At 44.6% G+C, this 50,726-nt stretch carries 42 protein-coding genes and 3 pseudogenes; all 45 read left to right on the plus strand.

Annotated elements, in window-relative coordinates:
• Positions 1–269 precede the first annotated feature (269 nt).
• The 45 genes and pseudogenes from AAAT93_RS00315 to AAAT93_RS00535 all read left to right on the plus strand — a co-directional run bounded on the left by AAAT93_RS00315 (position 270) and on the right by AAAT93_RS00535 (position 50,213).
• Complete coding sequence (locus tag AAAT93_RS00315) at positions 270–947, plus strand: response regulator transcription factor (protein ID WP_118373523.1); 678 nt, start codon at positions 270–272, stop codon at positions 945–947.
• 89 nt (positions 948–1,036) lie between these two features.
• On the plus strand, positions 1,037–2,824 hold the full coding sequence (locus AAAT93_RS00320) for a sensor histidine kinase (RefSeq protein ID WP_227573050.1): 1,788 nt from the start codon (positions 1,037–1,039) through the stop codon (positions 2,822–2,824).
• Positions 2,825–3,499: 675 nt separating this feature from the next.
• Positions 3,500–5,263, plus strand: a complete 1,764-nt coding sequence (thrS, locus tag AAAT93_RS00325) for a threonine--tRNA ligase (RefSeq protein WP_227573051.1) — start codon at positions 3,500–3,502, stop codon at positions 5,261–5,263.
• A gap of 3 nt (positions 5,264–5,266) precedes the next feature.
• Positions 5,267–6,700 carry a phospholipase D family protein gene (locus AAAT93_RS00330; RefSeq protein WP_118373520.1) on the plus strand — a complete coding sequence of 478 codons (1,434 nt, stop codon included), beginning with the start codon at positions 5,267–5,269 and terminating at the stop codon, positions 6,698–6,700.
• A gap of 30 nt (positions 6,701–6,730) precedes the next feature.
• Positions 6,731–6,853, plus strand: a complete 123-nt coding sequence (locus AAAT93_RS00335) for a hypothetical protein (RefSeq protein WP_021985878.1) — start codon at positions 6,731–6,733, stop codon at positions 6,851–6,853.
• Positions 6,854–7,906: 1,053 nt separating this feature from the next.
• Complete coding sequence (locus AAAT93_RS13620; protein WP_420315036.1) at positions 7,907–8,239, plus strand: sensor histidine kinase; 333 nt, start codon at positions 7,907–7,909, stop codon at positions 8,237–8,239.
• A gap of 51 nt (positions 8,240–8,290) precedes the next feature.
• The gene (locus AAAT93_RS00345) at positions 8,291–8,665 is read left to right on the plus strand and encodes a TnpV protein (RefSeq protein WP_001129922.1); all 375 of its coding nucleotides are present in this window, start codon (positions 8,291–8,293) and stop codon (positions 8,663–8,665) included.
• A gap of 366 nt (positions 8,666–9,031) precedes the next feature.
• Complete coding sequence (gene tet(O) / locus AAAT93_RS00350; protein WP_109215033.1) at positions 9,032–10,951, plus strand: tetracycline resistance ribosomal protection protein Tet(O); 1,920 nt, start codon at positions 9,032–9,034, stop codon at positions 10,949–10,951.
• Between the two features lie 54 nt (positions 10,952–11,005).
• Complete coding sequence (locus AAAT93_RS00355; protein WP_004614788.1) at positions 11,006–11,176, plus strand: cysteine-rich KTR domain-containing protein; 171 nt, start codon at positions 11,006–11,008, stop codon at positions 11,174–11,176.
• 490 nt (positions 11,177–11,666) lie between these two features.
• Entirely contained in the window at positions 11,667–12,176 is a 510-nt protein-coding gene (locus tag AAAT93_RS00360; RefSeq protein ID WP_105116765.1) for a sigma-70 family RNA polymerase sigma factor, read from the plus strand.
• Positions 12,177–12,270: 94 nt separating this feature from the next.
• Complete coding sequence (locus tag AAAT93_RS00365; RefSeq protein ID WP_000323895.1) at positions 12,271–12,696, plus strand: sigma-70 family RNA polymerase sigma factor; 426 nt, start codon at positions 12,271–12,273, stop codon at positions 12,694–12,696.
• Positions 12,697–12,779: 83 nt separating this feature from the next.
• Positions 12,780–13,254, plus strand: a pseudogene (locus AAAT93_RS00370) (RNA polymerase sigma factor).
• Positions 13,255–13,408: 154 nt separating this feature from the next.
• A pseudogene (locus AAAT93_RS00375) lies at positions 13,409–14,441 on the plus strand (AAA family ATPase).
• A 517-nt stretch (positions 14,442–14,958) separates the two neighbouring features.
• Positions 14,959–15,924 carry a MobV family relaxase gene (gene mobV / locus AAAT93_RS00380; RefSeq protein ID WP_001820668.1) on the plus strand — a complete coding sequence of 322 codons (966 nt, stop codon included), beginning with the start codon at positions 14,959–14,961 and terminating at the stop codon, positions 15,922–15,924.
• A gap of 8 nt (positions 15,925–15,932) precedes the next feature.
• A complete protein-coding gene (locus AAAT93_RS00385) occupies positions 15,933–16,787 on the plus strand; it encodes a ParB/RepB/Spo0J family partition protein (RefSeq protein ID WP_227573053.1) in 855 nt (284 codons plus the stop codon).
• Positions 16,788–16,832: 45 nt separating this feature from the next.
• Positions 16,833–17,063, plus strand: a complete 231-nt coding sequence (locus AAAT93_RS00390) for a YdbC family protein (RefSeq protein ID WP_001206986.1) — start codon at positions 16,833–16,835, stop codon at positions 17,061–17,063.
• A gap of 71 nt (positions 17,064–17,134) precedes the next feature.
• A complete protein-coding gene (locus AAAT93_RS00395; RefSeq protein ID WP_001820669.1) occupies positions 17,135–17,326 on the plus strand; it encodes a hypothetical protein in 192 nt (63 codons plus the stop codon).
• A gap of 54 nt (positions 17,327–17,380) precedes the next feature.
• A complete protein-coding gene (locus tag AAAT93_RS00400; RefSeq protein WP_001820670.1) occupies positions 17,381–19,237 on the plus strand; it encodes a recombinase family protein in 1,857 nt (618 codons plus the stop codon).
• Positions 19,204–19,542, plus strand: a complete 339-nt coding sequence (locus AAAT93_RS00405) for a sensor histidine kinase (protein ID WP_227573054.1) — start codon at positions 19,204–19,206, stop codon at positions 19,540–19,542. Before AAAT93_RS00400 ends, AAAT93_RS00405 begins: the two co-directional genes overlap by 34 nt.
• Positions 19,539–20,270 carry a response regulator transcription factor gene (locus AAAT93_RS00410; RefSeq protein WP_117781442.1) on the plus strand — a complete coding sequence of 244 codons (732 nt, stop codon included), beginning with the start codon at positions 19,539–19,541 and terminating at the stop codon, positions 20,268–20,270. The genes AAAT93_RS00405 and AAAT93_RS00410 overlap by 4 nt, the downstream gene beginning before the upstream one ends.
• A gap of 169 nt (positions 20,271–20,439) precedes the next feature.
• A complete protein-coding gene (locus tag AAAT93_RS00415; RefSeq protein ID WP_021985875.1) occupies positions 20,440–21,195 on the plus strand; it encodes a helix-turn-helix domain-containing protein in 756 nt (251 codons plus the stop codon).
• A 152-nt stretch (positions 21,196–21,347) separates the two neighbouring features.
• Positions 21,348–25,352: a carbohydrate binding domain-containing protein gene (locus AAAT93_RS00420; RefSeq protein ID WP_227573055.1), complete on the plus strand. Its 4,005-nt coding sequence runs from the start codon at positions 21,348–21,350 to the stop codon at positions 25,350–25,352.
• Between the two features lie 273 nt (positions 25,353–25,625).
• Complete coding sequence (locus AAAT93_RS00425; RefSeq protein WP_227573056.1) at positions 25,626–26,096, plus strand: hypothetical protein; 471 nt, start codon at positions 25,626–25,628, stop codon at positions 26,094–26,096.
• Positions 26,097–26,123: 27 nt separating this feature from the next.
• Positions 26,124–26,474 carry a LytTR family DNA-binding domain-containing protein gene (locus AAAT93_RS00430; protein ID WP_147353759.1) on the plus strand — a complete coding sequence of 117 codons (351 nt, stop codon included), beginning with the start codon at positions 26,124–26,126 and terminating at the stop codon, positions 26,472–26,474.
• Between the two features lie 81 nt (positions 26,475–26,555).
• Positions 26,556–27,380: a pyridoxamine kinase gene (locus AAAT93_RS00435; RefSeq protein ID WP_227573057.1), complete on the plus strand. Its 825-nt coding sequence runs from the start codon at positions 26,556–26,558 to the stop codon at positions 27,378–27,380.
• On the plus strand, positions 27,380–27,643 hold the full coding sequence (locus AAAT93_RS00440) for a TIGR04076 family protein (protein ID WP_118544778.1): 264 nt from the start codon (positions 27,380–27,382) through the stop codon (positions 27,641–27,643). Before AAAT93_RS00435 ends, AAAT93_RS00440 begins: the two co-directional genes overlap by 1 nt.
• Positions 27,644–27,776: 133 nt before the next feature.
• Positions 27,777–30,053 (plus strand): formate C-acetyltransferase, encoded by a 2,277-nt coding sequence (pflB, locus tag AAAT93_RS00445; protein ID WP_227573058.1) that lies wholly within the window; start codon positions 27,777–27,779, stop codon positions 30,051–30,053.
• A gap of 105 nt (positions 30,054–30,158) precedes the next feature.
• Positions 30,159–31,007, plus strand: coding sequence for a radical SAM protein (locus AAAT93_RS00450; RefSeq protein WP_195541446.1), 849 nt, complete (start codon positions 30,159–30,161; stop codon positions 31,005–31,007).
• Positions 31,008–31,258: 251 nt separating this feature from the next.
• Positions 31,259–32,305, plus strand: a complete 1,047-nt coding sequence (locus AAAT93_RS00455; protein WP_227573059.1) for a methionine ABC transporter ATP-binding protein — start codon at positions 31,259–31,261, stop codon at positions 32,303–32,305.
• A complete protein-coding gene (locus AAAT93_RS00460; RefSeq protein WP_118734337.1) occupies positions 32,305–32,964 on the plus strand; it encodes a methionine ABC transporter permease in 660 nt (219 codons plus the stop codon). Before AAAT93_RS00455 ends, AAAT93_RS00460 begins: the two co-directional genes overlap by 1 nt.
• 118 nt (positions 32,965–33,082) lie before the next feature.
• Positions 33,083–33,910, plus strand: a complete 828-nt coding sequence (locus AAAT93_RS00465) for a MetQ/NlpA family ABC transporter substrate-binding protein (protein ID WP_182432366.1) — start codon at positions 33,083–33,085, stop codon at positions 33,908–33,910.
• Between the two features lie 298 nt (positions 33,911–34,208).
• Positions 34,209–35,492: an aminotransferase class I/II-fold pyridoxal phosphate-dependent enzyme gene (locus AAAT93_RS00470; protein ID WP_118734559.1), complete on the plus strand. Its 1,284-nt coding sequence runs from the start codon at positions 34,209–34,211 to the stop codon at positions 35,490–35,492.
• A gap of 212 nt (positions 35,493–35,704) precedes the next feature.
• On the plus strand, positions 35,705–36,919 hold the full coding sequence (locus AAAT93_RS00475; RefSeq protein ID WP_227573060.1) for a DUF438 domain-containing protein: 1,215 nt from the start codon (positions 35,705–35,707) through the stop codon (positions 36,917–36,919).
• A 92-nt stretch (positions 36,920–37,011) separates the two neighbouring features.
• A complete protein-coding gene (locus AAAT93_RS00480) occupies positions 37,012–40,407 on the plus strand; it encodes a cobaltochelatase subunit CobN (protein WP_118544782.1) in 3,396 nt (1,131 codons plus the stop codon).
• Between the two features lies 1 nt (position 40,408).
• Positions 40,409–41,368 carry an ATP-binding protein gene (locus AAAT93_RS00485; protein WP_227573061.1) on the plus strand — a complete coding sequence of 320 codons (960 nt, stop codon included), beginning with the start codon at positions 40,409–40,411 and terminating at the stop codon, positions 41,366–41,368.
• A gap of 5 nt (positions 41,369–41,373) precedes the next feature.
• Entirely contained in the window at positions 41,374–42,225 is an 852-nt protein-coding gene (locus AAAT93_RS00490) for a VWA domain-containing protein (protein ID WP_227573062.1), read from the plus strand.
• A 37-nt stretch (positions 42,226–42,262) separates the two neighbouring features.
• Positions 42,263–43,060, plus strand: coding sequence for a class I SAM-dependent methyltransferase (locus tag AAAT93_RS00495; protein ID WP_118373539.1), 798 nt, complete (start codon positions 42,263–42,265; stop codon positions 43,058–43,060).
• Between the two features lie 13 nt (positions 43,061–43,073).
• Entirely contained in the window at positions 43,074–44,033 is a 960-nt protein-coding gene (locus AAAT93_RS00500; protein ID WP_227573063.1) for an AIR synthase-related protein, read from the plus strand.
• A 22-nt stretch (positions 44,034–44,055) separates the two neighbouring features.
• Entirely contained in the window at positions 44,056–44,739 is a 684-nt protein-coding gene (locus tag AAAT93_RS00505) for a 3'-5' exonuclease (protein ID WP_227573064.1), read from the plus strand.
• 84 nt (positions 44,740–44,823) lie between these two features.
• Complete coding sequence (locus tag AAAT93_RS00510; protein ID WP_255669637.1) at positions 44,824–45,162, plus strand: zinc ribbon domain-containing protein; 339 nt, start codon at positions 44,824–44,826, stop codon at positions 45,160–45,162.
• 207 nt (positions 45,163–45,369) lie between these two features.
• The gene (locus AAAT93_RS00515) at positions 45,370–46,611 is read left to right on the plus strand and encodes a BMP family ABC transporter substrate-binding protein (protein WP_118670541.1); all 1,242 of its coding nucleotides are present in this window, start codon (positions 45,370–45,372) and stop codon (positions 46,609–46,611) included.
• 11 nt (positions 46,612–46,622) lie between these two features.
• A complete protein-coding gene (locus tag AAAT93_RS00520) occupies positions 46,623–48,338 on the plus strand; it encodes a methyl-accepting chemotaxis protein (RefSeq protein ID WP_227573065.1) in 1,716 nt (571 codons plus the stop codon).
• Positions 48,339–48,545: 207 nt separating this feature from the next.
• Entirely contained in the window at positions 48,546–48,701 is a 156-nt protein-coding gene (locus tag AAAT93_RS00525; RefSeq protein WP_227573066.1) for a hypothetical protein, read from the plus strand.
• Between the two features lie 16 nt (positions 48,702–48,717).
• Positions 48,718–49,179, plus strand: a pseudogene (locus tag AAAT93_RS00530) (MFS transporter); the annotation flags it as partial.
• A gap of 320 nt (positions 49,180–49,499) precedes the next feature.
• Positions 49,500–50,213: a hypothetical protein gene (locus tag AAAT93_RS00535; RefSeq protein ID WP_227573067.1), complete on the plus strand. Its 714-nt coding sequence runs from the start codon at positions 49,500–49,502 to the stop codon at positions 50,211–50,213.
• Positions 50,214–50,726: the final 513 nt, after the last annotated feature.

Below are 50,726 nucleotides of genomic sequence, written 5' to 3' on the forward strand. Positions count from 1 at the left end.
AACACGATGTTCAAACAAGCCGCCACTGAGCCATGGATGGCGAGCGGAGGGCGCATAGGAATCGCAGATTCCTATTTAGGATGCGCCCGACAACCTGCCAACGAGCAAAGCGAGTGGGCGATTCCCGTGCGGCGGTGGCGTATATTACAAAATGTAGATCAGAACATATAGAACTTCTTAGCTTCAATACATTGTATATCGTATGAATCAATCTGGATCTATATATAGAATGCTAACCAGTTTCACCACGAAGTAAAGGGGAGAACAGTATGTACCAGATTCTGTTAGTGGAGGACGACAAATCCATCCGGGAAGTCATCGCAGATTACATGGATGAGAAAGGAAAAGACACGCTGCGCCTGACACTCGCCGAGGACGGAAGAGCCTGCGAGGGCGCACTCGAACGCCGGACATTTGACCTGATCCTGCTCGACGTGATGCTTCCGGATATCGACGGATTCACACTTTGCCGGATGATACGGAAAAAAGATATGGTTCCAATCGTATTCCTGACTGCGAAAGGAAGCGAGGAAGATATACTTTGGGGCTATGGACTTGGCTGCGATGATTATATCGTGAAACCATTTTCGCTGGCAACACTGTATGCGAAGATACTTGCCATCCTGCGGCGGACAAAACAGGAGAACCAGAAAGAGACGATTACCTGCGGCGCGATCCGGATGGACAAGCAGAGCTGTCAGGTATTTGTGAAGGAGCGGGAAGTACAGCTGCAGAACAAGCAGTATGAGATCCTGCGATTCCTGATGGAGCATAAAAATATCGTGTGGTCGCGGGACGCTCTTCTAAACCACATCTGGGGATATGATTACATGGGTATCGACCGTGTGGTGGATAACCAGATCAAGAAGCTGCGGAGTGCGCTTGGCGAGGAAGGAAAGCGGATTCAGACGGTGGTAGGCAGGGGCTATAAAATATCGGATGCGTAGCCATGTGAAAACAGAAAAATTATAGTTGGTATTTTATCTGATGTGTGTTCAGGCAAAACAGGCGCAGATAAGAAGGTGGAGGGATGCATATGAAGTTTACAATCTTACCGGATTTTGAAGCAAATAGAAAAAGGCGTGCAATCCGCAGGCAAAAGCGTGGGCAGCGAAGAGATGCGCGGCAAAGCCGGAAGAATCACTGGTATCTGAAACGGAAGAAGTTCTGGCAGGTGTGGCTGGAGCGGTTTGTCCTTGTGTTTCTGATTCTTGGAATGGGTGGTGCATGGTATTTTAGGACCGTGGTGCAGGATACGGAGGATAACGCGGAATTTGAAATGAATCAAAGTCAGGAAATCATACAGACTTACATTGAGAGGCGGTATGAAGAACTGACTGCGATGGGAATGAGACCCGGAAAAGAGTTCGATGATCAGATGGGCGCGTATATGTACCGTATGATTCCGAGCAGATTGATGGGCGCGTATGGCGTATCTGCAGCGGCAGCGGCGATCTATAATGAAAATGGAGAACTCCTAACCGACAGCAATCCACGGTTTTATCTGTACTGTGACCGGTATGAGCCGGTAGGAGACGAGAAAAACCATACGATAAATCTATACCAGTCGTATTATACATGTGCACAGGAACTGTCGGATGAATTCCTTCAGGATTATAACGACTATTTTATCTATGGCGACATCGAAAATGGAGAACGAATGGAATTCGGAGATCTATATGTAGATGAAGAGAAACGACAGTTTTATTTCAGTACCATTTCTTGTTTAGAGCAAGGGAAAGTGGTAAAAACCTATGATTTTACACCGGAACATGTAGAAGGCATGAAAATGGTACAGGAGACCTATGACAGATGGACGAGAGAGGGAACACGCTGGTACCCGGTTCTTGGAATGCGGTCGGCGGAGATTTCGGAACTTCTGCAGTTTGCATATGATGTGTATGATGATTACAAGGATGACAAACAGTTAAAAGGTGCCGGTGTGACAGCAGAGCGGGGATACTTCGCAAAGACACGTGCGCGATATAATGTGATAGAAGTGAGTGATCTGAATAATGGGAATCCGGAATACACGGTTGTGCTGGCATATAACTATGATTTCCTTCAGGCAAATCGTGGCTTTGTACAGAAGTTCGTAATCTGCCTGTCCCTTGCAATCCTGCTTATCAGCTTCCTATGGTCGCGGTTTACCTACGTGCGGCTTAAGGCAAGGTACGAGCTTGAAGATTATCAGCGGAATCTCACGAATGCAATGGCGCATGATCTGAAAAGTCCGCTGATGATATTATCCGGTATGGCTGAGAATCTGAAAGAAAATGTACATACGGAGAAACGGGAATATTATGCGGAGGAGATGCTTAAGAATATCGCGGACATGAATCGTATGATCGAGCAGTCGCTTGGATTCTCGAAGCTCAGCCAGACAGGCAGGGTTGGCAGAAAGACAGAGGTCGATATGCGCGCACAGACGGATGCATTGATCGGAAAATATAAGGAGCTTGCGGAGGCACAGGGACAGCATATTTCCGTGACAGGCGAGGGGCAGATGCGTGGAAATGAGGCGATGCTCCGGCAGATGATCGATAATCTGCTGCAAAATGCCATCCTGCACGGAGAAGAAGACGGACAGATTGAAATCAACATTGGAAATGGCATATACCAGATCCGGAATACTTACACGGGAACGCTTACGACAGAGGACGCGAAGAAGCTTCTAAAACCATATGCCAAGGAGGAAGACCGGAAACGGACAGGCGGACATGGACTGGGGCTTTCCATTGTGCATGAGATCGTGAAGCTGCACGGCGGTAAGCTTCATTTGAAGGTGGAAGAAGAAATGTTTTGCGTAGAAATTAAAATATGATACCCCCTATTAAAAGGTTTCCATAATTTATTTCAAAAATCGGGTTGTCAAACAAAAATCCTGTGGTATAATACCCATGTATATAGGAAAAAGCGTTGACGGAAAGAGTAGTGCATGGGCACCATCCAGAGAGAACGACAGATGCTGGAAGCCGTTTATGGAAGAAATGTATGAAAACCATTCCCGAGCTGTGCGTAGAAGATGACCGGATGACCGGTTGTTGAAGCGTCACCGTAAGGCATGCGTTAAAGCCAAATGAAGTGAAACACTAAGGTGGAACCGTGTGAAAGCACCCTTAGGTACAAGGTTAAGGCATTGTATCTCAAGGTGTTTTTTTGTTGGTAATTTAATCATTAATCATTTGACAAACAAAATTACAAATGTGCAAGCATATATTTCGGTAATCATTCATGAAATATACAATATGTTTGAAATCTAGAAGTTCTTGATGTTCTGTAGAATATCAGTAATGTTTGAACACGATGTTCAAACAAGCCGCCACTGAGCCATGGATGGCGAATTGGCGGCGGTTACGTACGATATGAATAAGTGCATCAGAACATCTTAGAACTTCTTGGTTTCAATACATCGTATATGGAATGAATTATTATCGAAATATATGGATGTAGAATGTGAATGTTTGGCAAATGATAGAAATAAAAAAGGAGAACGAAAATGGTAAATTTCAAAGAAGACGAACAGTTAAAAACATTGAACCACTCCTGTGCCCATCTGATGGCGCAGGCAATCAAGCACCTGTACCCACAGGCAAAGTTCTGGGTAGGACCAGTCGTTGCAGAAGGCTTCTACTATGATGTAGACCTTGGCGATGATGTAATCCGTGATGAGGATATCGCAGCCATCGAGAAGGAAATGAAGAAGGTTGCAAAGTCAGGCAAGAAGATCATCCGTAAGGAGATTTCCAAGGAAGAGGCTCTGGAGATGTTCAAGGATGATGAGTACAAGTTGGATCTGATCTCCAATTTGGAAGATGGAACAATTTCCTGCTATGAGCAGGGCGACTTTACAGACCTCTGCCGTGGTCCTCACGTAGACAATGTAAAGCTCTGCCGTAACTTCAAGCTGCTCCGTCACTCAGGCGCTTACTGGAAGGGCGACAACAACAATAAGGTATTGCAGAGAATTTACGGTGTCTGCTTCCCAACAGCAGAAGAGCTGGAGGCACATCTGAAGCTTCTCGAAGAGGCAAAGGAGAGAGACCACAGAAAGATCGGTAAGGATATGCAGCTGTTCATGGTAGACGATCTCGTTGGACGTGGACTTCCGATGTTCCTTCCGAAGGGGTATACGATCTGGCAGGAGCTGGAGAACTACATCAAGGATAAGGAGCGTAAGCTTGGCTACCTGCACGTTATGACACCATGTGTTGGTACGGTGAATCTGTACAAGACATCCGGTCACTGGGATCACTACAAGGAAAACATGTTCCCGGCCATGGACGTAGAGGGTGAGTCTTTCGTTCTTCGTCCAATGAACTGTCCACATCATATGATGATTTATGCAAACCGTATGCATTCTTATAAAGACCTCCCAATCCGTATTGGTGAGATCGCACATGACTTCCGTTTCGAGGCGAGTGGTACTTTGAAGGGTATCGAGCGAGGCAGACATTTCTGTCAGAACGATGCGCATTTGTTCGTGACACCGGAGCAGATCGAGGATGAGTTCTCAAAGGTTGTAGACCTGATCTTCAGCACATACAAGGATTTCGGTATCACAGATTATCGTTGCGTGCTGTCTCTGCGTGATCCGGAGAACAAGGTAAAATACCACGATGATGATGAGATGTGGAACACAGCCGAGGATGCACTTCGTAAGGTATTGAATGACCTTGGCATCGAGTATACAGAGGAAATCGGCGAGGCAGCATTCTACGGACCGAAGCTTGATGTAAATGTAAAGCCGGCTGTCGGAAATGAATATACACTTTCTACCTGTCAGCTTGACTTCTGTCTGCCTGCGAAGTTTCAGCTTACTTATATTGACAAAGATGGCGAGAAGAAGACACCGGTTGTATTGCACAGAGCAATCCTTGGTTCGCTGGATCGTTTCATGGCATACATTCTGGAGGAGACAAAGGGTAACCTTCCAACATGGTTAGCACCGGTTCAGGTAAAGATTATGCCGGTTAAGACAGACAACGAAGAACTGATGGCATACGCACACAAGGTTGTGGATGCGCTGGATGCGAAGAATGTCCGTGTAGAATTAGACGACAGAGCAGAGAAGCTTGGCTACCGTATGCGTGAAGGTCAGGTGGAGAAGGTTCCATATCTTCTGGTTCTTGGCTTCAACGAGGTTGAAAATAACACCGTATCTTACAGATTGCATGGTCAGGCAGATACAACTGTTGTTGGTCTGGATGAATTTGTTGCGAAGATTGAGGAAGAGATCAAGACAAAGGCGAAAAACAGATAATCAATGAGGAAACATCGAGTGCTTAGAGTGATCGGTTGCGTCGTTGGCGCAATCGTGGTCATTCTGCTATATGAAATGATTGGAATATTTGCTGCATACAAGAAGCAGCCGGAGCTCTCGGAAGAGACGAAGCAGAGCCTGCATCCCGAAGATATCTATACAGATGCAACAGTTGAAGAACGCGCATGTATCATTGAAGAAAATGGGGATGCGTTATTGCAGCGTGTCCGCCTGATTGAACAGGCGAAGGAAGAAATCATCTTATCTACGTTCGCATTTCACGATGATGACAGCGGACAGATCATGATGGGCGCTTTGCTTCGGGCAGCGGAGCGGAATGTGCACATCCGTATCCTGGTGGATGGATTCGAGAGCTGGACGGCGATGGAAGGAAATGCATATTTCTATGCAATGTCGTCGCATCCGAATATCGAGATTAAGGTGTATAACCGCGCGAATCCGTTAAAACCCTGGGAGATGATGGGGCGGATGCATGACAAATATCTGATCGCAGATGGGAAAACATACATCCTTGGCGGACGAAACACGTACAATTATTTCCTTGGTGAATTCCCGGGACATAAGAATTACGACCGAGATGTGCTGGTCGTCTGTGAGAATCCGCAGGCAGATAGTTCCGTGAACCAGTTGCTTGTTTATTTTGAGACGATCTGGAGTCAGAAGGATTGTAAATATTTCCATGACAAAGAGAAACTTGCCGACCGGAAATCCGTCAAGCAGGCGAAGGAAGATGTGCAGACGGCATTTGCCACTTATTACGATGCACAAAAAGATACAATCACAGACACGGACTTTGAGAAGGATACGGTTGTAACTGACAAGATCATGTTGATCTCGAATCCAATCCATACCGGGGCGAAGGAGCCGACAGCATGGTATGAGATGGGCGTCCTGATGAAGCAGGCGAAGAAGCGTGTAAAGATACACACACCGTACATCATCTGCAATGACATGATGTATGACACATGGTCGGATGTTGCCGCAAATGTACCGGAATTTACGGTTATGACAAACTCTGTCGCGAATAACGGCAACCCGTTTGGTTCCGCAGATTACCAGAAAAACCGGGACAGGATCAGTAGTACCGGTGTTACAATCTGGGAGTATGAAGGAGGATATTCGTATCATGGAAAGAGCATTTTGATCGACGATGATATATCCATCATCGGTTCGTTCAATATGGATATGCGCAGTGTCTATCTGGACACAGAACTGATGCTCGTAATTCGAAGCAAGGAGATCAACGCCCAGTTGGAATCAGCCATGATGAAATATGAACAGGGCGCACGACAGGTGCTTGCTGACGGACAGTATGCGAATCCATATCATGTGGAGCCAATCGCACTCACACCGAAACGCCGCCGTAGAGTATTTGTTGTACGGTATCTGCTTGGATGGCTGCGGTTTTTGTTTTAGGGATTTTTATTCTGTAGGAGGTAATGGATTATGATAATGGAAAATGATGAATTTGTAATTCCAGAACAGTATCGGAAAATGTCCGTTACTGAATTAGATGCAGAAGCAAATAAAATGTTGAAGGAGATACAACAAGGGAAACGAATAATTTGAGATAAGAAAAAAGCTGCACAGGGAAAGAATGAAATAGTTTTCTATGTTGAGTAGCAAAAACTCTCTGAGGTTTTGAACAACTTCAGGGAGTTTTTGTGTCTTATAGAGAATATAAAGTGAGGAAGGAAAACAAATATAGATAAAGTTATACTATTTGGTGCAGGTGCGGAACAAGGATATAACCTTGCATTGGGAAGTAAAAACTCACCTATAAAATCGACACATTCCCCTATAAAAATCCCCTAGTATCCGATATAATAATATGTAAAAATAATAATAGTTAATTGTGCGATACAGGAAACATGTTTATGCGTGTGAAGTCACCGGGCGGTGTCCGGTGACTTTCCTGTAAATGAGCATAAATGCGAAGGAGAATAATCTATGATTCGAATGGAGATTGCGCTGATATTGATTCTGGCGTTTGTGGCAGGAATCTATTTCTCGGCGAGGCGGAGACAGACCGCGTTACATAAGACATTTTCGGTACTTTTGATCGTGGTGATCGTGCATCTGATGTTCGATGCGGCGACGATCTATACGGTAAACCATCTTGCTCAGGTACCGCTTGTTCTGAACGATGTTTTACACCGGCTGTTTGTCGGTACGATGGCGTTAGTTCTGTTCTTTTTCTATCAGTATATTGCGATACTGGTGGAAGAAGAGACCGGGAAGAAGCGGACACTGGATCTGCCGGCACGGATATTTCTTGTGATTTCAGAAGTCGGGGCGATGATACTCCCGATTACTTACACCGAGACACCGGATGGAAATTATTCGGCGGGACTTTATGCATATGTAAGCTATGTCAGTGTGGCGGTGTATCTTATACTTTGTTCATGGCTGCTGCTTGCAAACTGGAAGCGGATGGACAATAAGAAGAAATTCGCCATCGGAATGGCACTTATATTTGAGTTCACAATCTGCTTCCTGCAGGGATTGCACCATACATGGCTGATCAGTGGAATGGGAATCACGCTTATGACGCTCGCATTCTATCTGACCTTGGAGAATCCGGATGCGCTGCGTGCGGAGCTTACGGAACAGAAGATGTCGATGCTCTATCTGAAAAGTCAGGTGAATCCGCATTTCTTGTATAATACGCTTGATACGATTCGAATTCAGGCGGAGTTGGACGGGGATAAGAAGGTTGCAAAGCTTCTGATGCGGCTTGTGGATTTCTTCCGGCTGAGCGTCAAGGTCGACCGTTCGATGGTCACGCTTGATGATGAGCTCGAACTTGTGGAAGCATATATGGAGCTGATGTGCTACCGGTATCCGGAGCTCTTCTGCGATTATGATATCGATCCGGACTTAGGGGCAGTGCAGGTACCGAACTTTATCTTACAGCCGCTGGTGGAGAACAGTCTGCTGCATGGAATGATGTAGGACGGATTTTGCGGACATTCAAAATAAAAAAGAATGTGGAGGTAACAGACAATGGCAAAATCATTATTTGAGGAACTGGGCGGCAAATACGAAAGGCAAGGGGATTATTTGATACCGTGCTTAACTGTACCCGCCGAAGAAGAACAGGCAATAGGCATCTGGGGGCAACGGCATTTAGATTATCTAAAACAGTACCGTAAAGTTACATACACCAATCTTCTTACAAGCGGCAGGCTAAACGCCTACCTTGCCGACATCAACAGACAGGCACAGGAACGCTTTGAAAGGCTCATAGAGGGTATGAAACAGGCACAGGGCATAACGGAACAGCTAAAGGCAGAAAACGCCTTAGAATGGACAGGATGCCTCAATAACATAAGGGCTTGTGCGAGGGAGATTGTGGAAAAGGAAATTATTTTTGCATAAACAGATGATTAGTGGCAGGGGGAAATCCTGCCGCTTTTTCTGCTTTAGTTTGTCAGCTTGACAAATAAAGGGTTAAGGAATATAATTAGATTCAGTATTATACAAGGAGTTAATAAATATGCGGCAAGGTATTCTTAAATAAACTGTCAATTTGATAGTGGGAACAAAAAGTAGCAGTCCCGTTTCACTTTTAATATGGGGCTTAGTTTTTTGTACCCAGTTTAAGAATACTTTTATCATGTAATTTTATATGCCCGAAAACATATAAGTGTTTTGGGGCTATTGGAGTTATTTACCCAGTGATAGGAGTATTTATCACTGGGTATTTTTATGCCCTTTTTTGGGTGTTGATAGGAGGAAAATCACATGAAAATAATTAACTTAGGCATTCTGGCTCACGTTGACGCAGGAAAGACAACATTAACGGAAAGTTTATTGTATACCAGTGGTGCAATTGCAGAACTAGGGAGCGTAGATGAAGGCACAACAAGGACAGATACAATGAATTTGGAGCGTCAAAGGGGAATCACTATCCAGACAGCAGTGACATCTTTTCAGTGGGAGGATGTAAAAGTCAACATTATAGATACGCCAGGCCATATGGATTTTTTGGCGGAAGTATACCGTTCTTTATCCGTATTAGACGGAGCAGTATTATTAGTTTCTGCAAAGGATGGCATACAGGCACAGACCCGTATACTGTTTCATGCACTACAGATAATGAAGATTCCGACAATTTTTTTCATCAATAAAATTGACCAAGAGGGGATTGATTTGCCAATGGTATATCGGGAAATGAAAGCAAAGCTTTCTTCGGAAATTATAGTGAAGCAAAAGGTTGGGCAGCATCCCCATATAAATGTAACGGACAATGACGATATGGAACAGTGGGATGCGGTAATTATGGGAAACGATGAACTATTAGAGAAATATATGTCAGGGAAACCGTTTAAAATGTCAGAACTGGAACAGGAAGAAAACAGGAGATTCCAAAACGGAACGTTATTTCCCGTTTATCACGGAAGCGCTAAAAACAATCTGGGGATTCGGCAGCTTATAGAAGTAATTGCCAGTAAATTTTATTCATCAACGCCTGAAGGTCAATCTGAACTATGCGGGCAGGTTTTTAAGATTGAATATTCAGAGAAAAGGCGGCGTTTTGTTTATGTGCGTATATATAGCGGAACATTGCATTTGAGGGATGTTATTAGAATATCTGAAAAAGAGAAAATAAAAATCACAGAGATGTGTGTTCCGACAAACGGTGAAATCGTCCCGGCTGACCATGCCTGTCCGGGAGAAATTGTTATTTTAGCTGATGATACTTTGAAACTGAACGATATCCTGGGAAATGAAAAACTCCTGCCTCACAAAACACGGATTGATAATCCCATGCCATTACTTCGGACAACGGTAGAGCCGCAAAAGCCGGAGCAAAGGGAAGCCCTGTTAAATGCCCTCGCAGAGATTGCTGATACAGACCCTCTTTTGCATTTTGACATTGATACTGTTACCCATGAGATTATGTTATCTTTTTTGGGGAATGTGCAGATGGAAGTCATTTGTGCCATCCTTGAGGAAAAATATCATGTGGAGGCAGAAATAAAAGAGCCTACTGTTATATATATGGAAAGACCGCTTAGAAAAGCAGAATATACCATCCACATAGAAGTCCCGCCAAATCCTTTCTGGGCTTCTGTCGGGTTGTCCATAGAGCCGCTCCCTATTGGAAGCGGAGTGCAGTATGAAAGCAGAGTTTCACTTGGATATTTAAATCAATCGTTCCAAAATGCGGTTATGGAGGGGGTTCTTTATGGCTGCGAGCAGGGGCTGTATGGATGGAAAGTGACAGACTGTAAAATCTGTTTTGAATATGGATTGTATTATAGTCCTGTAAGTACCCCCGCAGACTTTCGGCTGCTTTCCCCTATCGTATTGGAGCAGGCTTTAAAAAAAGCAGGGACAGAACTATTAGAGCCATATCTCCACTTTGAAATTTATGCACCGCAGGAATATCTCTCACGGGCGTATCATGATGCTCCAAGGTATTGTGCAGATATTGTAAGTACTCAGATAAAGAATGACGAGGTCATTCTGAAAGGAGAAATCCCTGCTAGATGTATTCAAGAATACAGGAACGATTTAACTTATTTCACAAATGGGCAGGGAGTCTGCTTGACAGAGTTAAAAGGATACCAGCCAGCTATTGGTAAATTTATTTGCCAACCCCGCCGCCCGAATAGCCGTATAGATAAGGTTCGGCATATGTTCCACAAGTTAGCTTAACAGCTTGCAAAAGTCATATAAAATGAGATTTGAAAGGATTAGAGACTAATTATGATGAAATGCGAATGGATATTGTGTCCTGTTTGTGGGAGCAAAACCCGTAATAAAATTAGGAAGGACACTGTTTTGGAGAATTATCCCCTTTATTGTCCAAAATGCAGACAAGAAAGATTGATTAAAGTTGACAACTTGAAGATAACTGTCATCAAAGAGCCAGACGCTTAAGACGCAGAGCCGATGAAATTGTGGAACAATTCACGAATCATCGGCTCTTTTTGTTTCGTATTTGAAAGAACAAACTCACCAAATAAAAAAAACGATATTCGGGTGGGTTATTTTGTTATACCCTAAATTACCCTCTGAATTTGTTTTTAAATTTGGAGGGATTTTTTTATGTCCTTTTTTCGGGCAGTTATCTATCTGCTCATACGAAGCAAAATTTATCAATACATAGCATATCAGAGAACGGCAGGAAACCAGTTAAAAAAATTTCTGCCAGTGCAACGGTACTTCTCACCTTGAAAGTAGAAGTACAATCTCCATACAATAGAATTACTATTTCCTATAACCGTAAAGGTCACAGAGCCTTTGCGGTTTTTCTTTTGTCGATTTTTGTTGGAAAGTGCCGTAGGGCTGTTTCTGATATGCGGTGTCGTTCTCCGCCTCTCCATCTGGATTTTTTACATTTCAAAAATTCAGATGGGAGGTATTTATGGTGAAATATGCACCAAGAAAGGTATATATCAGAGAAAGTGGCGGCTATGTGGAATTATCCTACACGGAGTTCTGCCGTTGCAGGGAATCCGACCAGACCTATATGGACAAGCTGTTTATCCCCATTCAAGGCTGTCTGCTTGAAGTCGTGAGGGAGCAATACACAGACTTCTACCGTGACAAGGAACGGTGGCGTTATCTGCAAAAATTAGATACAAAGAATAGACTGCTATCTCTCGACGGATTTACGGACAGCGAGGGGAATCCTCTGGACTTTATCACTGATGAAGCGGTGGACATTGCAGAAACCGTTGTCAATGCGGTCATGGTGGACAGGCTGAAAGCCGCCCTGCCTTTGCTGTCGGATAGTGAACAGGAGCTGATACAGGCAATCTTTTTTGACGGACTTTCCGAGCGTGAAGTCGGGGCGAGGTTGGGCATAACCCAGAGCGTTGTAAACAAACGCAAAGCCAGAATCCTAATAAAACTAAGAAAGATAATAGAAAATTAAAATTTAAGGCGTTCAGCCCCCTTGTTTTTTCCTTTGGGAAGATGAGGGGGCTTTTCTCTGCCCTCTCAATCAATTCTGATTGGAGGAAGTAAGAATGGCATACAACCACGGACGGGAGGACAGGAAATGGCGTATCTGGAAAGAAGCGGAGGAAAAGCTGCTGCGTGAGTGCGGCGTTGATGAAGCGACCATTGAGCAGATACGCATGGCGGACAGGGCAGACTTCAATTCCAACAGGCGGTTTTACCGATGGACGAATGACGTTGCGGAATATCTTGAGGACATGGCAGGCAGGGAGCGGCAGGCGGAAGTGGGTACGGTTGCGGAGTTACTGGAAGAGATTGAGAGCGAAAATCTCTATCAAGTATTAGTCACGGTGGACGGGCGTACCTTGAAAATCGTCCTGCTGAAAATGCAGGGGTATTCCACAAAGGAGATTGCCCCGCTTGTGCATTTGACGACTGGTGCCATCTATGCGAGGTTAGACCATCTGCGGAAGAAGCTGCGGAAAATTTTATAGCTTCTAAAACAGCCTGCCATCCTGCGGGCTACTGGGTGAGGGATGGAAATCCCCTCACTCATTTTTTGCAGGAGGACAACAGGATGGCATACAGGGTTAAGGCATACACGCTTCGGGAGGAATCCACGGAAAGCGGCACAAGGTATTTTATCAGCTTTAAGGACGGGCAGGGCAAATCCCACGAGTTGGAAGTGTCGGAACAGTTCTTTATGGAGTTTCGGCAGATGGAGCGCAGGAACAGGAATCTTTTCTAATGGGACGAGCGGCACAGGGAGTTTAACGAGGTATGGGACGAAACCCTTTACAGACGGGCGTTGCGTGTGCCTAAGAGCCTTGATGAACGCATGGTTGAGGAAGAACGGAATGAAACGCTCTATAAGGCGGTTGGGAGCCTTCCAGAGATACAAAGGCGGCGTTTCCTGCTCTACTACGAGTATGAGTTCAATTTTTACCAAATCGCCGCTATGGAGCATTGCACCGCTTCGGCAATACAGAAATCTGTTGCGATTGCAAAGGAGAAAGTAAAGGCGGAAATTGAAGAAATATCTCCAACCGTGACCGACACCGCCCGAAAAAGAAATCTGTTTTTTATTTGTGTGGGATTGGCGGCATTACATACTCTCACTTTTTTCCGTGGGAGTAAATCTATTTTTAAGGAGGTCAACGCCTATGTGCAACGAAAACAAAGACACCGCCCGAAAGGAGGAAAGCCATGCAGAAGTTACAGACAGTCAACGCCGAAACGCTCCTTTATGAACCGCTTGAGAAACCATCCTTTGTGGTGGACAGCCTTATCCCGACAGGCTTATCGCTGTTCTGCGGCTCACAGAAGATAGGCAAAAGCTGGCTCATGCTGAAGCTATGCTTATGCGTGTCGCAGGGAATCCCTTTATGGGATATGCCGACAATGGAGGGCGATGTGCTTTACCTCTGCCTTGAGGACACGTTCTGCCGCATACAGGACAGGTTATTTCGTTTGACGGACGAAGCAAGCGGGCGGCTCCACTTTGCCGTGGCAAGCTGCAAGCTGTCAGACGGTCTTATCGTGCAGCTTGAAGATTATCTGAAAGATTACCCAGACAGCAGGCTCATTGTCATTGATACCTTGCAGAAAGTCCGTACAGCTTCAAAAGACAATGCCTATGCAAGCGACTATGGGGACATCTCCCTCATCAAAGACTTTGCCGACAGGCACTCTCTGGCGGTCATTGTCGTACACCACATCCGAAAGCAGAATGACAGCGACGTGTTCAACAAGGTGTCTGGGACGACAGGATTAACGGGGAGTGCGGACGCTACCTTTGTTCTGGAAAAGGAGAAACGTGCGTCTGACACCGCCAAGCTGTATGTGACGGGCAGGGACACGCCTTATCAGGAATACACGCTGCGTTTCCGTGATTGCCGTTGGGAGCTTGTGGAGCGGAAAACGCAGGAGCAGCTTGCGAAAGAAACGATACCAGATGTCCTTTTTCGGTTGGTGGATTTTATGAGGGATAAGGAAGAATGGATAGGCACGGCAACGGAACTGTTAGCCGCTATGGGGGAAACGGAAACCATACCCACGGTGATTACGAAATGGCTGAATGAATACCGCACCACATTTTTAAGCGAGAACCGTATCTGCTACCAGTACAGCCGCAGGAAAGACGGCAGGCGGATTGCCCTTGCAAGGAGGGCGGGTGACAGCGGTGATGGTGGTGACAGCGATATTAGGATACCCCCCTGTTACTGTCATTGACGCTTAAAGCCATGTAAAGCTGGCGGCTCTGCCCTGCGGGTGACAGCAGTGACGGTGGTGACAGTGATTTTAGGATACCCTGCCGCTGTCATCCCTACGGGAGAACACCCCGTAAACGCAAAATGCAGGCGTGAGATTTACTCGCCCTTTTCGGTCGTGTAAAACCACCCCTGCGGTCAGAAAAATCATTCCGATTTTTCCGACTGCGTTTACAGGGTGTAACACACTACACTTTGCCCTGCAAAGTCGTGTGCCAGACGTTCCCTCTGGACTCCCTTAAGGCAGGGCTGTGCCCTGCTATCCTACGCCTTACGGCTTCGGATAAAAGAATGGCGGCATGACGGTGACGGCTCTTGCGAGGGGGGTATCCCAAAAACACCGTCATCATCGACATGACCGTCATGCAGGGGGTGAGGGTGACAGTTGCGGCAGTCGGCAGGGGGTATCCCAAAACTGCTGTCACCACCGTCACCGCTGTCACCCCAAAGGACGGTCACCCGCCGAAAGAAAGGAGGAATCCGCCTATGCCTTATGCAATCCTGCGTTTCCAGAAACGAAAAGCGGGCGGCGTTGCGGCTTGTGAACGCCACAACGAGCGGAAGAAAGAAGCCTACAAAAGCAACCCAGATATAGATATGGAACGCTCTAAAAACAATTACCATCTCATAGCACCACCAAAGTACACCTACAAGAAAGAGATTAACCGCATGGTAGCCGAAGCGGGGTGCAGGACAAGGAAAGACAGCGTGATGATGGTGGAAACGCTCATCACAGCTTCACCAGAATTTATGAACCAGTTACCGCCCGAAGAACAAAAAGCGTATTTCCAGACGGCTCTTGACTTCATTTCGGAGCGTGTTGGAAAGCAGAATATCCTCTCCGCTGTCGTCCATATGGACGAGAGAACGCCCCATATGCACCTCTGCTTTGTGCCGATTACGCCAGACAATAAGCTGTCAGCGAAAGCTATCTTAGGCAACCAGAAATCATTATCCGAGTGGCAGACCGCCTACCATGAGCGGATGTCCTCACGGTGGAATCAGCTTGAACGGGGGCAGTCCTCAATGGAAACCAAGCGGAAACACGTCCCCACATGGCTCTATAAATTAGGCGGCAGGCTTGATAAACAGTATGAAGAAATCGTGTCTGCCCTATCCGACATCAACGCCTTTAACGCAGGGAAGAAAAGGGATAAAGCGTTAGATTTACTCTCTGCATGGCTGCCAGACGTGGAGAAATTCTCTAAGGAAATCGGGAAACAGCAGGCGTATATCGACAGTTTGAAAGAGAGAATTGGGCAGGAATCAGACTATGCGGGGCGTATGCGTGATGAAAAGTACGAGCAGGAACTAAAGGTGCAGAAAGCGAATCAGAAGATATTTGAATTGCAGAGAACCAACGAGCAGATGGGGCGGCTGCTGTCAAAAATACCGCCCGAAGTGTTGGAAGAATTGCAGAAAAATCATAGAAGCAGAGCGAAAGAAAGGTAGATATGTGAATGAAGAAACAGGATTTTAAGGTGTTAAAGACCAAAGACTTGTACCCGTTCCCCGACAATCCGTTTCATGTGGCAGAAGATGAAACACTGTCAGAGTTAGCGGAAAGCATCAAGGAATTTGGCATTGTCACGCCGATAATCACACGCCCGAAAGAGGACGGGGACGGTTATGAAGTGATTGCAGGACAGCGGCGTGTCCGTGCTTCTGAACTTGCAGGGATAAATACCGTGCCTGCGTTTGTCCTGCCCTTAGACCGTGACCGAGCCATCATCACCCTTGTAGACAGCAATTTGCAGCGTGAGAATATCCTGCCATCGGAGCGGGCGTTTGCTTACAAGATGAAATCCGAAGCCATGAAGCGGCAGGGTTTCCGCACAGACTTAACCTCGTCACAAGTTGTGACGAAGTTGCGGACGGACGACAAGGTGGCACAGGGCTTCGGCGTGGGCAGGATGACCGTGCAGCGTTTTATCCGCCTGACGGAACTGATACCGCCGATTTTGCAGATGGTGGACGAGGGGAAAATCGCCCTCACGCCTGCGGTGGAACTGTCCTTCTTGAAGAAAGACGAGCAGGAAAACCTCTTTGCCACGATGGAGAGCGAAGAAGCAACGCCCTCACTCTCACAGGCACAGCGGATGAAACAGTTAAGACAGAGCGGGCGGCTTGACATGGATACGATATTTGCGATTATGACGGAGGAAAAGGGCAACCAGAAAGAAACCTTGAAAATCAACACAAGCAAGCTGAAAAAATACTTTCCGAAGAACACAACGCCGAAGCAGATGGAGGAAACCATCATCAAACTTTTGGAGCGTGAGTTGCAGAGGAAACGCAACCGTGACAGCCGCTAATCTTCTTTTTTCGGGAAGTAAATACAGAGAGTTGAGGTATGGAGAATGAGAGAAATCCAGTATGAAATCGTAAAGGAAATCGCAGTATTGTCTACGGGCGACAGTGGCTACACAAAGGAAATCAATCTCATTTCATGGAATGGGAAAGAGCCGAAGTATGACATCCGCAGCTTTTCCCCGAACCGTGAAAAGTGCGGCAAGGGAATCACGCTGAACGCTGATGAAGCGGCGGCACTCCTTAAAGCATTACAGAAAGAATTAAACAGCGAGGATTAATGGTATCTGATTGGCAGGGCGGGGACATTTCCAAACTCTTCCCTGCCCTGTCTGGAAAGGAAGATTTAAGTATGGGCGAGGATAAGAAAGCAGATAAAAAGAGAAAGCGTATCGTGCCAAAAGCACCAGTGCAGATGATAATCAGCCGTGAATATGTCGGCACACAGACCGTTACAGAAGCGTTTGTCCCGATTATCTCCGAGGATATTCGGAAGAAGATTGCCGAGGGCGACACCTTCGACAATGAGGGGCTGTCCGCTTAGAATGTACGCAATGGGACATGAAAACAGATAGGACAGATACGGAGGTTTTACAGTATGGCAGGAATCAAAGAAGAAAAGAAAATCTATTTAGTCGGCATTTATTGCCGCTTATCTAAAGACGATGGTACGGATAACGAGAGTGCGAGCATTGCGACACAGAAATCCATCCTCACGGATTATGTGAAAAAGCAGGGATGGCACATAGCAAAAACGTATGTGGACGATGGTTATTCTGGTACAAATTTCCAAAGACCAAGTTTCCAGAATATGATAAAAGACATTGAAAGCGGTCTGATAAACTGCGTGATTACGAAAGATTTATCCCGTCTGGGGAGAAACTATCTTGATTGTGGGTTATATCTGGAAGTTTTCTTCCCAGAGCATAACGTGAGGTATATAGCGGTCAATGACGGCGTAGATACCTTGAATAAATCTGCTATGGACATCACGCCTTTCCGCAACATTTTAAACGAAATGTATGCCGCTGACATATCTGTTAAGATAAAATCGGCATATCGGGCGAGGTTTCAACAGGGGAAATTCATGGGAACTACCGCCCCTTATGGCTATATCAAAGACCCTGCCGACCACAACCATCTGCTGATAGATGATAAAGTGGCACATGTTGTAAAAGAGATATTCGACCTTGCATTAAAAGGGAATGGAGTTGCCAAAATTTGCAGACATCTTAATAAACAGCATATCCTACGCCCTGCCGCTTATGCGGCGGAGCGTGGCGAAACAGGCTTTGAACGTCATTTTGAGGGGAACGAGGACAAACGCTATATTTGGAGTGGGAACAGCGTGAGGAGCATTTTAAGAAGCCCGATATATGCGGGAAATCTTGTAGGCTACAAACGGATTGCCGCCAATATGAAAAGCAAGAAACGCCCCTCTAAGCTGCCCGAAGAATGGGAAGTGATACCCAATACCCATGAGGGAATAGTCACGCAGGAGGAATTTGATATTGTCCAACAGCTTATTACAAGTCGTAGGCTTCCACAGAACAAGGGAGGATTTGTAAATATTTTTGCAGGCGTTATCAAGTGTGTGGACTGCGGATGTGCTCTGCGGGCAATGAACGTACACAGGAGGAAACGCCCAGAGATTATCGACTGTGTACAGTATTCATGTAATAATTATGCAAGAAACGGAAGAAGCGAGTGTAGTGCCCACAATATAGAAGCAAGGGATTTATTCAATGCCGTTCTTGCCGACATCAACTGTTTTGCGGATATGGCAGTGAATGATGAAAAGGCGGTCAGGGCCATAGAAAAGCGGCTCACGGAAACAGACCAGAGCAGGGCGAAAGCATTAGAGAAAGAACGTAAGAAGCTGAACAAACGCCTTGCGGAACTGGACAGGCTGTTTTCCTCTCTCTACGAGGATAAGGTCATGGAGCGTATTACCGAGCGGAATTTTGAGATGATGTCGGGGAAATACCAGAAAGAGCAGCTTGAAATTGAAGCAAGGCTGAAAGAGGTGACGGAAACTCTTAATGAAAGCTACGAGAAATCACGGGGAATCCGTGACTTCCTCGCCCTTATCCGAAATTATCAAGGCTTAAAAGAACTGGATGCAACAGTTATAAACGCACTCATAGACAAGATACTTGTTTCGGAGCGTGAGAAGATGGCAGACGGAACAGTGAAGCAGGAAATCAAGATTTACTATAAATTCATCGGCTTTGTCGATGAATTACATATCATACCTACAAAACGGTGGGCAGCAATGCCCGCTAAAAATTGTACGGTGTGCGGCGTTGAATATGTCCCGGGCTCTGGTGCATCAAGGTATTGTCCTGCTTGTGCCAAGAAGATACGGAGGGAGAAATCAAACGAGAGCAAACGCAGGAGCAGAGAACAGAAAAGGATAGCATGTATGAACTGTCCGCAAAAAATGACCGACTGAAGAACCGCGGATACCGGGGCGAAATCGAGATATCCGTAAAACGCGCAGGCGCAGATATGGAGATCTGCATCAAAGACAGTGGCAGCGGATTTGAAGAGGGTATGAAAGCGCAGATTGACAAGATGTTACTGCACTACAACAAGCAGGAGGCGAAGCTGGATGGAAACAGTATCGGGATCCTGAATGTGCAGAAGCGGATCAAATATCTGTGCGGCAGAAAATATGGACTATCCTATGAGGAAAACAGCGCGGGAGGTGTGACAGCGCGGTTGCTATTGCCGATAAATAAGGAGGAAGCATCATGAGGAAATTACGCGTCGTATTAGTCGACGACGAGATTATGATACGTGAGGGATTCAAGAAATTATTTGACTGGGGCGCACATGACTGTGAAGTCGTGGGCGAGGCAGCGGATGGCGTCGAGGCGCTTGGGGTAATCGACAGCATGGTACCGGATATCGTGATCATGGATATCAACATCCCGATTATGAACGGCCTGAAGGTCATCCAGACCAGCCGCCTGAAATACCCGGATATGGCATTCATCGTTGTATCGGGATACGATGATTTTTCTTATTGCAGGGAAGCATTGCGGCTGCAGATCACGGACTACATCCTGAAACCGGTCGACTATGAAGAATTCGGGAACACGATCGATCATTTGAAGATATCGATATTCGAGAAACAGACGAAGAATGTGACACCCGGCAGTGAAGCGTCAACGATTGTTGGAATTGTACGGTATATGCAGGAGCATCTGGCAGAAGAGATCAGCTTGAATGTTCTCGCGGAAACATTTCATCTGAGCGCACAGTATATCAGCCAGCTCTTCAAGAATGAGATCGGTGTGAATTTCCTTGCTTATCTGACGACAATCCGTATGGAGCGTGCGAAGAAGCTGCTCGTCTCGACACAGTTATCCATTGCGGAGATTTCTGAGCGGTGCGGCTATGCCGATTACCGGGTGTTTACCAAGGTATTCAAGAAGACGGAGGGCAGTACACCGTCGCAGTATCGCAGAGATTTTTTGTAGGAGCTTCAGTATAAGATTCAGTATGGAACCGATAAGTTATAAGGCGTGGATGAAAGGTGCACTTTCTTATAACTTACCAGTTCACGATAAAATAAGATTGACAAATGGGTGCAGATAAAAGACAATTGATATAAAGATAGGAAATGCATATCGATAGGGAGTCTGATATATGGATTTAACAAAAAAATGGCATCGGAGTGAATTTGTCAGTCATGAGATGCTGGAGGTACATCGTGGAATCGAATGTGAACTGGATTTCTATTCAGCAATTGCAAATGGCGAAATAGAATTAGTTCAGGAAAATTGTAACGAACAGGCATTTACAAACCCGGAGGGCATGGGCGTGTTGTCTACGGATGCGCTTCGCAATATCCGATATCATTATGTTGTAACCGTAGCGCTTATTACACGTTTTTGTGTGCACGAAGGGCTGGAACAGGAAAAAGCATATAATTTAAGTGATTTCTATATTTTGGAGATGGATAAATGCAAGACAATCGAACAGATATCGAAGCTGCATGATGTGATGTGTCTGGATTTTTGTAAACATATGCATGAAATAAAAAACAGTCAGGTACTTTCCAAGCAGGTGGTTTTATGTCTGGATTATATTTACAGTCATACTCATTACCGGATTACAATTCGTGAAGTGGCTGAATATCTCAGATTATCTGAAAGCTATCTTTCAAGATTGTTTAAAAAAGAAATGGGAATCTCGTTCAGTCAGTATATTTTGAACCTGAAAATTGACAAGGCAAAGAATCTGCTTCGTTTTTCGGAATATTCAATTGGAGAAATAACCTATTATCTTGGTTTTTCAAATGAGAGCCATTTTATTCAGACATTTCAAAAACGGGTTGGAGAGACGCCGAACCGCTATCGTAGGAGGTGTTTCCGCACGGAGTGGGAATTAAAACAGAATTAGTAAAAATGTACAAATAATTCAGAAAGAATAAATGAATAACAGACAAAATCAATAAGATGTCATGAATATAACACTTATGACATTATTTAAACATAATCTTCCTTTGCTTTTGAGTATGATTAACATATCAAAAAATGAAGGGAGATTTTTTTATGAGAAAGCTGAGAAAAGCAATTCCTCTTGCACTGGCAATGAGTGTAGCTCTTACGATGACTCCAATTCGGGTATCAGCGGAAGAACCGACTCAGGTACAGGCAGAACAAAGTGATCTTGTAGAAGAAAACGAAAGTCTGAGTGATGAAGCAGACAAAGACAATGAAGGGTACAAACTGGTATTTGAGGATGATTTTAACGGCGATCAATTGGATCGTAAGGTTTGGAATGTCGAAAAGCATGAGAAAGGCTGGGTAAACGGGGAGCTTCAGGAGTATGTAGATTCTGATGAAAACATCAAGGTACAAGATGGTTATCTGAATATCATTCCTGTTGAAAAAGTTGAGACAACATCTACAACTGATGGACAGAATTTGTTGTCAAACGCTGATTTCAGTTCCGGTATGGACGATTGGACTGAAACAATTGCAAACTGGGGAAGTAATGGTTTTGACGCATCTGCGCAGAGCTCTGTTGCTGATGGGGCTATTACTTATACGATTACCAATCCTGGTAATGACTTATGGCATGTACAACTTAAACAAACTGTTAAGTTGGCAGCAAAAAAGCATTACACATTAAGCTACAAAGTAAAATCGGATGTTGCTCGTACAATTGAAACGGGTGTGCAGGGTGATGAAGAAAATAATTATATCTCATATGGAGCAAAAACACAATCATTGCAAGCGGAAAAAGAAGAATCAGTATCTATCGACGTATACGCAGAAGAGGGATATGATACAGCAACTTTATATTTCTCTTTAGGGCGTAAGACTGGAGATACATCGATTCCAGATGCATCTGTAGTAACAATTTCCGATATTAGTTTGGTGGAAACAACTGCAAACATGCTTCCGGCAAATGCATTTGGTGACAATGCAACTGCTGGAACAAAGGTCAAGAAATCTTATACATCTGGTCGTATCTCTACACAGAACTTAAAGACATTTACCTATGGTAGGTTTGAAGTAAGGGCAAAGGTTCCAAATGGACAGGGATACCTTCCGGCATTCTGGTTAATGGCTAACGATGAGAATGTATATGGTCAGTGGCCAAGATGCGGTGAGATTGATTGTATGGAAGTTATGGGGCAGGATACAAATAAGTTGTACGGAACCATACATTACGGAAATCCACATGCAGAAAGTCAGGGAACCTATACAATCAAAGATGGTGAGAAGTCGTTCTCCGATGATTTCCACACATTTACATGTGATTGGGAACCAGGCAAGATTACATGGTATGTAGATGGAATAAAGTATCATGAGGAAAGCAACTGGCATTCCACAACAGAAGGACAGGGAACACTTACATATCCAGCACCTTTCGATCAACCTTTTTACATTATTTTGAACCTCGCAGTTGGTGGTTCATGGGTAGGAAATCCAAACGAGACAACAAATTTTAAGAACAATCCGTTTGTTGTTGATTATGTAAGAGTCTATCAGAAAGATTCTTATGATGAGAATGTAACACGTCCAGAAGTTAAGTTTGAGCCTACAAACGAGCCAGACGAAAGCGGAAACTATATTAAGAACAGCACATTTGCAGAGGCAGAGGATTTGACAGATGGTACAAATTGGAAATTCATAACTGCTTTGGATGGTGCTGCAACAGCAGAAATCAAAGATAACTCTATGGTTATCAAGACAGAAAATGCAGGTACTGTTGATTACAGTGTACAGTTAGTACAGGCAAATGTTCCTTTTGAAAAGGGTGCAACTTATGAAGTAAGTTTTGATGCAAAAGCATCTGAGAATCGTAAGATGAATGTAGATGTTAAGGCTCCAAACCGTGGATACCAGTCATATATGAAAACCCTGGTTCCAGAGCTTACAACGGAGATGAAGCACTTCAGCACACAGTTCGTAATGAAGGCAGATTCCGATGTGAATGGACGTTTAGAGTTTAATATGGGTAATGCAGGTTCAGGCGATATCGTTCTTCAGAACGTAGTTGTTAAGAAGACTGCGGATCCAGATCCGAATGCAAAGGAAGAAAAGACAATTCTTGCAAATGGAAGCTGTATCTATAATGGATCTTTCCAGGAAGGTATAAACCATCTTGGATATTGGGATATAACACCAGAAGGTGCAGATATTAAGGTAACAGGTCTTTCAGATGGAAGAAGATTGGTCACAGAAGGAAAAAGTGTAACAATCAGTCAGTCAGATCTTGCATTTAAGGAAGGAACAGCATATGCATTGAGCTTTGATGCGTATGCGCAAAATGGAGCAACTGTCGTTGCAACTGTTGGCGGAAACACATATAAAGTAAATGTTGAAGCAGGAAATGAAAAGAAAGATTATGTTGTAAAGATTCCTGCAACAGCAAAGTTTACAGACAAGACAGTTTCATTGAAAATCGAAGGTGCAATCTCTCTCGATAATGTAAAAATGGTAGAAGATGCAAAGATTAAGAACGGATCATTCAATGATAGTCTTTCAGGATATGAAGTATATGTAGACAGCGCAGCAAAAGCAACTGTTGTTGTTGACAGTTTAAAAGAAAATAATGCATTGGATGTGACTGTAGATGATACAGGTGCGGATGACTGGAGAATACAGATTAAACAGAACAATGTATTGCTGGAAAAAGGAAAGAAGTATAAATTATCATATGAGGCTAAGTCAACCATTGATAGAAAAATCAGAGTTGTAATGCAGGGTGGAGCGGCTCTTGGATGGCCGGTATACTCTGAGCACAGCGATGATCAAGATGCAAATGATGGAATTGTAACACTTACAAGTGAATATCAGAAGTTTACTGAAGAATTTATAATGACAGAAGAGACAGACGCACAGGCATTCCTCAGCATCTGTTTGGGAAATGTAGGTGGTCAGATTACTGATCAGCACAGAATTGTAATTGACAATATTTCTTTGGTTGAGGCAGAGAATCCGACACCGGAGAATCCGACACCGGAGAATCCGACACCAGAGAATCCGACACCGGAGAATCCGACACCACAAAACCCAATTGTGAAGCCTGTAACAGTATCTTATTCTACACATATACAGAGTTATGGATGGAATAAAAGTGCAGCGAAGAATGGAGCAGTGGCAGGAACAACAGGAAAGGCAAAGAGATTAGAAGCGATTAAAATTTCTGTAGAGGGAAATGAAGATCTTGGTATTCAGTATACAACACACTGCCAAGGATATGGTTGGTTAAACTGGTCATCAAATGGTGAAATCAGCGGAACAACAGGTGAAGCGAAGAGACTCGAGGCAATCAAGATTCAGTTGACAGGTGCAGACAGGGATAAATACGATGTATATTACCGCGTTCATGCACAGGGCTATGGCTGGATGAATTGGGCAAAAAATGGTGAGGCTGCCGGTACAGCAGGACTCGCGAAGAGACTTGAAGCAATCCAGGTAGTAGTTGTTAAGAAGGGTGAAAGCGTACCAGACAAGTTCGAAGGTGTAACAGCATCAGAAAAGAAAGCTTATATGGCAAGTGCAGCTGCAACAGCTGCAACAGTTGAAGGCTCAGATCGGGCACATGTTCAGTATCGTTCACATCTTCAGACATATGGATGGCAGAACTGGAAAAATGACGGAGATATTTCCGGAACAACAGGTAAAGCAAAGCGATTAGAGTCTTTGAAACTTGAACTTAAAAACAAGGATTATACAGGCGGTATCTGTTACAATGCACATGTGCAGACAATCGGATGGCAGGCCGATCCAAATAAATCTGCAACATGGAAGAAAGATGGTGAGTTTTGCGGGACAACAGGAAATGCAAAGAGATTAGAGGCAATTCAGATTGAGCTTTATGGTGAGATGGCAGAGCATTATGATATTTATTATCGTGTGCATTCACAGACGTACGGCTGGATGAAGTGGGCCAAAAATGGAGAGATGGCTGGCACAACTGGTCAGCATAAAAGAATCGAAGGAATTCAGGTTGTGCTTGTGAAAAAAGGAGAACAGGCACCTTCGGATAATTACAAGGGAGCTGTTACAAATACAACAAAAACATTTCTCTCAAAATAGAAACTATCGATAGTCAAAATGGCGTTATCCATTACTTTGGATAACGTCATTTTTTAGTGCGTCTTGCGGCGCACGTTTCTGGATGGAACCTGGTTATGAAAAGAAATAAAATTGTAACAGTATTGATGCAGAAATGATGCATGCCGGATGTATGATGCAGGTTATAAAAAGAAAATCGGAAAATATCTGAAGAATTGACACATTTAGATAGAAAAAAAGCCTATTTTCTTTTTATATCAATCGTTATAATACAACCGAAAGAAGGAAAGAACTATGAGAAAGAAAGCATGGATTTTATGTACGGCAATGGTAGTGGCTTTGGCGGGATGCAGCAATGTGAGTGATAATAATACGACCGATATCATCCGGGTGAGCAGCGAGACGGTGACTACAACGGAAGCAGCAACGGAAGTTACGACAACCACCGAAAATGAAACTACGACCGAATCTGTTACGGAGAGCAATACCCCAGACAGCACATTACAGTCAGAAGGTTCGAATACAGGGAAGACGGAACCCGCTGCGACAGAAGCTAAGACGACGGAATCCCAGTTACAGGAAGGCGAACCATCCGATGATTCGTGGAAGGAAGAGTTCGAGAAGACGCTGTATGAGGAGTATGGTGTGGTGCCGGATCATTACGAATATATCGGAAATGATGTCTATCAGGTCTATGTGAAAATCGACGGGAAAATCGTGCCATATGTGGCAGTGAATTGGAAGACGGGAGATTTCCACGGATAGAAGAAAGGATAAAGACGGTGAAAGAAAATGGGCGATGCAAACAAAATCACAGGATATGGAGAACATAGAGAATTATATCGGATTTCAACAGATGAAATCCTGTATTTTGAGGCGGTAGGAGAGAAAGTGTTTGCCTATACGGAACAGGAAATTTATGAGATAAAGAATCGCCTTTACCAGATTGAAGAGAAGGTGAATTCGTATGATTTTACCCGGGCATCCAAATCCATGCTTGTAAATACAGATAGGATATCAAGTATTGCTTCGATTTCAGGCAGCCGTGGGAAGATTATGATGGATAACGGAGAGGCGGTTATTGCAAGCCGCATGTACTACAAACCATTGCTTTCATCCATGAAATGGAAGAAAATCAGTTAATTTTTTTGTGTTTTTTTCTGACAGAAAATATGCTATGATGAAATGCGAATTGGCATAAAGGTTAGAAAAAGGAGACACAAAATGAGCAAGAAATTACTTTTGATCAACGACATGGCTGGCTATGGAAAGGTTGCGTTATCCGCGATGATTCCGGTGCTTTCCCATATGAAATACGAGGTATTTAACCTGCCGACGGCAATCGTGTCGAACACACTTGATTACGGTAAGTTCGACATCCTGGATACAACCGATTACATGAAAAATGCAATCGCTGTCTGGGAACAGCTGGGCTTTGAATTTGATGCAATCTCGACCGGATTTATCGTGTCGAAGGAGCAGACCCAGCTTGTGACCGAGTTCTGTAAGGCACGGGCGGAAAAAGGCGTGACGATCTTCACAGATCCGATTATGGGAGATGAGGGAAAGCTCTATAACGGAATCACAGAGGAGACGATTGATTTGATGCGTGAGCTGATTTCGGCTGCGGACTATATCGTACCGAACTATACTGAGGCGGCATATCTGACCGAGCTTCCATATAAGGAAGATGGTGTGACCGAGGAAGCATATCATACGATGATCGACAAGCTTCGTGCATTCGGTGCGAAATCGATTGTGATCACAAGTGCGAAGATCGCGGGCACAGATTGCAGATCGGTTGTCGGATATGACCACAAGAAGGAAGAATATTTTAAGGTTGATTTCGAAGAAATTCCGGTACATTTCCCGGGAACGGGAGATATTTTCTCCGCCGTATTTATCGGAAAGCTTATGAGTGGCAAGGATCTGCAGACGGCAACCGCAGAGGCGATGGATGCCGTGAAGAGCATGATCGGCAAAAATGCAGATAACGTGGATAAATATAAGGGAATTCCGCTGGAAACCTGTATGGAGGTGCTTGACTGATGGCAAGACCGAAGATCCGGATTACACTGATCGACCAGAAGGGCGAAAAGGGCTGTCACAGAGGACATAAGATCGGTGATTCTTATGATTTTGATACGGAGCGTGGAAAGCTCTGCCCGATGGCGATGCATGTCGCATTTCCATATGTGGATATCCTGCGCTATGGCGGCGAGATACCGGGACAGGAGAAGGGCACCGCTGTTTTCGCATGCCCGGATGTCGATACGCTGAATGTCTTTAAAATTGAGCGGATAGACGGCTGAATGTACGAAAAGAAAAACAATAAAAATGATAGGGATTATTGATTTTATTTGAAACATTTTGTATAATACAGTCAGAGTTTATATTACATCTAATATAAAACATAATATAAATAATTTGAAAGGAGAAACTATTATGTTACAGAACCAGGAATGGGAATCATTCACAGGTAGACTCTGGAAGGAAGAGTGCAACGTAAGAGACTTCATCCAGAACAACTACACACCTTATGATGGAGACGAGAGCTTCCTTGCAGGACCAACAGATGCTACGAACAAGCTCTGGGATAAGCTTCAGGCTCTTCAGAAGGCAGAGAGAGACAACGGTGGTGTATTGAAGGAGGACGCAGATGTTGTATCCAGCATTACAGCATATGGTCCTGGTTACATTGATCCAGAGACAAAGGATCTTGAGCAGATCGTAGGTCTTCAGACAGACGAGCCACTTAAGAGAGCATTTATGCCTTATGGTGGTATCAAGATGGCTGAGGAAGCACTCGAGATGTACGGATACAAGCCAAACGAGAACTTCCACAAGATCTTTACAGATTATCACAAGACACACAATCAGGCAGTATTTGATGCTTATACACCAGAGATGATGGCAGCTCGTCATACACATATCGTAACAGGTTTGCCAGATACTTATGGTCGTGGTCGTATCGTTGGTGATTACAGAAGAGTCGCTCTTTACGGTATTGATCAGCTGATCGCTTGGAAGCAGGAAGATAAGGCTAACTGCGGCGATGGTAATATGTACGATGACGTTATCCGTCAGAGAGAAGAGTTGACAGAGCAGATCAGACGTCTTCAGGAGATGAAGGTTATGGCTCAGTCATACGGCTATGATATTTCTAAGCCAGCTTCAAATGCGAAGGAAGCTGTTCAGTGGTTATACTTCGGATACCTTGCAGCTATCAAGACACAGAATGGTGCTGCTATGTCAGTAGGACGTGTATCTACATTCCTTGATATCTATATCGAGAGAGATATTAAGGCTGGTAAGCTTACAGAGGCTCAGGCTCAGGAGCTTATCGATCACTTCACAATGAAGCTTCGTATGGTTAAGTTCGCAAGAATTAAGTCATACAACGAGCTGTTCTCAGGTGACCCTGTATGGGCTACACTTGAAGTCGGTGGTATTGGTATGGACGGACGTTCAATGGTTACAAAGAACGACTACAGATTCCTTCATACTCTTGAGGATATGGGACCTGCTCCAGAGCCAAACCTTACAGTACTTTACTCTTCAGCATTGCCTAACAACTTCAAGACATATGCTGCTAAGATCTCTGTAAGAACAAGCTCAATCCAGTACGAGAACGATGATGTAATGAAGCCAATCTGGGGTGATGATTACTCAATCTGCTGTTGTGTATCTGCTACACAGACAGGTAAGGAAATGCAGTTCTTCGGAGCTCGTGCAAACCTTGCTAAGTGTCTCCTGTACGCTATCAACGGTGGTAAGGATGAGAAGTTCCTTGACAAGAAGACAGGTAAGCCAATGCAGGTAGGTCCTGACTACTCTCCTATTACTTCTGAGTACCTTGACTATGATGAAGTACTTGCTAAGTACAAGCAGATGCTTGACTGGTTAGCAGGACTTTATGTAAATATCTTGAACCTGATTCAGTACATGCATGACAAGTACTACTATGAATCAGCAGAGATGGCATTGATCGATACAGATGTACGTCGTACATTTGCTACAGGTATTGCCGGATTCTCACACGTTATCGATTCCCTTTCAGCTATCAAGTATGCTAAGGTTAAGGTTATCCGTAACGCAGAGACAGGACTTGCAGAAGACTTCGAGATTGAAGGCGAGTTCCCTAAGTATGGTAATGATGATGACAGAGCAGATAATATCGGTGTATGGCTGCTTCATGAGTTCCTTACAGACATCAAGAAGAGACACACATACCGTAATTCAGAGCCTACAACATCTATCCTTACAATCACATCTAACGTAGTATATGGTAAGTTCACAGGTAACCTTCCAGATGGTAGACGTGCTTGGACACCATTTGCTCCAGGTGCTAACCCAAGCTACGGTGCTGAGACATCAGGACTTCTTGCATCTCTGAACTCAGTTGCTAAGATTCCTTATGAGTGGTCTTTGGATGGTATCTCAAATACTCAGACAATGAACCCATCTGCACTTGGTCATGATGAGGCTGAGAGAGCTGAGAAGCTTGTAAGCGCTATGGATGGTTACTTCGATCAGGGCGCTCACCACTTGAACGTAAACGTATTCGGTAAGGATAAGCTTCTGGATGCTATGGAGAACCCAGATAAGCCAGAGTACGCTAACTTCACAATCCGTGTATCTGGATACGCTGTTAAGTTTATCTCTCTTACACGTGAGCAGCAGCTCGATGTTATCAACAGAACATTCCATGACTCACTTTAATTAGAAGTTTGTCAAAAATGTTTTTGATAGATAAGTAATTCACTGGAGTCCCGGAGATACTATCTCCGGGACTTTTTATAAAAATAAAATTGTTAGAGGTGGAACATGCCGGAGAAGAAACAGATTTTAGGTTATATTCATTCAACAGAAAGCTTTGGAGCCGTAGATGGACCAGGTATCCGATTTGTAGTATTTTTGCAGGGCTGTAAGATGCGTTGTAAGTACTGTCATAACCCGGAGACGTGGAATCTGGTAACCGATTACACAAAGCTCTATGCAGACACAACGGATGATAAAGAACGAGAAGAACTCGAAAAGAAAATTGAAGAGAACACAAAACTGCTACTAGATAAAGGCGTCAAGGTTGAAGCGAGAACTCCGGAAGATCTGCTCAAGCAGGCACTTCGTTATAAGCCTTATTGGAAGGGTGATGGAGGAATAACCGTCAGCGGAGGCGAAGCGCTTCTGCAGATGGACTTTTTGATTGAATTCTTCAAGCTTGCAAAAGCACAGGGGATTCACACAACGATTGATACAGCGGGCAATCCATTTACAAGAGAGGAGCCTTTCTTCTCGAAGTTCAATGAACTGATGGCACTCACTGATTTGTTCCTGCTTGATATCAAGCAGATTGAGGACGACAAACACCGGGAGCTGACAGGGTTCTCGAATAAGAATATATTAGACCTGGCGCAGTATCTCTCCGATCAGGGAAAGCATATGTGGATTCGACATGTCCTTGTGCCGGGCATAACAACCGACGAAGCAGATCTGAAGAAGACGGCTGAGTTTATCAAGACTTTGAAGACGGTTGACCGGGTGGAGGTATTGCCATACCATAAGCTTGGAATTCAGGAGTGGGAGCGCCTTGGAATCCCTTATAAGCTGGAAGGAATCGATCCTCCAACCGACGAACAGCAAAAAATTGCAAGAGAGATTCTGGACGCAAAGTAAGCGTTGAACATAAGAGTTGCAAAAACAATATAAGAAAACAAATGAGACTGCGTAATATTCAGGAATATGAGTATTGCGTAGTCTTTTTGGTATAGGAATAGATTATAACAAACAATCATTTTTATGTATGACTGTCTGTATTGACATAACAGAAGAAGCACGTTATAATCTGAAACCATGAAAGGGAAATAAATAAAATATCAGATAGGAAAAGTAGGGTATAAAACCTGCGAGGGAAAGGAAGTACGTCTATGGCAATTATCCAGATACAAGATGTATCCAAAAAATTTCAGACAAAAGACGGCGAGATTGACGCGTTGAAGCATGTGACGCTCGACATCGAAGCCGGAGACATATATGGTATCATCGGTATGTCCGGTGCAGGAAAGAGTACACTCGTACGATGCATCAACCATATCGAAGTTCCGACTGAGGGAACGGTGATCGTGCAGGATAAGGATCTGAGCAAGCTTTCCGAGAAAGAGCTTCGCAAGCAGCGGGAACATATCGGCATGATCTTCCAGCATTTCAATCTGCTGATGCAGAAGTCCGTATTGGAGAATGTATGCTTCCCATTGTTTATTCAGGGGAAGTCGAAGGCTGAGGCAAAGAAGAAAGCTTATGAGCTTCTGGATATCGTAGGTCTGAAGGATCGTGCGAAAGCGTATCCATCCCAGTTATCCGGCGGACAGAAACAGCGTGTGGCAATCGCAAGAGCTTTAGCTTCCGATCCGCAGATTCTTCTGTGTGATGAGGCAACGAGTGCGTTAGACCCACAGACAACTTCTTCGATTCTCGCTTTGTTGAAGGATATCAATAAACGGTTTGGTATCACAATCGTCGTGATCACACACCAGATGGCAGTTGTCCGGGAGATCTGTAACCGGGTAGCAATTATGAAGGATGGACAGGTGGTCGAGAATGGAAGTACCGTGGAGATCTTCAATCATCCAAAGTCAGAGGTGGCACGGGATCTGCTCAGAAAGGATGATGGTGGAGATACCACCGGTGACGATCAGCAGACAGCAAACCAGATTCAGGACGGAACGAAGATACGAATCGTATTTACAGAGAACTCCGCATTTGAACCGGTCATTGCAAATATGATCCTGACATTTAAGGAGCCGATCAACATCCTGAAGGCAGCAACCAAGAATGTTGGCGGCGTGGCAAAGGGAGAGATGATATTAGAGATTCCGAATGGTTCCACGAATGTGAAAGCAATGGAACAGTATCTGATCGACCGGGGACTTGAGCTAGAAGAGTTGTCGGAGACAAAGACAGGAGGTGCGTTCTAATGTGGACAGAACAGGTTCGTTCCATGATTGGAACAGGTATTCTTGAGACGTTATACATGACAGTTGTTTCAACTGTATTTGGATATTTATTTGGACTGCCGATGGGAATTCTCCTCTGTATCACAGATAAAGAGGGATTGAAGCCAAATAAGGTGATATATAAGATTCTGGATGTAATCGCGAACATCGTGCGAAGCATACCGTTTTTGATCTTGTTGATCCTGCTGATTCCATTTACAAGATTGTTGCTTGGAAAAAGTTATGGTTCGACTGCAACGATCGTCCCACTGACAGCGGCGGCGATTCCATTTATCGCAAGAATGGTTGAGTCTTCGTTGAAGGAAGTCGATTACGGAGTCATCGAAGCAGCAAAGGCAATGGGCGCAAGCAACAGCAGAATCATCTTCAAGGTATTGCTTGTTGAGGCAAGAACTTCCCTGATCACAGGCGCAACGATTGCAATCGGAACCATCCTTGGATATTCCGCAATGGCAGGTGCAGTCGGCGGTGGCGGACTTGGAGATATCGCAGTCCGTTACGGATATTACCGGTATCAGACAGACATCATGCTTGTTACGGTGGCGTTACTGATCGTGATCGTACAGGTATTCCAGTCGGTTGGCATGTTCGTTGCAAACCGTCTGGACCGCAGAAAATAATGTGCAATATATGCGGGTATCGGAATGTGCACACCGGAACCTGCTTATATATAAAGTAATGGATCATTGGATAAAAGTTTTCAATGATTATAAAAACAGGAAAGAGAGGACATGAATTATGAAGAAATCAATTAAGAAATTACTCGCACTGACACTGACAGGTGCATTTTTGGTAGGAGCACTCGCAGGCTGCGGAAAGAGCGGCGAGGACGATAAGACAATCACAGTTGCAGCATCTGCAACACCACACGCTGAGATTCTGGAGTATGCAAAGGATAAGCTTAAGGAGCAGGGCTATGATCTGCAGGTGACTGTCTTTGATGACTATGTAAAGCCAAACGAAGTGGTAGAAAGCGGAGACTTCGATGCCAACTACTTCCAGCATGTACCATATCTGGAAAGCTTCAATGAGGAGAAGGGCACACACCTTGCAGTTGCAGGTAAGATCCACTATGAGCCATTCGGTATCTATCCGGGAACAAAGAAGAGCTTGGATGAGATCGCAGACGGCGATTCTATCGCAGTACCAAACGATACAACCAACGAGGCAAGAGCATTGCTTCTTCTGCAGGATAATGGCATCATCACATTGAAGGATGGCGCAGGTATCAACGCAACGGTCAATGACATCGCTGAGAATCCACATAATGTAAAGATTGTTGAGCTTGAGGCTGCACAGGTAGCCAGAGTTGTCGATGAGACAGCATTTGTCGTATTGAATGGTAACTATGCACTTGCTGCCGGTTTCTCTGTAGGAAAGGATGCACTTGCTTACGAGAAGAGCGATTCTGAAGCTGCTAAGACATATGTAAATGTAATCGCGGTGAAGGAAGGCAACGAGAACAGCGCAAAGATCAAAGCATTGGTAGATGTATTGAAGTCTGATGATGTGAAGAAGTACATCAACGATACCTACGATGGAGCAGTTCTTCCTTACGAAGAGTAATCGGATAGAATACAAATCAAAACAACATATAAACCACATACAGACGCTCTGCGATGGGATATATTTCCTGTGGCAGAGCGTTTTGTCATTGGCGGGCGTAAAAAGAGCATATGAACACATGAAAATTGCTAAAAACATAAAAATCCAAAGTAAATATCCTGAATATAGAGAAAAAATATAGAGAATTATCTATTTAACTCTTGTTTTTTTAGAGAAATGTCTATAAAATAGAAAACAAACGGTTTAAATGCATAATTTATACGATGCAAATAAATGTGAAAGGTATAAGGTAGCTGAAATGAAGAAATACAAGGATATGAGTAAAGACGAGTTATTGACATTAAAAGCCGCTCTTATGGAGGAATACAAGGAAGAGCAGGCAAAGGGCCTCAGCCTCAATATGGCAAGAGGAAAGCCTGGATTCTCCCAGCTGGCACTTTCCATGCAGATGTTAGATGAGATTAATAGCAAATCTGATATGCGTACCTTGCTTGGAAATGATACAAGAAACTATGGAGATCTGGATGGTATCGGAGAGTGTCGTCAGCTTATGGCAGACATGATGGAAGTCAAGAAGGAGAATATCATTGTATATGGTAACTCCAGTCTGAACGTTATGTACGATACAGTTTCCCGTTCGATGACACACGGTGTCAATGGTTCGACTCCTTGGTGCAAGCTGGATAAGGTCAAGTTCCTCTGCCCGGTACCTGGATATGACAGACATTTTAAGATCACAGAGTTTTTCGGCATTGAGATGATCAACATCCCGATGAATTCCGATGGACCGGATATGGATCTGGTTGAGAAATACGTAAATAACGATGCCGCAGTGAAGGGTATCTGGTGCGTGCCAAAGTATTCAAACCCAACCGGAATCGTGTATTCCGATGAGGTGGTAAGAAGATTTGCAACATTAAAGCCGGCAGCCGAAGACTTCCGTATCTTCTGGGATAATGCATATTGCATCCATCATCTGTATAAGGATCAGCAGGCAGAAATCCCGAATATCTTAGAGGAGTGTGCGAAGGCTGGGAAACCGGATATGGCATATATGTTTGCTTCGACATCAAAGATCACATTCCCTGGTTCCGGTGTTTCTGCAATCGCAACTTCTACAACAAATGTAGAATTTATCAAGCAGCAGTTAACCGTACAGACAATCGGTCACGATAAGATCAATCAGCTCCGTCATACAAGATTCTTCAAGAATATTGATGGACTGAAGGCACATATGGAGAAACATGCGGATATCTTACGTCCGAAGTTCGAGGCAGTTTTAAATGCATTTGATCAGGAGCTTACAGGGCTGGAGATTGGTTCGTGGGTAAAGCCACTCGGTGGATATTTCATTTCCTTTGATGCACTCGAGGGCTGTGCAAAGAAGATCGTTGCAATGTGTAAGGATGCAGGTGTGGTACTGACAGGCGCCGGTGCAACCTATCCGTATGGCAAAGATCCAAAAGACAGCAATATCCGTATTGCTCCATCGTTCCCATCTGTGGAAGAGATGGAAGCAGCATCGAAGATTTTCGTGCTTTGCGTGAAGCTTGCAAGTATCGATAAGTATCTGGAAGCATAAGCTTGCCAGGGCAATTATAGATAGAGTATTCAAATCCCGGTGTGAAAGCACCGGGATTTTTTGCAAAATGCTGGAATGAAATAATTTGATAACTGACATACTAATTTCAGAATGCGGAATCCGAAATACGAGAATAATCAGACATTTGATATATCAGAAATGCCAGAAGCAATTCTCGTATTTTTGATTCGTGAATAAATGGAGGAATTCGTATGAAGGATCGAATCGAGACATTGAAGGGATATTTGAAGCGGCTTGGAAATGGAGAACCGCTGGAAACAGTAAGAAAAGATTTTGTGGAAGTATTTAAGGATGTTGATCCTGCGGAGATCATGAAGGCAGAACAGGAGATGTTTGCGGAGGGAACACCGCTTTCTGATGTGCAGAAGCTGTGTGATGTGCATGCCGCACTTTTCCATGGAAAGACACGGGAGGAACAGATTGCGAATGCAGAAAGGGCAGTGCATGCGTCGGTGTTACGGGAGGAACGGGAGTCAAAGACGCGGGAGCTGGCACAGACCAAAGGACATCCGCTGTGGCTGTTTGCAAATGAGAATGGTGCTCTTGCTATGCTGTTAGAGCAGGCAGAGGAGAAAATCAAAGATGGCAGTGCGAATAAGAAGACGTTGGAATCGTTGCGTGGCATCTCCATTCACTATGCGAAGAAGGGAGATCTTCTGTATCCGGTTTTGAATGTACGGTATGGGATATCCGGACCGGCAAGTGTGATGTGGACGGTTGATGATGAGATCCGGGATGAAATCTCATTTCTTGCGAAGATGAATGATAAGGAACCTGAATGGCAGGAGCGGTTCGCAACGGTGGTAGCACGGGCACAGGAGATGGTCTACAAAGAGGCAAATATTTTGTTTCCGAACTGTGCGGCGAATTTCACGGAGAAAGAGTGGATCGGCATCTACCATGACCAGAAGGATTATGCGGTTTGTTTCGGCGTGGAGCCGGAGATCTGGCAGAAGGCAGAGGATAACCAATATGTGCAGGAGACGTCGCTCACAGAGACGGAAATCCGTATGCCGGGCGGGCATCTGACGATTGCGCAGTTGATCGCACTTCTGAATACGATTCCGATGGAAATCACATTTGTGGATGTGGACAATATCAATCGATTCTTCAATGAGGGACCGAAGGATTTTAAACGTCCGGGGATGGCAATCGACCGGGAGGTATTTTCCTGTCACCCACCGAAGATTGAATCGACCGTGCGAAGAATTATTGGAGAGTTCCGTGCAGGGGCATTGGACGAGGTTCCAATCTGGATGGACAAAAATGGAAAATGCATGCTTGTCAGATACATGGCGGTACGGGATAAAGAGGGTAAGTATCTCGGCACACTGGAGCTAGTGCAGGATATGGGATTTGCAAAGGAACATTTTCAGCCGGAAAAGCGCCAGGAGGAGATATGGTAAGCGGAGAAATGGCTTGTATATGCGGCACGTAAATGATAAAATCTGATGTATATGCCAGAAATAAATGTACGACTTAAAATAGGAGAAATCAGATGAAAATTACAATCATTGCAGTGTCCGTATCTGCACTTTCACAGATCCAGATATTTCAAAAAGAATATGCAAAAAAATACCCGGAGGATGCAATTGATTTTGCAGTCTTTTATGTGGCAGGAATGGAAAACAAATATCTGATGCATCCGGAGATTCTGGAGAATGCAGTCCGCGAGGCGGATGTTGCAGTAATCGACCTGATGGGTGTTTCAGAGGCGCTGCGGGAGATTGTCAGACGTGGGCTGGAGAATTGCCGGGGACAACGGATTGTGATTGGTAACGAATTGCGAGAATATCTGCGCCTCGGAACATTTTCCATGGAAGCAATGGGTAAAATGATGAAGTCCTCCCAGAAGAAACCGCAGACAGGAGATGTGTCAGAGGAGGAAGCTAAGCAAGCGGATACGAAGGAAAACAAAAAACCGACAGCCAGTGCGTTAGAGAAGATGCGCCGGATACGAAGAATGGCGATGATCCTTGGCAATGTCCTTCCATTTGGCATGACAAAGGATATGAAGCAGGTGTTTTTACTGATGGACTATTGGCAGCAGGCAACCTACACGGATATTGAATCGTTTTTCTATCTGATTTTACGAAGATATTGTGGCAGGAGCTTTCTGCCGAAGGAAAAGCCTTGTACGATGCGGTACGGAATCTATCTGAAAGATCCATTTTCGCTTGTTTGCGAGGACGTACTGGATAAATATTGGAAGAAAAATCCGTATGACAAAGGCAGGGATACGATAGCATTTTTGTTTTACGGACATGCATATCCGAACGATTATCTGCCAATCGTGCGTATCATTTGTGAAAAATTAAGAGAAAAATATAACATACTTCCGATTGCATTCTCACAGAATGAGGATCGTGATCAGGAGAAATTAAAGAGTTATCTCTGCCAGAAGAAGTACCCGGTATCCGCGGTGATCAATACGATGCCATTCCGGCTTGGGGCAGGTCCGATGGGCGGAAACGCAGACGGTGCAGTGCAGATTCTGAAGGAACTGCAGGTGCCGTATATCAAGCCATTCTGCCTGACGAAAATCACAGAGCAAAGATGGCAGGAAGCATCCGCGGTCAATCCGGGCGAGTTCCTGATCAGTATGTTGCTGCCGGAATTAGATGGGGGAATCCTCACGTTTCCGGTTGGCGTGATGGGTGATGCGACGGTATCAGAATTGCAGCCGATCACAGAACGGATTGATACACTTGTGGCACGGCTGGAAGGATATCTGAGGTTACAGAAGCTGGCAAATCAGGATAAGAAGCTGGCGTTCGTGTTCTACAATTACCCGCCGGGCGAAAGCAATGTTGCATCCGCGGCATTTCTTGATACCTTTGCATCAGCGGCAGAAGCTTTGAAGCAGTTAAAACAGGCGGGATATCAGGTGGAAGCCCTGACGGCTGAACAGCTTCGGGAGGCGTTCGTTATGGATGGAAACTGCAATGCGCCACAGTGGAGCGACGAGGCCGAGGCTGCGATTACATACAGGCTGGATGGAGAGGACTATCCAGTGAAGGGGATTCGATGTGGAAATGTATTTCTTGGGTTACAGCCGTTGCGGCAGGACGGAGACAGTAAAGCGGATATCATCGAGAACTACCATGACCGGAATCAGGAACCACCGAAGGCATATCAGGCATTTTACCATTATATAGGGGAAGAATTTGGCGCGGATGCAGTGATTCATTTCGGTACACACGGGACTTTGGAATTCCTGCCGGGTAAGGACAATGGCATGATGGGACAATGCTGGCCGGACCGTTTGATCGGGACAGCTCCGCATTTTTATTATTACTATATCGGGAATCCTTCGGAAGCGATGATAGCCAAGCGGAGAACGCATGCTACGATTATCAGTTATCAGGCACCTGCTTTGAAAAAAAGCGGAATATATGGTGAATTGCAGGAATTAAAAGAGACGATTGCTGAGTATAGGGAGAGTATGCAGAGTGCACCGGAACGCTGCGATGATCTGATGAACCAGATTGACCATCTGGCAGAGACATGTGGATGTACAGGGGATCTTGAGCAGATTGAGGAATATTTGTATGAATATGAAAATAGTCTGATCACGGATGGCTTGCATGTGATGAATGCGGAGGAGGCACAGGGACTTTTACATGCCTTAGATGGGGAATATGTCCCTGTTGGAACTGCGGGAGACGTGGTGAAAAATCCGGATATCCTTCCATCCGGGCGGAATCTTGTGCAGTTTGATCCGCGGTTGGTTCCGACGAAGACGGCGTATGAGCGGGGCGCGAAGGCCGCACAGCTTGCCGTGGAACAATATAAAAAGCAGACAGGCAGCTATCCAGATACGACAGCCGTGATTCTCTGGGGATTGGAGACATCCAGAAGTCAGGGCGAGACAGTCGGGCAGATCTTATATTATCTGGGACTCCGTCTAAGGACGGACCGTGCGAGCTTTGATGACCGTCTGGAGATTATTCCGCGGGAGGAGCTTGGAAGACCGCGTATGGATGTGGTGATCCATATGTGCGGATTCTTCCGGGATATGTATCCGAATCTGGTAGATAACCTGAATGAAATGCTACAACAGATTCTTGCGTTGGATGAGACGGACGAGGAAAATTATTTTGCGGCAAATACAAGAAAATTGGCACAGATATTGATGAAAGAGCAGGGAATGGACGAGACACGGGCATGGGAGATGGCGTCCTGCCGGATCTTCGGCCCGAAGGAGGGAGAATATGCGACGCGTCTTACGGATGTTGTGAAAAAAGGAAGCTGGAAAGCAGCGGAGGAGCTTGGAACAGGCTTTACAGCGGATCTTTCGTATGCGTATTCGTACCGGCACAGAGGCGAGGCAGCAGCCAGCGTACTGAAACATCAATATGAAAATGTAGACTACATCTCGCAGATACGGAACAACGTGGAATATGAACTCACCGATCTCGATCATTATTATGAGTTTTATGGTGGACTTTCCAAGGCGGTGGAAAACCAGAAGGGCGAAAAGCCGGTGATGCTTGTCGCAGATACCGTCGGGGAAGATGTCAAGGTGCAGGATATCCATGAGGCGTTGAACCGGGGAATCCGGACACGTCTGTTGAATCCAGCATGGATCGAGGGTATGATGCGGCATACCTATCATGGCGTGCAGCAGATAGAGAAGCGGTTTGAAAATGTGATGGGATTTGCGGCATCGACGGATGCAGTGGACAGCCAGACATTTTCGGAGATGACGCGTTGTTATGTGGCGGATGAAGAACTGCGCAGGCAGATGACAAAGAGTAACAAATGGGCGTATATGAAGATGATGGAACGCCTTATGGAAGCAAATCATCGAGGGTATTATCAGGCAACCGAGGAAGAGTTAGAATCGATCCGGGAGGCTTATATCGAGGCAGAAGGAGAGGCAGAGGAGTAAGATGCAAAGGAAAAAGATAGACAATGTATATCCGTTCACGGCGATTGTCGGTCAGGAGAAGATGAAGGAAGCAATCGTGTTGAATCTCATCAATCCGGCACTCGGCGGTGTACTAATCCGGGGACAGAAGGGAACTGCCAAGACGACTGTCGTCCGTGCAATCCCGAACCTAATGCGGAAGCTGAAAATCGTGGAGATTCCTGCAAATGCAACCGAGGATCGTGTTGCAGGAACGATCAATATTGAGGCGGCATTGAAGGATGGAGAGAAGAAATTTGAGCCGGGACTTCTGAAGGAAGCAGACGGAAATATCCTGTATGTTGATGAGGTAAATCTGCTTGATGATCATATCGTGGATCTGCTCTTAGATGCAGCGGCAACGGGCAGAAATACAGTGGAGCGGGAAGGAATCTCCTGTACGCATGCGTCAAAGTTCATATTGATCGGATCGATGAATCCAGAGGAGGGAAATCTTCGACCTCAGCTGCTCGACCGTTTCGTAATGGTAGTGGATGTGACAGCAGAGGAGGATGTAGATAAGCGAATCCAGATTGTCAAAAACCGGCTTGCCTATGAACAGGATGCATCGGTATTTTGTAAGAGATTCGAGGAACGTCAGGCACATCTGCGCACGAAGATCGACAAAGCCAGAGCACTTTTGCCAGAGGTGACAATGAGCCGGGAACTTCTGCGCCTGTCCGCGGAAATCTGTATTGCCTATGGTACAGACGGACACCGCGCAGATATCGGAATCGTGAAAACAGCAAAGACAATCGCAGCGTATGAAGGAAGAAAACGGGTCAAAAAGGAAGATATCTCCAGTGCGGCACAGTATGTACTGCCGCACCGTATGCATAAAAATCCGTTGGATAACGGGCAGATGAATCCGGAGATGATGGAACAGATATTGTCCCGAAAAGGAGAAAAACGTGAACCGGAGACATCCGGGGAGGGAGACTAGACTCTGTGAAGCAGAAAAATGTGGATATGCAGGAGGAAATATTTCTCCCGGTTGAGCAAAGTGGAAGGGAACGCTCGATTATAGAAGTACTAGATGAGATGATGGCATCTCTGGAGCTTCCGTTTTCACAGAAACGTGCGGCACAATTAAAGATAAAAAAAGGAAAGCACAGTGGATCTGTGGTGCCATCCGAAGCAGAAAGGAAAATGTGCGGCCTTTCGGATGTTGATATCCCGGCGACGATCCGGACATGTGTGGAACGTGGAAGCCACATGGAGAAAGACGGACTTCAGGGACAGATCATGCCAGAAGATCTGCGTATGAAACGATATCGCAACAAGAAGCACAGTACCGTACTTTTTGTTGTGGATGCCAGCCGGTCGCAGGGTGCGAACAAACGCCTTGCATTTGCAAAAAGCGCAGTGATGGCAATGCTTGAAAAAGCCTATTGTGACCGCGACCGGGTGGGACTAATCTTATTTGGAGATAAGCATGCCACGGTGAAGCTGCCATTTACAAAGAGCGTGGATGTCGCGGCAGAGAACATGCGGGAGCTGAAAGCAAAGGGCAATACACCACTTGCGATGGGGCTGCGTTTGGCAGAACAGGTACAGTTGACGGATCGCCGCAAATATCCAGAGGATATCCATCTCACTGTGCTGATTACGGATGGCAAATCCAATTATGATGCAGAACATGGGAATCCGGTAAAGCTGGTGTATCAGGCAGCGGAGGATTTGAGGAAAAATGAGTTGCCGCTTCTGGTGATTGATACCGAAAACAGTATATTCGGAATGGGAATCGGAGCGAGAATCGCAGAGCTTGCAGATGGTGCATATGTGAAATGTGCAGAGTAACCGGACGGAGCCAGACGATAAGAAAGTTGAAAAAGAAATGAACAAGATCGAAGAATATTACAATAAATTCAATGAGGAAAAAAGACTAAATTCCAGACACGGGCAGATTGAGTATCGTATCACGATGAAGTATATTCATGATTATCTGAATGTGCGGATGCAGGAATTGAAGGTTACGAACCGGGAAGATATTAAGATTCTCGACATTGGTGCCGGAACCGGACGTTACAGCGTGGCACTCTGTGAGGAAGGCTATGATGTGACGGCTGTGGAGCTGGTGAAGCATAACTTAGGCATATTGAAGCAGAAAAACAGTAACGTGCATGCGATGCAGGGAAATGCGCTGCATCTGAAGAAATTGGAAGATAACACCTATGATCTGACGCTCCTTTTCGGACCGATGTATCATCTGATGACGAAGGAGGAGAAGATTCAGGCGCTCTCCGAAGCGAAACGCGTGACGAAACCGGGCGGGATTATATTGGTTGCCTATGTGATGAATGAGTATGCCGTGGTTGTATATGGTATTCAGGAAAATCACATTGAAGAAAGTGTGAAGAATGGAACACTGGATGCGTCATATCATACGGTACCTGCGGCGGATAGTCTGTATGCATTCGAACGGATTGAGGACATTGACGGCTACAACGAAGCGGTTGGATTGAAGCGGGAGAAGATACTGTCACCGGATGGACCAGCCAATTATATCCGTCCGTTTGTGAATCAGTTAAGTGAGGAGAGCTACGAGCTTTTCGTGGCGTATCAGTTGAAGGTGTGTGAACGACCGGATCTGATCGGGGCAGGGGCACATACGGTGGATATACTGAGGAAGTAGAGGAGAAGAAAGAATGGAACAAGGAAGCTTGCCGGAGCGCTATCTGTCGCGTTCGGTGATTAAACATATACGAAGATTGAATCCGAAGCTTTCGGTATCGGCAGCAGTCGGAAACGATTATGCGAATTTGCACGGAAGCGTAAGTGCAGATGGCATCGGCGATACGCCGTGGATTGCATGGGTGAAAGCGATGAATAATTTTGCGTGCTCCGGCGGACAGATCGAGGGTGCTCGTCTTACGATGCTTCTGCCGGGGAATGTAAAGGAATCGTGGATCAAGGGCTATATGGCGGATTTCAATTCTTATGCAGAAGCAAAGGGCATACAGATCTTAGGTGGTCACACACAGGTGTCTGAAGTGTTTGCGCGGGCGCAGTTTGTCGTGACGATGCTTGGAACAGCAGGCGATTACTGTGCAAATAAAAAGAAGATCAAGCCGGGCTACGATATCGTAATGGTCGGACAGGCAGGCTTGATGGGTGCGGATATAATACTGAAGGAAAAGCGGGAAGAACTGCATACGCGGTTCCCGGATTTCTATCTGGATATGGCAAGCGTCAAGGAAGATGCGTATAGCATTGTGGACGTGGCACGGAGGATTGCGGATTCCGGCATGGATATCTGCTATATGCACGATGGCTCATCCGGTGGTGTCTATGGTGCCCTGTGGCAGATGGGCGTCTGGATGGATAAGGGCTTTGAGGTACAGCATGTGGATATACCAATCCGGCAGGAGACAATCGAAATCTGCGAGTTCTTCAATATCAATCCGTATCTGCTTGATGCAACCGGCTGCCTGTTTGTAGTCGTGGAAGATGGAGAGAAGCTGGTGGAATATCTGGCAGAGCAGGAAACGGAAGCCGCCGTGATCGGTGTTGTGACAGAGAAAAAAGAGAAGCTGATCGTGGTAAATGAACTGGAGCACCGGTGCCTGTCTCCGGTGAATGGGGATGAAATACATAAGGTGCTGTAAATGAGAACAGGTGAACTTACAAATGAGCAACCAAAGAGGAAAACAATTAAATAAATATGTACCGGACTATGTGTTATATGATCTGGAGACAACCGGAATCTCTGCAAACTACGATGAGGTAATTGAAATCTCAGCCGTGAAGGTGCGCGGCGGTAAAATCATCGATGAATTCAGCACACTTGTTAATCCGGGACGAACAATTCCGTATGGTGCGAGTGCGGTCAATCACATCTATGACGAGATGGTGGCAGATGCACCGGAGTTTGAAGAAGTGTTACCATTGTTCCTTGCATTTATCGGAAACGATATTCTGGTTGGACATAATATTGCCTCGTTTGATATGAAATTTCTGTATCGGGACTTCGAGAAATATATGGGTGTGGTACTTCCAAATGATTTCGTGGATACATTGCGCCTTGCAAAAATCGTATTCCCGGATTGGAAGCATCGGAGACTGGGTGATCTTGCGAACTATTATGGCATCTCTACGGTGGGTGCGCACCGTGCACTGACAGACTGTAAGATGAACCAGAAGGTATTTGAATTACTTGGAAAAGAATTGTCTGGGGCAGGAACGATGGATGTACGGCAGAATGTCAAGATTTGTCCGAAATGTGGAATGATGATGGTAAAACGAAAAGGAAAATTCGGCGAGTTCTGGGGCTGTAAGGGATTTCCGGATTGTCGTTATACGGAGAATATCTAAGGCGCGGATAAGGGGAAACAGCAGGTTGCTTTTATCGTAAGCGGTTGTCTGCTAAGATAGCATCATGTTGGACAACCGAGAAGATTGATCTGTCAGTGCTGTGGCATGCCGCTCGAAGATGAGATTATCGGGCATGACCGGGATGGGGCAATGAATGAATCGTATTGCAAATGGTGCTATGCAGATGGCATGTATACATACAGTAATATGGATGATCTGATCGATGTTGCAGTCAAGCATATGGTGACGGATGAATTCCCGGAGAAACAGGCGCGGGAATATATGAAGGATTTGCTCCCGAAGTTAGACTATTGGAAGCGGTACGATGAACTGAGCGATGGCGGACAGTTCGATGAATTCAAACATCAGTTGATAAAAGAGATTAACGATCTTCACATCGAAGGATTATATAAGAAACGGTAATGATGAATAGAAGTGTTAGTGAAGAGCCGAGTGATCGGCTCTTTTTTGCATTTCATCTATAAAAGATAGAATTATGATACAATCCAATGTAAAATATAAAAATACATAAAATGTAGGAATATGTATGGATATGATGCGGGGTAAAAGGCAGATTTCCATGCATCCGATATCAGAGAAGCGAATGTAGAAACAGGGAGGGATTTACAGATGAAGAAGAAATTACTGACTGTAATGATGGCTGTGATGATGACATTTTCGTTATCCGGCTGTGGCAATGACGTCATCGTGGATGTCGTGACAAACGATGTAGAAAACGGAAGCAATCAGGCAGATACTTCTAACTCGGGAACGGCGCAGGGAGAACAGACAGCGTCGGCAGAGGTGGCAGAGACCAATCCGGCAGGACTTAAGACGATCCCGTTAGAGGATGTCAAGATCGGTGTGTTGTATATCGGCAGTGCATCCGATACATCGGGATATACGTATGCACACGAGCTTGGAATTCAGGGTATGGTTTCAAATCTCGGACTTAAGGAAGATCAGGTTGTACGCAAGGAATCGATAGACGATGGCGATGATGTAGCAATCAAAAAAGCGTTGGATGAATGTATGGATGAAGGCTGCAACATTGTATTTGCAACGAGCTGGGGTTACATGGAAGAGACCGCGGCATATGCGGAGAAGTATCCGGATGTTTATTTTGCACACGGAACCGGATACATGAGCAATGGAAGCAATTTTACAAACTATTTTGGAAGAATCTATCAGGCGAGATATCTGTCCGGTCTGGTAGCGGGCATGAAGACGAAAAGTAATTTGATCGGGTATGTATCTGCGATGGGCAGCGACAACAGTGAGTGTACCGGTGGTATTGATGCATTTGCGATGGGTGTTGAGGAAGTCAATCCGGATGCAAAGGTGCTGGTGGCAGTGACGAACTCCTGGTTTTCTCCGGATGACGAGCAGGCGGCTTCCGATGCATTGATTGGCAAGGACTGCGATGTGCTGGCACAGCATGTAGATACGACAGCTCCCCAGATTGCATCTGAGGAAAACGGAACATGGGCGATTGGATATAATTCCGATATGAGTAAAGAGACACCGGATGCAACGCTGACATCGGTTATCTGGAACTGGAGTGCGTATTACACCTCCTATGTAAATAGTATCGTCAATGCGACATATGACGGTTCGAATTATTATGGCGGTATGGACGAAAGTCTGGTCGGACTGACAGGATTATCTTCTCTGTGCGAGGATGGAACACAGGAGAAAGTAAATGAGATGCAGCAGAAGATTTTGTCCGGAGAATTCGGCGTGTTTGACGGAGAAATCCTTACCAACGATGGAACTGTGATCGGAGAAGAGGGAAAGACGCTGGATGATGCGACGATTACCGGTAAGATCAACTGGTATTATCACAATGTGGAAGTCGTAGACTGGAAATAGGGGGGATAGCCGTGAAAATATTTCGCAATTTGAAGCTGCAGTACAAGATGCTTATACTGGCTATCATTCCGGTACTCATCATGGGTATTGTAGCGATTCTCATTAGTAATACAGTCGTGAAAAATAAACTGCTGGACGATGCCAAGCAGAAGCTGAAAGCGACATCGAATGCCGTGCTTGCGGCGTATGATCAGAATGCCGGAGATTATTTTGTAAATGCGACCGGGGATGTGTGGAAGGGTGCTTACAACGTATCGCTGTCTACGCCTTTTATCGATGATATTGCTGCAAAAACCGGGATTGAGGTTACATTCTTTTACAACGACACGCGACTTGTGACATCATTAAAGGATGCGGACGGGAAGCGGATCCTTGGTTCTAAGGCAGGCGATTTCCTTGTGGAAAATGTCCTGCAGGATGGCAATGAGGTGTTTACCAATCGTGTGCTGGTAGATGGTACTTTCTATTTTGGATATTATGTGCCGGTGCACCAGAATAACAGTGATGAGATCATCGGTATGGTTTTCGCCGGAATGCCGGTCAAGGAGATATATGCGAGCCTGAATCTGATTACCATGATTTTTACAGTAGCAATCCTTGTTATACTGGTAATCGCGGTCATCGGATGTCTGCTTGTTTCCAGAGGAATTGCAAAGAGTATCCGGAACAGTATGGATGTGGTAAAACAGATTTCGGAAGGCAATCTCAATGTTGAGATCGAGCAGAGTATGTTGGATAGAAAAGATGAGGCGGGAGCTTTGTCATGTAATACGCAGACACTTATCGACAACTTATCTGCGATGATTGGCAAAATCAGCAACAATACCATGACCCTGAATGCATCCTCTGAGGAGATGAATGCGGCTGCCGGACAGGCAGGCAATGCGGTTGGAAATATCAACGATGATCTGCACAATATGCTGACCGGAGCTGTCGAGCAGACCGGCAACGCACAGAATATCAAGAACAGCATTCACAATATGAATATTCATCTGGAAAAGACGCTCGGGGAAGTGGATCACCTTTCCGATGAGACAAAAGCGATGCTTGACGCCAGAAATGACGTGGATAAATCGTTGAACCAGCTCGATGCTTCGAACCAGGATGTTATGACCGAGGTTGAGAACATCCAGAAGCAGACGCAGCAGAATAATGAATCTGTGGAAAAAATCATTGCCGCAGTTAGTTACATCTCCGATATTGCAGATCAGACAAACCTTTTATCTCTGAATGCATCGATTGAAGCAGCCAGGGCAGGTGAAACCGGTAAAGGCTTTGCTGTAGTCGCAGAAGAGATTGGCAAGCTGGCAAACCAGAGTAATGAAGCATCGACAGAAATATCCGAGCTGGTGAATCTGTTAAGCTATAATTCCAGCCAGACAATGGATATTATGGACAGCGTACAGGATGCTATGAATGATCAGACGAAGAAGCTGGTTGAAACTGCCAATATATTCAAGCAGTTACAGGAGCATGTATCTCATGTTGCAGATGGCGTGGATGTCATTCGTGATGCAACCGTACAGTTAGGCAAAGAAACCGATGAAATCGGAAAAGATATCAAGAACTTAAGTGATATCGCACAGAGAAACGAGGATACGGTTAAGGGAACGATTTCCTTTAGTGATGAGGTGCTTGGCACAGTAAACAGTGTGACCGAGATGTCAACGGAAGTCAGCTCATCTGCCAATGATATGGCAGGCGTGGTGTCGCATTTCCGTATGTAAGAAGTAAGAATATAAATAGAAAAAGAATGCAGAAGCGTTGGTTCATCATTATATGAACCAACGTTTTTTCGTAATAAGCCGATATGCGGAAATTTGACTTAGATTTTACATGGTTTCCACAGAAATATGATAGTAGAGTGGCAAATTTCAATTTTATAATAGAGCAGAAATTAGAGAAAACAATATATTCAAAGAGAGGAAAAGAATATGCCATCTACATATGCACATTACCGGATGGGACAGGAAGTAATCGAACAGGTTTCCAGTTCTGCCCGCGACATCATTATGAAACATTACGTGGAACGGAAGCCACGGGCGATTCGGAACAGCTTCAAACGACTGGGTGTCACTTTGAAAAATTGAGAAACGAGAAGAAAACACACAGATCGTAGCATTTCCTTTTGCAATCATATTCGGCAGGTTAGCCAATTGTTATAAAACAGAACGACTCATCACGATCTGCATTGGCGCATATCTTGGCGTTGCCATATTCGCAATTTTCCTGAGGGAGCAGTGGCAGTTCTGGATTCTGGCGATTCTGGTAGGCATGTTCCAGGGCGGAATTCAGGCATTGTCCCGGTCGTATTTCGCTAAGATCATCCCACCGGAAAAATCCGGCGAATATTTCGGCATGATGGACATATGCGGAAAGGGTGCATCCTTCCTTGGAACAACCGTAATCAGCCTGGTCTCGCAGGTGACCGGAAAGGTAAATATCGGCGTAGGTGCGATATCCGTGTTCTTTATCCTTGGAATGATCGTGTTCCGGATGGCGACCGCGGAGGAAAAGGGAGAAGGAAAGAAAGTGAGGATGCGATTCGGGGAAGATGGGGTGTCCTGAGGGGAGAAGAAAAGAATATTTTGTAGGGAAAGTTTAGAGAGTCGAGGGATCGGCTCTTTTTATTTATGACAATATATTGTAATATAAGAAAGGTAACTTTGGGTAATTAGATTTATAGGAATAGACGTTGTTTTTTGGTAGAAAAATTTAATATACTAATCACGAAGAAGAAACACTGGGTAGAAAAGACATGATTGATGAAAAAACATAGTGCCATTGGTGGTGGGTTTCATAACGGCACAAGTATTTATTATAGCAAGACATTTTTAAGAAAAGAGAATAATTTGTTATAATAATATTTTATGAGGAGAAGAATCGATATGCCAGTAGATTTTATATCAGGTGAAATATATAAAGTAGATTATGTAGCATGGAAAAAAGAATTATCACAGATGCCAATATTTCATTCCGGAGACATTCAAAAAATTTATTTGGATAAGTGGATAGAATTTTTAATGACAGAAGATGACTTTGCGTGTAAAAATTATAATGATCCTAAAAATAAAATGCTTATGTTAAAAGAAAGAATGGAAGCTCCAGAGAATTTTCAGATACCAATAAATTATGATACAAATTCAATGTATATTCACTTTAGAGTGTCGCGCATAATTCAGATATTGGAGAAGTCAGGTTTTTTTTTAGATAATGCTACTGACGTTAATATTAAAGAGTTTACTGATAAGAACACACGAATTAATTGGACGCAAACAACTGATATTGTGGAGATAAAAAAACAACCAATTATTATTGTACCATTGACGATAGATAAATTTTATCAATGGCTTGTTATAGATGGAAACCATAGGATTACTCACGCAATTGCAAAAAGAAAAATAAGTGTTAAAGCTTTTTTCTTAAATCCCGACTTTTTGCTTAAAGAAAATTTATTCAGCACTGGATTTGATAAGTTTTTATATGTTTTTCAAAATGAAATAATAGCATTGGCTTCTTATATACATAGGGATGACTATTCGGACAAAGAAGCTATGCAATTGGCATATTTTAACTCTGGAAAGTTACCGCTTTATGTTTGATAAAATCCGTAAGCTATCATTTATTCTGTGCAAAAAGCAGTAATACAATAAAATGTAAAAAATATATTTCTGAGAGTGTGAAAAAGAGAATGTGGTAATTGGAAATAATATCATCGGTAAATAATGTACTCCAAAAGTAGTCTTTGTATCTCTAACTGACTACTATACACAGGAGATATAAATCCTCTCGTTATTGATAAAGAAAGAAACGGATATTCTGTCGTGGCATAGTATAGTTTTATTGGAAAATCGGATAAAGGGGTATTAGTTTATCAAGATTTTTTCAATAAATGAAAAAATGACCGCCGAATTATGCTGGTTTTGGTTGTGATAAACGTAGCTGAATAAAATTGCATTTATGCCAGTTAGCGACTACGGTAATACTGCGAATGGAAAGATGAAAAACAGGAAATGTGGATAATCGTTAAAAAGTAGAACGTCAATTGTAATCTGAGATTCCATACCCGCCATCTCAGACTTCTTTAAAAGTTAATAGTAGTAAGTGTAAAGGAA

It is taken from the genome of Coprococcus hominis (ex Arizal et al. 2022), from assembly GCF_040094675.1.
GTDB lineage: Bacteria > Bacillota > Clostridia > Lachnospirales > Lachnospiraceae > Coprococcus_C > Coprococcus_C hominis.

Coding starts and splice junctions, on each gene's coding strand:
- AAAT93_RS00405 (WP_227573054.1), top strand. CDS start 19,204: ATGTATGAACTGTCCGCAAAAAATGACCGACTGAAGAACCGCGGATAC.
- AAAT93_RS00440 (WP_118544778.1), top strand. CDS start 27,380: ATGGCAAGACCGAAGATCCGGATTACACTGATCGACCAGAAGGGCGAA.
- AAAT93_RS00425 (WP_227573056.1), top strand. CDS start 25,626: ATGAGAAAGAAAGCATGGATTTTATGTACGGCAATGGTAGTGGCTTTG.
- AAAT93_RS00450 (WP_195541446.1), top strand. CDS start 30,159: ATGCCGGAGAAGAAACAGATTTTAGGTTATATTCATTCAACAGAAAGC.
- AAAT93_RS00390 (WP_001206986.1), top strand. CDS start 16,833: ATGAGAGAAATCCAGTATGAAATCGTAAAGGAAATCGCAGTATTGTCT.
- AAAT93_RS00495 (WP_118373539.1), top strand. CDS start 42,263: ATGAACAAGATCGAAGAATATTACAATAAATTCAATGAGGAAAAAAGA.
- AAAT93_RS00465 (WP_182432366.1), top strand. CDS start 33,083: ATGAAGAAATCAATTAAGAAATTACTCGCACTGACACTGACAGGTGCA.
- AAAT93_RS00320 (WP_227573050.1), top strand. CDS start 1,037: ATGAAGTTTACAATCTTACCGGATTTTGAAGCAAATAGAAAAAGGCGT.
- AAAT93_RS00535 (WP_227573067.1), top strand. CDS start 49,500: ATGCCAGTAGATTTTATATCAGGTGAAATATATAAAGTAGATTATGTA.
- AAAT93_RS00500 (WP_227573063.1), top strand. CDS start 43,074: ATGGAACAAGGAAGCTTGCCGGAGCGCTATCTGTCGCGTTCGGTGATT.
- AAAT93_RS00365 (WP_000323895.1), top strand. CDS start 12,271: ATGGCATACAACCACGGACGGGAGGACAGGAAATGGCGTATCTGGAAA.
- AAAT93_RS00415 (WP_021985875.1), top strand. CDS start 20,440: ATGGATTTAACAAAAAAATGGCATCGGAGTGAATTTGTCAGTCATGAG.
- AAAT93_RS00420 (WP_227573055.1), top strand. CDS start 21,348: ATGAGAAAGCTGAGAAAAGCAATTCCTCTTGCACTGGCAATGAGTGTA.
- AAAT93_RS00410 (WP_117781442.1), top strand. CDS start 19,539: ATGAGGAAATTACGCGTCGTATTAGTCGACGACGAGATTATGATACGT.
- AAAT93_RS00355 (WP_004614788.1), top strand. CDS start 11,006: ATGAAATGCGAATGGATATTGTGTCCTGTTTGTGGGAGCAAAACCCGT.
- AAAT93_RS00470 (WP_118734559.1), top strand. CDS start 34,209: ATGAAGAAATACAAGGATATGAGTAAAGACGAGTTATTGACATTAAAA.
- AAAT93_RS00485 (WP_227573061.1), top strand. CDS start 40,409: ATGCAAAGGAAAAAGATAGACAATGTATATCCGTTCACGGCGATTGTC.
- pflB (WP_227573058.1), top strand. CDS start 27,777: ATGTTACAGAACCAGGAATGGGAATCATTCACAGGTAGACTCTGGAAG.
- mobV (WP_001820668.1), top strand. CDS start 14,959: ATGCCTTATGCAATCCTGCGTTTCCAGAAACGAAAAGCGGGCGGCGTT.
- AAAT93_RS00455 (WP_227573059.1), top strand. CDS start 31,259: ATGGCAATTATCCAGATACAAGATGTATCCAAAAAATTTCAGACAAAA.
- thrS (WP_227573051.1), top strand. CDS start 3,500: ATGGTAAATTTCAAAGAAGACGAACAGTTAAAAACATTGAACCACTCC.
- AAAT93_RS00525 (WP_227573066.1), top strand. CDS start 48,546: ATGCCATCTACATATGCACATTACCGGATGGGACAGGAAGTAATCGAA.
- AAAT93_RS00515 (WP_118670541.1), top strand. CDS start 45,370: ATGAAGAAGAAATTACTGACTGTAATGATGGCTGTGATGATGACATTT.
- AAAT93_RS00335 (WP_021985878.1), top strand. CDS start 6,731: ATGATAATGGAAAATGATGAATTTGTAATTCCAGAACAGTATCGGAAA.
- AAAT93_RS00330 (WP_118373520.1), top strand. CDS start 5,267: ATGAGGAAACATCGAGTGCTTAGAGTGATCGGTTGCGTCGTTGGCGCA.
- AAAT93_RS00505 (WP_227573064.1), top strand. CDS start 44,056: ATGAGCAACCAAAGAGGAAAACAATTAAATAAATATGTACCGGACTAT.
- AAAT93_RS00400 (WP_001820670.1), top strand. CDS start 17,381: ATGGCAGGAATCAAAGAAGAAAAGAAAATCTATTTAGTCGGCATTTAT.
- AAAT93_RS00385 (WP_227573053.1), top strand. CDS start 15,933: ATGAAGAAACAGGATTTTAAGGTGTTAAAGACCAAAGACTTGTACCCG.
- AAAT93_RS00475 (WP_227573060.1), top strand. CDS start 35,705: ATGAAGGATCGAATCGAGACATTGAAGGGATATTTGAAGCGGCTTGGA.
- AAAT93_RS00480 (WP_118544782.1), top strand. CDS start 37,012: ATGAAAATTACAATCATTGCAGTGTCCGTATCTGCACTTTCACAGATC.
- AAAT93_RS00435 (WP_227573057.1), top strand. CDS start 26,556: ATGAGCAAGAAATTACTTTTGATCAACGACATGGCTGGCTATGGAAAG.
- AAAT93_RS00430 (WP_147353759.1), top strand. CDS start 26,124: ATGGGCGATGCAAACAAAATCACAGGATATGGAGAACATAGAGAATTA.
- AAAT93_RS00315 (WP_118373523.1), top strand. CDS start 270: ATGTACCAGATTCTGTTAGTGGAGGACGACAAATCCATCCGGGAAGTC.
- AAAT93_RS00460 (WP_118734337.1), top strand. CDS start 32,305: ATGTGGACAGAACAGGTTCGTTCCATGATTGGAACAGGTATTCTTGAG.
- AAAT93_RS13620 (WP_420315036.1), top strand. CDS start 7,907: ATGCTCTATCTGAAAAGTCAGGTGAATCCGCATTTCTTGTATAATACG.
- AAAT93_RS00345 (WP_001129922.1), top strand. CDS start 8,291: ATGGCAAAATCATTATTTGAGGAACTGGGCGGCAAATACGAAAGGCAA.
- AAAT93_RS00395 (WP_001820669.1), top strand. CDS start 17,135: ATGGGCGAGGATAAGAAAGCAGATAAAAAGAGAAAGCGTATCGTGCCA.